The following is a 57671-nucleotide window of genomic DNA, read 5'->3' on the forward strand; positions in this document are numbered from 1 at the left end:
AAATCAAGTTACACAAAATACCTTACACCCTCGTAATAGCCAATACTCAAAACATGGCACCGAGGTAATGGCATGCCATTTACCAATAGGCTGCTGTCGATTGAGCTCGGCAATCGCCTCTTTGTATTCTACGTGTTGGTCTTTATCAAAAACACAGTACACCATATCATAGGCGTCACCTATGAGTTCTGATTGCTCATATTCCTTTATGGCAGACTGTACAAGCCTCATTGGATCTTTACCTAGGCTTTGGACTGTCACCGTGTTGAGCTGATGAAAATTTCGTGCGTCATTGAAGTAAAATCGTTCACTTTTTCCCTCACCCACAATCAAAATTTTGTCATAAGCTTGTCGTCTGGCCTTTCTCTGTATAAAACTATTTTTGGCTCGCCTAGTGTGCCTCGCTACTCTCTTTGAATTCATCGCTTTCCTCCCATAGCTGCGATTCTGTTATAAAAGGGACTCCACCATAACGCCCGCTTAAATACGCTTGCTCAATATTTTCTCGCTCTTTACGTACAGTAAAATCAGTGAGAGGATAGAGCTCTGTACCATGTGCATAGTCTCGCTCACAAAACCAAATTTGATCGCGTCGAAAAATTCGTTGATTCAAATGATTGGTATTTTGGCTTGTGAAAATCAGTTGCGCATTTTTAGCATTAGTCTGAGGGTTGTGAAACTGCTTGATCAATAATTCTACAAGCTGCGTATGTAAACTATTATCCAGCTCATCCACCAATAATACTAAGCCTTCTTTTAGCGCAATCATACATGGTGCAAGGAGTTGAAAAAGCTTTTGCGTGCCAGCAGACTCCTCACTAAAATCAAAAGGCACAAATTTGTCTTGAGCCGTCTGACGTATCGTATGTATAGTGAATGCCTTTTCTTCTTTAGTCTGATTTAACAGGATCAGTTTTTTTAGCTCGGCAGGTATATTGCTAGCTAAGGACTCCTCAAAATCAGCCTCATCAATGATGATGTCGTGAATATCAAGATCTGCTCTTCTTATGAAGCGCAACACCTGAGGTTTATTATTTGGGTTTTTGTGAATATATTCTGCGGTATAAAAAGGCGAAATCGCTGTTATGCCAATAAACTGCAAGACGTTTTTGAACCAGTAAAATACGGGCTGCAATTGCTTATTATTAAGTTGTATCGCAGTGGAAAGAAAAAGGGCGTTTTTCCTCGTTGAACGTTGCCAGATAGCCTTGGTCCCTTTAAAGTTAGCGCCGTACTTCCAGTCATGCTGCTGCTTACGCTCATCCCAAACACGCATAAACCATAATTGCGCCTGACGCTTTGGGTAGGCATAGAGCCACTCATCATAAATTTGCGAATTGTCTGCACTAAAACCATATTGATATCTTACGCCCTCAGCAATAAAGTCCACTTCAAATTCCGAGGGGCTATGACTTAAGTCCTCGTTTAATTTAAACGGAGTGATGCCTAAAGGATCATCTAATTGAGCATTAGCTGAAGCTAAAACTAATGTTTTCATTAATTTTAACGCCTTAAGTAAATTGGATTTACCACTGGCATTAGCGCCATAGATGATGGCCGATTTTAAAACACGGTATGCTTGCTGTGATGCTAATTCGATAGAAGCTACGTTATGCTCTTCATGTTCAGTGCCTGCGGCTGCGATCATACTCAATTTTTGTATGCTGGCGTATGAGTAGCAGTTGGCAACGGAGAACTCTAATAACATTGGTACCTCCTAAACTCGTGTGAAATGATAGATGTTAAAGATTTTATGTGTTTTTATAAATTAACACGAATTTAGTTTGTTTTTGACAGATTATGCCAAAAATGTCCACAATTTTATATTGTTTACTCCTGATAGGTCTTTGTCAGCGAGCGGCGTGCTATTCAATGATCACGCAGTGGCTTGAGTACTCATAAAGACTGGGTGTGGCTAAGTAAGTCGCCCTCCATGCTAAGTTACCAGGTTAATACGCTACTATATACACCACCCTCTTTGATCGTGAATTTTTGTGTTTTGCTTATCTCATTGCTACTGGCTTTTAGCTCATAGCTACCTGGACTGAGTTGTAAATAGAGTAGGGGGCCGACCTGATTATCGGTAAACACCATTTCGTTTTGGGCGTTGAAAAGCTGTACCTGCAGATTGTTTAAATAGGCACGATCAGCCGCATTGGCAAAGCTGAACTGGGCGTTATAATCAGCCGCATTCTGACGCAGCAGATCTAACTCCTCTTGACCGATACCACCCGTTTGATAGCTGATCTGATGTTCATTGTTGGCTTTTCTGATCTCTGCGTGGCTGAGGCTGTAACTACCTAAGGCTAAGCCGAAACTCAGTGCGCTGGTCAATAACATACGTTGAATTTGGGCTTGATTGAGTCCTTTAGCTTGCATCTGTCACTCCTTGAAAAAATACAGATTAAAAGCTATTGTACTGAGTGAACCGTGGTTGGAAGGTGAGTAGCTGATCTTAAACGTTGCCGGATGTAAACAATCGGTGAGTATAGTGCTCACCGATTTGCTTGGTATTAGCCGAAAAACAGATAGGTCATGGTAATGGCCGCAATGACACCAGCAAGTTCTGCCAAGAGTGCGCAAGGCAGAGCATGGCGAGTGTTTTTAACGGCGACCGAGCCGAAGTATACCGCTAACACATAAAAGGTGGTTTCAGTCGAGCCTTGAATAATGGCAGCCGCTCTGGCAGCAAACTCATCCACACCGCGTGCATTCATCAGCTCAACCATTAGGCCGCGTGCGCCCGAACCGCTCAGTGGCTTCATCAAGGCGACGGGTAAGGCTTCGACAAAGCGACTGTCAAAGCCCATGGCCTCCACAAGATAGCGCACACCATTGACGATATAGTCCATGCTGCCGGAGCTTCTGAACACCGCCACTGCCACTAAAATAGCGACCAGATAAGGGATGATTTTTACCGCTACCTCAAAGCCCTCTTTAGCTCCCTCAATAAAGGCTTCGTAGGCATTAATTTTCTTGATAAACGCCATAAAGATAAAGGAGGTAAAGATGCCAAACAGGACTAAGTTACCGAAGACTTTAGAAATCACATTAATCTCTTCGGGGCTTAGGGTCGTGAAATAAATCAGGGTGCCAATCACGACCGCTGTGAGACCGCCTAAGTAGAGTAGGACGGTACGATTTAAGAGATTGATTTTCTGATAAAAAGACACCACCAATAATGCGGTTAAGGTGGAGAAAAAGGTAGCAATTAAAATTGGCAAAAACACATCGGAGGGGTAGGCTGCACCAGCTTGTTGACGTAAGGCCAAAATAGAAATCGGCAATAGAGTCAAACTAGAGGCGTTAAGCGTGATAAACATAATCTGCGCATTAGTCGCCGTATCGGGTTTGTCATTTAAGCTTTGCAACTCCTTCATCGCTTTCAGACCGAGTGGGGTGGCCGCATTATCCAAACCTAAGGCATTGGCAGAGAAATTCATCAATATCGAGCCCATGGCTGGGTGGTTTTTTGGAATGCCTGGAAAGAGATGCTGGAAAAAGGGACTGACTAAGCGCGATAGCACATCAATCACCCCAGCGCGTTCACCGATTTTCATGATGCCGAGCGCAAAGGCCATAATCCCGATAAGGCCAAGCGAAATGGAGGCAGCCGTTTGGGAGCTGTCAAATAGTGAATTTACAATGGTTTGGAAAATCTCCGTATCGCCTCCGATTAATTTAATCAGGGCTACACCAAAGGTGATAAAAAAGAAGAACATCCAAATAAGATTTAAGGCCATCATCGTCCCCTAAGTTGTTTTTTATTATTATTATGCCTGATTTGAAGGGGTTAATAGAGAGCTTAGTCAAACAACTTGAAAGCTCTAAGCCAGTCACAAGGCAACAGGAGGTATTTGATAAACAGATAGCCAGACAAGGTGGTAATGACGAATTAGAGCTTTAGTATAAGCCGTCAAAGCGAAAGCCATGACGGCTTGTGAATCAATTATTTTGAGTGGTGAACTCAACTAAAGCTCAGCAAAGCTAAACGATAAGCATTTTCACGGAAATGCTTGACTGTTAATACTACTATTTGATTGTTGGCTTCATCATGCCAAAAAAGATAGATATAACCACTTTTGCCATAAGGAACTATTACCTCCCTAACATGACGCAAAACCTCCCCATCTACCGATAAATCATAAGTTCTACCATTATGCGTATTATCTTGAGTAGCTAAAAAGGAACTTCTGAGTAATTGCATCACCGCATTAGCCTGTTTAGTTGCCCCTAAATCATTTAAAAAACTATAAATCCTTGTCAGGTCAGACTGAGCAAGCCGTGTAATAACTAACTTCACTTGTGGCATTGAGGCATATCCCTTGGCTCGTCCATCTCAAGACTATCCACCCAATCGATAAACTCGTTAAGTGTAATATGTAAGCCTGTTTCTTGATAGTCTTTATAAGCTTGCATAGCTCGTCTATCATAAGCTTGTTTTGCTTTCAATGCTTCAATGTGCTTATCAACAGCATCTAATACGAGGCTATGAACACTACCGCCTAGTTCATCAGCTAATTCTTGTAGAATCGCTTTACGATAACCAAGTTTAACGCTGGTCACTTCTTGATTAGAACGCATAGTAAATCCCTCCTGAAGATATCATTATAGTAATACAAAAGTATTACCAGATCAATCATTATAAATCCCTAGCCCAACTGGTTAAATATTAAAAAATTGTTGTAGTGATAGTTACCCTCCGGCCACTTCTCGGACGAGGTTGTCAATCTTAAAGTGGATAATGGCTGGAGCGGTATACGTGCATGGGGTGAGTACTTAGGTCTTACGCAGGCTGAGGTAGCGCAACGCCTTAATATTGAACGGCCTACCTATTCTCAAATGGAAGCACCTGATGCAAAGCCACGTAAAGCGACTAAAATATAAATAGCGCAGGCCTTAGGTATTTCGCTGGAATAACTGTGAAAACTATGGTTTACCTGCTAAAACAACAATTGACGAACATCTAATTTAAAGGCGAAAATATGTGTACTGTTGCGCAAAAAGACGTATTGATTGAATTTTTAGCACAAGTTCAAGCTGGGCTAGCGAGACGCTTGCCCTTATCTTTCAATGAAGATCAGAGAAAACTTGCTTTATTAAGAAGTGATTTATATTCCACTTCTCATGCAGATATAAATTACGAGAAGCTCATTTCGGAAATCAAAGACATTGACGAAAAATATAAGCATTTGCCAATTTTATAGCTTTTATGAATGAGCGATGATTTTTCCGGTATTTGTCGAGATAGTTGTCACATACTCATTAAATTTTAATAATTGGCGTTCTATATGTAGAACCAAACTAGATAGGTTTAATAGCTTATGGTATAATTAAACCTATAATTAAATTGAAGATGCTATGTATGATATCAACTGGTCAAACCGAGCAAAAAAGCAACTGCGTAAAATAGATATAACTGATAGAAAGCGTATATCGGATGCTGTTGATCTACTTGCTGACTGTGAAAATGCTGTAAACGTAAAAAGATTAGTTAACCATCAATATGGATATCGTCTTAGAGTAGGGCGTTATCGTGTTTTATTTGATGTCCAAACGCAAATAAAGATTGTAGATGTACAAGAAGTCACCAAAAGAGATGATCGGACTTATTAGGGAGTAAGGTATGGATGTCACCAACCACACATTAGTTAGTAAAAATGGCAAACCGGAGTATGTTGTTTTGCCATATGCTGATTATTTACAGTTAACCAGAGGTAAAGAACCACGTATACCCATTGATGGTTCAACTCCCCACGAAGTTGTCAAGCTTGAAGTGGATAATGGCTGGAGTGGTATACGTGCATGGCGTGAGTACTTAGGTCTTACTCAGGCTGAGGTAGCGCAGCGCCTTAATATTGCACAGCCTACCTATGCTCAAATGGAAGCTCCTGATGCTAAACCACGTAAAGCGACTAAAATACGAATAGCACAGGCCTTAGGTATTTCAGTGGAACAACTGTAAAAATTATAGAAAAGAAAGTTTTTTTTCTGTTTAATTAAAACTTATAATTTTTTAACTTAAAAATTTGACAAAGATTTAAAAAAAACAATTGAATTAAAAATAGGTGTGTTCCTAGCTTAAAGGATGATTAAAGAGAGGCAATGGCGTAAGCTGTTGCCTCTTCTTTTTGGTAGTTTATGAAGTTATATACTATAAGCAGCAGCTTATTAATAGCTTAAGTGCTAAATAGTTTGCATTTAAACTAGATTTAGCCGAATTTAAGAGCTAATAAGTGAAGTTTAAACTAATCGTCGCATTTATAACACAAAAAAGCTTAAAGATATCAGGGAAACTACTTATAAAAAGAAGCTTTTTCTTAATTAGGGTTTACCTATATATATAAAACATGTTTAATGAAATTGGCTGCAAATGCGTGGTTTTATATTTGTAGCTGTTGATCTTTTATGTTTTAGGAATCCGGAAGTTTTATTTCCAAAATTATTTCTACATTTTTTAAATATATAAAGGTGATTCATATGCAAAGTGTGTCTTTACATACTTCAAAACCGCCAAGCTTAACGCCCCGTGAGCTGAATGTGTGTAGTCTGGTGGTACAAGGCTACACGAATAAGGAAATCAGTCAAGCACTGGGTATCTCCGAGCGTACGGTCGAAACCCATCGGGCGAATGTATTTAGAAAGCTTAATGTGCGCAATGCAGCAGAATTGCAGCATGATTACAGTTATTTATTTGTATAGGAGGCTTCAGAAAGTAATGATGGACAAAGATCTGATACGTAAAAAGCGCAGCAAAACCAGTTCCTCACAGCGAAATAAGCAGTCGATGCCAGCGCAGGATTACACCCTTGACCGGATGACACCACGGGAAAAAGAGATTTTCCTCTTGACCAAAAAGGGTCTAACCAGCAAAGAGTGTGCAGCTGCTTTCGGTATTTCAGTACGCACAGTAGAAATACATCGCGCCAATATCATTCAAAAGTACCAAGTCAAAAATATTGTTGAATTGGTCTATCGTAGCAATCAAGCCTTAGACAAGGGGAAGAAGCTACACTAGTGGATTACGTGCTAGGCTAGGGAAGTTGTCGTCTGCGCCAACCCGCCTCTTTGGCATAGCGTTGCCAATCAAAACTAGGACCAGGGTCCTGTTTGCGTCCGGGGGCAATATGTTCATGACCTCTTACCGCAGTCAAGCCATAGCGCCGCTTCAGTGCCTGCGTTAATAACACCAAGTGATGATATTGAATCGCTTCATATGCCGTTGAGCCTGTACCCTCAAGTTCAATACCAATGGAGTAGGGGTTACATGGTCCACGTCCGACAAAATCGGATTGACCGGCATGAAAGGCCATATCATCAGCACTCACAAACTGCACAATTTGGCCATTGCGACGAATTAAAAAATGCGCCGATACACGCAAGTCTTTAATCTCTTCAAAAAACGGATGTGTCTTAGGATTGAGCTGATTAGTAAACAGCTGCTCAATGTAGGGACCACCAAACTCATTCGGCGGTAGGCTGATATGATGAATCACCAATAAGCTCGCCCTCAGACCATTGGGTCTTTTCGCAAAGTTGGGCGACGCTACATGCTTAACTAGGGCTTCCTTAGGCTTTTTAAGCACTCTGAATTTTGCTTTACGAGGCGTAGCTGATGGTAGTGTCAAATCCGCACAGCTAAGGCCCGTGTACTGTCTTAACCAGCCATGACGATCGATTTTCAAAAGCGGTGTTTTTTTCTTGGTCTCACTCACACTTTTCATAGAAAATCCCTAAATCCATTGCGCTGTTACTAGCTTACACCTTGTCTGCGCTTTTTGCATGCTCTAAACTGCACCAGGTCTTATTTTTATAATGTACCGCTTCATTTTCAGGGATATGGACGCCACAATGACTGCATTGAGCCATGGGGATACTTTTAGTGGCTTGCGCCCGTTCCTCTGCCTGCTTAGCTTGGATGGTGCGGCGTGCATTGCTTAAGGCGCGATTGACCAAGACTAAGGCAATCAGGGCAATGATGATTAATAGTAAAAGTCTCATATAAGCTCCGGCAAGTTCCAGCTAGCGCCCGAGAATCATCTCAAAGACAAAGCGCGAACCGGTATAGGCTAACATCAATAAAAAGAAGCCCAGTAAATTCCAACGTAGGGCGATGCGACCGCGCCAGCCCCAGATGACTCGACCACTCAGTAGAAAGGCAAAGACCAGCCAAGCTAATAGTGTAAAAAAGGTCTTATGGTCATGGGGTAAGAGCTGATGATAGTAGCGCCATGAGACCCAACTACCGGTAGCAATAGAGAGGGTTAATAGGGCAAAGCCGATCCAAACCAGTCTAAATAAAAGACGCTCTTGCAGTAGTAATGGCGGTTGCGCATCCACTAAGCGATTTAAAAACTTTTGTTTGGAATCAAAATCATGTGGTGTATGTAAGTAGCGGTCAAGCGCCGTGGTGATCAAGGCTTGCACCGTGGCAAGCGCAATCACACTATAGGCTAATAGTGAAATAATCAGGTGGATGCGGAAGATCTCGCTATTAACCTGAATCACCACACCGCTGTCAGAGGTCGGGAAAAAAGCCGGTAATAAGCAGCCTAGCGCACTACTTAGACCCAAAGGCAGTAATAATGCCTTGATGGAAACAAAATTACTTTCAATCCAGAAAATAATCATGCCAAACCAAATCGTAAGTGAAATGCTAAGGGCCCAATTGATGCGTATATGATCGCTATAAAGCATCGCATAGTGGACGGCGACACCGTGCAATAGTAAAATCAGTAGCAGTGCCCAATGGCGACCTCCTCTGCTAGCGCTGAGCTCGCGGTTTTGCCAGAGGGGATACCAAATTGAGGCGGCTAGCAGTAGATACGCCAACGCAGATAGATAGTGCAATACAATATCTAGAGACATAAAGCAGAAAGGCTTCTCTTAAAAAATTAATAATACTAAGAATCATTATATACTTTTCTGCCTAACCATAGAGTGATGAATAATGCTTGATAATTTAACCAATCGTTTATCCAGAGTTGTAAAAACTATGCGTGGTCAGGCACGCCTGACTGAAGCTAACACGCAGGAGATGTTGCGAGAGGTCCGCATGGCATTGCTAGAAGCGGACGTTGCCCTACCCGTTGTAAGAGAGTTTATCCAAGAGGTCAAGGAAAAGGCCATGGGTCAGGAGGTGGTAGGTAGTCTGAACCCAGGTCAGGCCTTGGTGGGTGTCGTGAGTGATGAGTTGACGCGCATTATGGGTGGTGATTTGCCGCTCGCTGAGACCGAGTTATCACTTGCGGCGCAGCCACCAGCAGTCATTTTAATGGCCGGTTTACAGGGGGCGGGTAAAACCACGACCACAGCAAAGTTAGCGCGCTTATTGCGTGAGGGTGAGCTCACTCAAAACGGCAAAAAAATCGATAAGAAAAAGGTATTAGTGGTTAGTGCTGACGTTTATCGTCCCGCAGCGATTGAGCAGCTAAAGACGGTGGCGGTGCAGGTTGGTGTTGATTTCTTTCCTTCCGATGGTTCACAAAAGCCCTTAGACATTGCGCACAGTGCCTTAGAACATGCTAAGCGTCATTTTTACGATGTCCTAATCGTGGATACGGCTGGTCGCCTAGGTATCGATCAGGACATGATGGATGAAATCAGTGCATTACATCGCTTTTTAAAACCGGTTGAGACCTTATTTGTGGTTGATGCCATGCAGGGTCAAGATGCGGTCAATGTCGCGAAGGCTTTCTCCGATGTGTTGCCTTTAACCGGCGTGGTGATGACAAAGCTTGATGGTGATTCGCGCGGTGGTGCGGCCCTTTCTGTGCGCCATGTGACGGGTAAACCGCTGAAGTTTGTCGGTACCTCGGAAAAGCTGGACGGTTTAGAGATTTTCTATCCTGAGCGTATGGCGCAGCGTGTGCTAGGGATGGGCGATATCCTCTCGCTGGTTGAGCAGACGAAGCGCAATATTGATATTGCCGAAGCGGAGAAAATGGCCGCTAAGCTTAAAAAGGGCGATAAATTTGATTTAAATGACTTTTTGGATCAATTGCAGCAAGTCAAAAAAATGGGCGATATGGGCTCTATTATGGAGAAATTACCGGCGCAATTTTCTGCCATGGCGGGTCAATTACAAGGCGGTGAGGCTGAAAAGCAGTTGCGTCGTACCGAAGGCATTATTAATTCCATGACCCTTGAGGAGCGCTCAAAGCCCGAGATCTTAAAGGCTTCACGTAAGCAGCGTATTGCTAAGGGGGCGGGCGTACAGGTGCAAGAGGTAAACCGCTTATTAAAGCAGTTTGAACAGATGCAAGCCATGATGAAGCAATTCAAAAAGGGCGGTATGCAAAAAATGATGCGTGCGCTTGGTGGCTTAGGCGGTCTGGGAGGCTTGATGGGTGGTGGTGCAGGAGGTCTACCCGGTATGGGTGGTGGTCTGTCTGGCTTAGCTGGCATGGGACGTAACCGTAGCGGTAGTACTAAGCGTAAGCGTCGCCGCTAGTCGAGAAGTACTCACGGTACGCCGTGTTGACTGTGCAAGACAAAAGCCCTAAGCAATCACTTACTTAGGGCTTTATTTAATTAAACGCTATCCTATTTTGGGATACGTAGAACCTGACCTGGGTAGATTTTATCTGGATGGCTAAGCATGGGCTTATTAGCCTCAAAAATTTTCATGTAGTCGTTGGCATTACCATATTGCTCTTTAGCAATTTTGGATAGAGTATCACCGGATTTTACAGTGTAGAAATTAGACTCGCCCTCATTGCTTGCAGCCTCTAGCTGATTATCAACCTCTGCAACACCGATCGTATTACCTAAGGCAACGGCAATTTTTTCAGCGGTTGCAGCATCGGCAGCCTTACCCTTTACCACTACCTTATCACCATCAACCGCAATATCTAAGCCCTCAGCATTTAAGCCGTGCTTATCTAACTCTTTTTTAAGCTCATCAGCGGTTGCTGCTTTTGCTTCACTGCCACCAAATAGCTTCTCACCAACGTTTTTAACAAAGCTGATTAAACCCATTATTTGCTCCTTTTGTCATTGAATAAATAGTCGTCTCAAAGAAAGCGACTAGTTTGATTCTAGCAAATTGTTTTGTAACTAAAGTATTAATTGGTTATTAAATTTCAGCGAGTATTGCTTAGCTAACGACATTTTATAGTGTGGCGAATTTATCCGTGGCATCTAATAAAGCAGCTAAAATCCCGGGTTCATTAAAGGCATGACCCGCATCCGGAATTAAGTGAAAGGCGGCATGAGGCATGGCCTTAGACAGCTCCCAAGCAGTTTTAGCAGGGGTGCAGCAATCATAGCGACCTTGGATAATAATGGTTGGAATATCAGCTAATCGGTGTGCATCACGCAACAACTGACCCTCCTCCATAAAGCCCGCATGCTTGAAATAGTGATTTTCAATACGCGCAAAACTGAGGATCGCATCCCGATCAGCAAGCGTCAGTGCTTTGGCGGCTGTAGGTAGGAGGGAGATGGTATTACTTTCCCACTGCGCCCAAGCATACGCACAGCGAAGTTGCTCATCCTCATCATTGCCAGTTAGGCGACGATGATAAGCGCTGACGAGATCATCATGTTCGGCAGCTGGTATGGGGGCGAGGTATTTTTCCCATTCATCAGGGAAAATAAAGCTAGCACCGGATTGATAAAACCATTGAACCTCCTCTTTGCGCAGCGTAAAGATACCACGCAGAATCAATCCCTTGACCCGATTTGGATGCGCTTGGGCATAGGCTAAGGCTAGGGTAGAACCCCAGGAGCCGCCAAACACAACATATTGATCGACCTGGAGAATCTCTGCGCGCAAGCGCTCCATATCACTTATCAGCTGTGGCGTCGTGTTATTTTCCAGTGAGGCGGTGGGTTTGGAGCGACCACAACCACGCTGATCAAATAATAAAATATGGTAGCGCTCGGGATCAAAAAGCTGTCGATGTTGAGGGCTGCAGCCAGCACCCGGGCCGCCATGCAAAAAGATGAGGGGCTGACCCTGGGGGTTGCCGCAGAACTCCCAATAAACTTGGTGACCCTCACCGGTGTCTAAAAAGCCGTGTCGATAGGGCTCAATGGGTGGATACATGGCTTAAGCCTTTTTCTCAAAAATTAAATCCCACACACCGTAACCTAAATTAAGACCACGATTTTCAAACTTGGTTAAGGGGCGGTAATCTGGTCGTGGCGCAAAGTCGGGATAACGATTTTTTAATGCCTCTTCATGGCTCAGCACCTCAAGCATTTGCATCGCATAATCTTCCCAATCGGTAGCGCAATGCAAATAGCCACCGGGCTTGATGCGGCTCACCAGTTGCTTAATAAAGGGTGATTGCACGAGGCGACGCTTATGGTGACGCTTCTTAGGCCATGGATCGGGGAAGTAAATATGTACCCCGTCAAGGGAATCGGGCGCTAGCATATGATTAACCACATCCACCGCATCATGCTGAATAATGCGGATGTTAGTTATGCCCTCGTCCTCAATGCGATTGAGTAAGGAACCGACACCACCGGAAAATACCTCCACCCCGATAAAGTTTTTATCTGCCGCAGCGGTAGCGATTTTGGCGGTGGTTTCACCCATGCCGAAACCGATTTCTAGTACCGTCGCGGCCTGACGACCAAAGATCTCCTCATACTGAATAAAGCCTGGCTGATAGCGCAGGCACCAGCGCTCATAGAGCTCGCCATTTAGCGCACGGCGTTGACCGGGGGTAATATGGGTGCTCCGATGGACATAGCTTTTAATGTGACCCCAGTCCTTTTTTTCCTCGGTCTCTGCGGGCGTTGTTGGTGTTGTGTCCATGTGATCATGTGTTTGCATATAAAACCTCAAGGACTTAGAGAATGCGCATGCCAGGTTCGGCACCCTCAAAGGGTTCTAATACATAAAAACCGGGGTTTTGCTTGCTGTCTGCGTGTGCCGCTGACAGCACCATGCCCTCAGACAGGCCAAATTTCATTTTGCGTGGCGCTAGGTTCGCTACCACGACGGTCAGTTTGCCGATTAATTGCTCGGGCTGATACATGGATTTGATGCCAGAGAATACTTGACGATGGCGACCCTCACCCAGATCCAGGGTTAAGCGTAGCAGCTTATCAGCCCCTTCGACCGCGGCACAATCAATGATTTTCGCAATACGTAAGTCCACCTTTAGAAAATCATCGTAGCTGATGGTGGGTGCAATTGCTTCGCCGCCAGGCTTGACCTCGTCGGTGGGGGCGGTGGGGCTTGCCTCAATCGCTAGTAGCTCGTCTAAATGCTTTTCCTCAACGCGCTTCATTAAGTGCTTAAACGGTGCAATGGCGGTCGGTAGTTCGGCTGCATCAGACCAAATAAAATCGCGTCCTAGGCCAAACAACTCCTTGGCAACATGTGAAGCTAATTCTGGCAGTACTGGCGCTAAGAGTACGGATAGTGCTTTAAAGCCAGCGAGGGCGCGTGAGCAAATATCCTGTAGCTGCGCTTTTTGCTCGGCAGATGCCTCACTAATGCCCTTGGCCATTACCCAAGGTTGTGCCTGGTCAAAAGCCTGATTGATTTTATCCGCTTGCGCCATAATGGTGCGAATCGCACGCGCATATTCACGCGCCTCAAAATCGCTCACAATTTGCTCAGTTATGGCCTGATATTCGACCGCTAGCGCTTCTTTATCACCGAGATAATCAAGCTCACCCGCAAAGTGACGGCTGATAAAGTTAGCCGCACGGCTGGCAATATTAATATACTTACCAATTAAGTCGGCATTTACTCGGGCAATAAAATCATCTGGGTTAAAGTCAATATCCTCAACTCGGCTATTGAGCTTTGCGGCTAGATAGTAGCGGAGCCACTCAGGATTCATGCCGATATCCAGATAGCGTAGCGGCGAAATGCCGGTGCCACGGCTCTTGGACATTTTCTCCCCACTGACGGTAATAAAGCCATGTACATTTAGACCGTCAGGTACCTTGCGCCCTGAAAACTTCAGCATGGCTGGCCAGAACAAGGTGTGGAAGTAGACGATATCCTTACCGATAAAGTGATATTGTTCAGTATCAGAGTCCGGTGCTTGGAGTGCATCAAAATCAAGACCGACCTTATCACAATAGGCTTTAAATGCGGCCAGATAACCGACTGGTGCATCCAACCACACATAGAAATACTTGCCCGGCGCATCCGGGATTTCAATTCCGAAATAGGGCGCATCACGTGAAATATCCCAGTCATCTAACTTACTTTCTTCTAGGCTGGTGCCGAGCCATTCGCGGGTTTTAGCTAAGACCTCGGATTGTAAACGTGGCTTACCTTGGGCGTTGTTGCTCTGCGTCCACTGTAAGAGAAACTCCACGCAGCGGGGATCCGATAAATTAAAGAAGAAATGCTCGGAACTTTTTAGTACGGGCGTGGTCCCGGTTAGGGTGGAGTAGGGGTTAATCAGTTCAGTGGGTGAATAGGCGGTACTACAATGCTCACAGGCATCGCCATACTGATCCTTGGCGTGGCAGCTCGGGCACTCACCCTTAATGTAGCGATCCGGTAAAAACATGCCTTTCACAGGATCGTAGAATTGCTCAATGCTACGCTGACTAATTAGACCCGCTTGCTTGAGCTCCTTATAAATGGTTTGGGAGAGCTCGGTATTTTCTGGGCTGTGGGTATTATGCCAATGGTCAAACTTAATATGAAAACCATCTAAGTACTTTGGCCGTTCGGCAGCGATGCGGGAGACCAGCTCCTCGGGGCTGATGCCTTCACTTTCGGCCTTGAGCATAATGGGTGCGCCATGCGCATCATCCGCACAAACAAAGTGTACTGTGTGACCGGACATTCGTAATGCTCTAACCCAGATATCGGCCTGTATATACTCCATAATATGACCGATGTGAAACGAACCGTTGGCGTAGGGTAGAGCCGTTGTAACGAATAAAGTGCGAGACATAGATTTTAAAAAGCAAAAAAATAAAGGATTAAGGAATTAATCCTTTATTCTAATCTATTGAGCTTGGATAATTTGAGGAAAGGGCTAGATTTGCAGAAGAGAGTCGCTATCTAATCTCACGGAATTCGACATCGGTGATCTCAGACTCTGGCGGTCGTGTAAAATTATCCGATTGACGACCGTATTTATATTGATAACGTGAGGTAAAATTTGCTGTTCTGGTACGAGCGCGTTGTCTTTGTTCGTGCCAAAACTGGCGTGCAGAAAATGACTTACCGCGGAGGCGATTGATGATATATAAAGCAGCTACCCCGATAAGCAGTGTAAAAATAAATGTAAAGGCCAATACCAAACCGATAAGGGTGATGGTAATAAAGGCTATATTAGCCAACAAGCTTTGAAAAAAGTTTTTCATGTTACGAAATACTCCGTGTAATGATCTGGTTTTCGTAGTCTAAATAGCTACAATCATGCTATTAATAGTTAATTCTACTTTATAAATTTGGAAAATCTTTAGAATGAACGCAGAACTTGCAACCTTATACAGTCGCTTACAAAAAGAGTTAGTGGACCCCGTTTTAGGTATGAATATCGGCCATAAAATTAAAGAGCGCGATCTCAGCTTAAAAAAGGGCATGATGTCTTTAATTAAGGGCTCCACCCTACATTTCAAGTTCGAGCCGGGTTATTTTTTAGGTGAGGATAAGCAAAAGGTCCTGATCCATATTCGTCAAATCGCCCGGGAGTGCGGTTTTCCCGAGATCGAGATTGAGTGGTCAGATACCATTCGTAGCCATGTGGTGCAGGGTGGTCTCAAGCCCCTGAAAGCCGTCAAAAATATTGTGGCTGTTTCCTCCGGTAAAGGGGGGGTGGGTAAAAGCACGACCTCGACGAATATTGCTTTAGCGCTATGCCAAGCCGGTGCCCGGGTGGGGATTCTAGATGCGGATGTGTACGGCCCCAGCCAGCCCTTAATTTTAAATATCGAAGACGCCAAAATTGAAAGCGTGGATGAGAGTCAGGGCGGTGGCATGAAGCCGCAGGAGGCTTATGGCTTAGCAGTGAATTCCATTGGTTTTATGCTCGAGACTGACGCCCCTGCGATTTTACGTGGGCCCATGGTAGCGCAGGCGGTTGAGCAGATGCTTAATCAGACCGCTTGGCCTCAATTGGACTATTTAATTATTGATATGCCGCCGGGCACGGGTGATATTGCCTTGACCCTTTCGCAAAAGGCACCGCTAACCGGTTCGGTGGTGGTGACAACGCCGCAGGATGTGGCCTTATTGGATGCGCGCAAGGGTTTACGCATGTTCCAACGGGTTAATGTACCTATTCTCGGGGTGGTGGAAAATATGAGCGTGCATGTTTGTAGTCATTGCGGTCATGCGGAGCATATCTTTGGTGAAGAGGGTGGTAAAAACATGGCGCAGGAGCTTGAAGTGCCATGGTTAGGTGCATTGCCATTAAGTCGTGCGGTACGTGAACAAACGGATGCTGGTCAGCCAACGGTGGTTTCTGACCCCGAATCGGAAGCTGCTAAGCGTTATCATTTGATTGCGCGTCGCCTTGCCTATAATATTTCCGAATTGCCTATCGACCGAAGCGGTGCTTTCCCCAAAGTAGTTGTGGAAAATCTTTAATCCTAAACCAAGTCACTTAACGTTGATTACGCATGGCATTTAAGAGCAATACGCTGCCCAACTTATCTCGTCTTTTTTTAGTGGGAGCGCTTAGTTTAGGCTTCGCAGAGCGTGCCCTGAGCGAGTCCGACTCGATGAGTGGGCCGATTTATGAGCGCGAACGTCAATTGGTTGCAGCCAAAGAGGCTGAGCGAGAGAGGGCAGCAGAGGTGCACGCCCTGGAGATTGAAAATGACGAGGCCAAGATCAAGGTGCCTGAAGTGATCATTATGCCTGGTGGGCTTAGTCCCGAAGATCTAGAGGTGGTGGATGCCGCCATTTCTTCGGTGGTGCGTCAGGCCGATGATCAGGATAGTCGTGAGGCCGATAGGATTCGCCGGCGCGGTCGAGATGCGGTGCTATCTTCCTTGGCCACCCGAGGCTATTTTGACCCTAAGGTGACCTTGGAGGTAGGTGAGGACTTTGAGGGTGAAACCTGGGATATTAGTATTGAGCCTGGCGAGCTCACGCATGTCAATCGTGTCTCCAATGAGTTTAGCGGCACCATTGCTAAGTCATCTAGCTATCAGCAACGGATTGAGGAACTACGCCAGGGTTGGGGCTTGCCTAAGGGTAAGGTCTTTATTAATAAGGTCTGGAGTAGTTCTAAGAACTCGCTCTTACAAGCGGTGGCAAGTCAGGACTTTTATCTGGCTCGGATGACTCATTCACAGGCCTTGATTGATCCTGATGAAGCCACGGCGGATTTAAGCACGGTGATTGATAGTGGACCAGCCGTGCGTTTAGGTCACACGGAGGTACAGGGCTTACGGCGGGTGCCGATAAGTTTAATTCGGCGTTATATACGCTATGAGCCGGGTGAGGAGTTTTCTCAGGAAAAGCTAGACGAATGGCAGCAGACCTTACAATCCACCAATTTTTTCCGTGGTGCCTTTGTCACGATTAAAAAGCCCGACGATCCAGCGATTTACGAGCAGGACGAAGCGGTCTTGCCTGTTTTGGTGCGCGTCACTGAGGGGCCAGCCCGCATTATGTCCGCTGCGGTGGGTATTGATGAGGTGAACACCTTCCGGGTTGAGGGCGTATACCGTCAAAATGTGGTGTGGAATCAAGCGGTGACCATGGAGGCTGGTGCTAGTCTGGGACTTAAGGAGCAGCGCGGTTATTTTGATATTTACCGAGCACCGAACTACGATGGGACGGTTGATAGTTTCGGTATTATGGCGCGCCATTCGGATTACTCGGATGAGGAGGTCAGTCGCGCTGCCTTGGGTTGGAAACGTACCCATGAATTTAAATTGGATCCGGCCAGTCGGGTCGAGTTTGAGAGTCGTTATTCGGCAGCGATTGCTTATGATTCGGTCAAGCGTAAAGGGCAGCCTAAATTTGAATTGCCTAATGCGGTGTTGACCTACGATTTATTGCGCCGTGATGTGGATAGTAAATTCGATCCGCGATCCGGTAATTTAATTGTCTTAGGTTTGGGTGTCGGCGCTGATTTGGAGCGTGGCGATCCCTTTGCGCGGACTTCGGTGCGTGCGCAGCAATGGTGGCCGATAGGGCGTCGGGATAATATCACGGTACGAGCCGAGCTTGGCTATGTGCATGCTAAAGATAGCACCCGAATCCCCGATGATTTCGGCTATCGTACTGGGGGCGCAGGCTCAATTCGTGGTTATCGCTACTTTGGTATTGGTGAGCGATCCTATAAAAGTATCATTGGTACCCGTGCGCTAGCGGTAGCGAGTGTGGAGTACACCCATTATTTTAATAATACTTTCGGCATGGCCTATTTTGTGGATGCTGGTGATGCTGCACGTAAGTTTAAAGATATGAAGTTGCATCTAGGTACCGGAGTGGGCGCAAGGGTTAAAACACCCGCTGGTCCGCTCTTTTTTGATATTGCCTATGGCCATCGTGATCGCAAAATACGTTGGCATTTCTCCTTAGGTATGGCGTTCTAAACAAAAGAAGATGATGAGTTTTTTTAGATTTACTTGGCTCCGCCTTATCGCTGCCATTTTGATCCTGCTGTTCACGGCTTTAGCCTTGTTGGTGGGCACGCAGTCTGGCAGTCGCTGGCTGTTAAATACCGTGATGGCACAGATTAATGGGCGAATGCTACAGATTGAAGGTACCATCTGGAGCGGTATTGAGAGTAAAGAATTGGAGGTGGTTACGCCATCGCTCAAGGTGGTTGCCAAGGACAATGCCTTAGCAGTTAATTGGTTGAGTTTGTTGCGAGCGCGCTTAGAGGTTGAGCATCTAGTGAGTGCTGATTTAAGTCTTGAGCTTTTTCCAACGGGGCCTAAAGCTGAGGAAGAACCGGCTGATGAGTTAAGTCTCCCGATTAGTATCCAAGTTAATCGGGTTTCGGTCGGTAAATTTACCATGACCGATGCGCAGGGCAAGAATTTACCCGTTGGCTTGAGTAATTTTGATCTACAGAATTTAGTCTTAGATGATCGTGGGACCAAGGCTGAGCTAAAGCGCTTGACGGTGACTCATCCCGATGTGGAAAGCGAGTTAAGCGGTACCGTAGCACTGGATAAATTAGCCTATCCTTGGCCGATGCATGTGCGTCTAGATACGGTGAATCAGGGGCTACATACCCAGTCTCCGTTGTGCGTAAACTACCTGCTCGGCAAAACAGGCGATATGCGTATTCAAACCCGTTGTCAGGTAGATGCGATGGTACAGGCCGATGGTGGTTTGGACGATTTGGCGTTGCAAATTAAAGCCAATGGGGTAGAGCAGGGTTTGGATTTAAACCTTGATGCCGGACTAGATATTGAGTCCACCATTCCTTTAACAAAGGCCGTGATTGATTTAACGGTAGCAAAGGATATGCGCTTGGAGGCGGATATTCATTCCGTGCCCTTAGCGTCTAGTGATGTGAGCGCAGAAGCCGATAAAAAAGTCCCACGTCGCTTAGAAGGGACGCTGAAGACGGATAAATTTGTGTTGGATCTAGTGCAGGACGGCTCACGTTTAGATTCAGCCTTTGATTTTGCAGTGGATGTGGATGCGCATGCTAAGCCCCAATCCTTGCTATTCAAAGGTGGTATTTTCCGCGGCAGTCGTTGGAATTCCGAGGCTTTAAATGGCGGGATTAATATTGATTTGGATTTTAGCGAGGTGTTTCCAGAGCCAGAGATAACGGCTTGGGACAAACTAAGTGTTAATCGTGCTGATATTTTATTGCGTTTAGGTACTAATCGTATTGAGACCAAGGGGCAGTTTGGTCGCTCGGAAACCGCCCATGAGGGTTTACAGTTAGATGTGGATTTGCAGGATTTATCGCAAGTGACGCCCACGGCCGCTGGTCGTGCAGCATTTAAACTGAATATGTTGGGTAGTCTTAGTGCGCATGATATGAAAGCGCAATTGCATTATGAACCAGCAGTGGCTGCCGCTAACTCAGCTGCCGTGCCAGAGGAAGGCTTGGGCAAAGCACCGCTGGATGCGCATTTTGATTTAAAAGGTCAATTAAGTAGTGCAGCGGGTCGCTATCAATGGCAGGCTGATTTGGATCAATTACAAGCCTCCCACGCTGGCTTTAAGCTCGCGCAACAGGATACGCTGGATCTAAGCTTTAAGCAAACGGCAGATGATTTTTTACTGGCGATTGGTACGGTCGATTTGGCCTTAACCATGCCCGGTGAGCATGAAGCGATGGTACATCATCATCGCACCACGCTGAGTGCAAATTCATGGGCCAGCAAGGGGGATTTTAAGAATCTGACGCTGGCTAATCAACTCATGCAATTAGTCGGGCTGGAGCCTAAGTTAGATGCCCGTTTAGCCGCCCTGGAAGCGCAGCCACTGGCCGCCTTAAAGGCGCCTGAACGTAAAGCGCAGCAGCAGGCCTTGGCGCAACTGCGTAAAACGATGGCAGCGCAACGCGGGGTTCAGGCCATTAGCTATGATGGGGAGTGGGATTTAAAAGCACAGCCGGAAGTGACGGGGACATTGGATTTACAACGCCAAAGCGGTGCCACCATCCTGCCTTTAGTGCACCCTTTGCCTTTAGATTTTAAGCAAATAAGCATTAACCTAGCACCAGCCTTGAGTGAAGATGGGGCTAAGCAATTAGTGATTAAGGCCGCAGCTGAGGGTGAGCAGTCGGCGCTAACTGCCGATCTGAGCCTTGAAAGAGGCTTTGCCATGGCCTTGAGTCAAGCGAGCATCCACGTAGACAGCACAGATAAGGCATCGTTAACGGTGGATATTGATACCACGCCCGACCTTAGTCAACATCAAGTAAGGCAATGGCTTGCTCGTATTGAGGCGAGCGAGTTTGACTTAAGTGCCTTTAGCTTGGGGCAGTTACCGCAGCAGTCCACCTTAAATTTAGAGGGGACGGTGGCGGCGACTGTGTTGCAAGGAGTGCAAATCTTAAGGCTACAACCTGATCTGAAAATTAAGCCAGGTAGTCGTTGGAATACGCAGGATTTAAGTGGTCAAATTAAAGCCGAGGTGGATTTGGCAGGGGTCTTTGCCTTGCCGCAGCAAATTGCTTTAGATAAGGCCCTCGCTACACCGAATTGGTATCAGCTTAAACTCAATCATGTGGATACGGTGATTGATTTAGCGCAGTCGAAAATTGTGTTACATGGGGATGTGGGTCAGCCTGAGAGTGAGCTTAAGTTAAGCGCAGAGATACCTGTTTTGGCGCAATGGTGGCCGCAGACGCCGGGTCAGGCACAGTTGGATTTGACGCTTCGAGGTGATGTTGATCGGCATAGTTTAAATATAAAAGGTCTTTATGACGCCTTTTTAAGTGCCGATAAAAAAGCACAGCCCTTGTTACTAGCGCTTGAAGCGGATGGCGGTGTGAGCTTTGATAGCGGGCAAGCGCAGCGCTGGGGCTTATCCTTGGCGCAGTTCAATGCCTCCTATGCCGGTATGGCGCTTAGTAATCAACAGCCGGTGCCGCTACAGTTTATGCTGCCTACCGATAAGCAGCAGTTAAGCTGGCGTGTGGGTGAGACGGAGCTGAGCTTAACTTATCCCGATGCCCGTCAAAGCCAGATTTACCATCAACACAGTGAGGGGCAGGCATCCCATTGGCAGACTCAAGGATCGCTCAAGCATCTGATCGCTAGCATGACCCTCTATGAGTACTTACAGGCAGCGGCGGATAGTCTACAGCATAAGAAGGTATTAGCACCACTAGCTGCGGTGAAGCCTGAGGATGAATTGGTTTTTGATGCGGAGTGGCATTTAAAGCAAGAAGATCAACTGAGTGGTAGCTTTCAGTTACAACGTCAAGAGAGCTCCGGTTTATGGCCCTTTCCGACCCCAGTGCCCTTGGATTTTGATCACTTACAGCTAACGATTGAGGATAATCCCAATGAGGCAAGCGCTGATAATCAAGGCTTCAGCGCCGAGGGTATGCATATTGTGGCGCAAGGTGCAGGGCCGAAGTCTGAGTTAGATGCGCAGCTATATTTACACCCAGCCAGTCCCTTTATGTTGGAACGTGCGCAGCTTAATTTAACGCTGCCCGACGAGTCCGAGCTGAATGCCCAAGTATTTACGGGTAGTGCCGGCAATTATTTGGAGCAGACCCGTCTATACGGTCTGTTGCAGACCAAAGGCATTCCACTAGAAAAGGTGAGTTATGGTGCGGTGCCGCCCGGCATGATAAACGGGGATATCCACTTTAATTTGTTATTGAAAGAGGATAATACACCGTTACAGGCCTATGTCACGGGTGAGTTTCAGCCCAGCAGTCGTTGGAATCGTCAGCCCTTGCAGGGCAAAATTGATGTCGGCCTTTATGTTCAAAATGAGCGTGATTTCAGTGTGAGCAAGGCCGATATTGATCTGCGTTTAGGTAAAAGTCGGATTGTCTCTGCGGGTGCTTTTGGCCAGACCGATGATCGTCTGCAATTATCGATAAAAGCACCAAGCCTAAGTGAATTGTGGCCGGATTTACCGGGGGCGATTGATTTGGATTTACGCTTGGATGGCAGCATTAGCGATAATCATCTGAGCGCCAAGGGTCGTTTTAGTCAGGGTAATTTCAAGGAGGTGGGTAAAGCGCCCATCGACTTTGATGTGGCAGCGCATGGTGGTTGGAAAGTTTTAGCGGATGGCTATGAAGGCTGGTCTGGGGTGATCGAACGGCTTGATGTGGCGCATGCTGGCTTTGCTATTAATCAGCCGGAAAGTATTAGCTTAAGCTTTATTCCTCAAGGCGCTAATGCTAAACCCGAGTGGGATGTGGGCGCCTCAACCGTGCAGATTACTTTACCGGGCAACCATCGTATCAGCTTGGAACAAGGCGGTTCCAAAGGTAAAGACGGTAAGTTCGATAGCAAAGGGGCTATCCGTGGGCTCACACTTACCCCACAGTTATTGGAGGATGTGACGGATGCTTTTGGCATTACTTTAGGCACCGATGCGGAGGGTAAATCGCTTAACCATGGCATTATTGTGCGTGGACGCCAAACGCCGGTGACGAATCCACCGGTTTTTGATGTGGAATGGGATGTGGACTTTGATGGCGCGTTAAACGGCACCGCCGCTATTTTACATCGCCGTGGTGATTTTATTTTGCCTAGCGATCCACCAGTGGCCTTAGGCTTGCAGACGATGGATTTACGTATCCGCAGCCGGTCACAAGGCGGCACTCGTAGTTTGTTGACGGCTGATCTGAATCTAGCTACGCACTCCAAGGGGCATTTTAAAGGCAATGCGCAACTGCATTTGGACGGTTTTAGTCCGGTCTTTGATAACAGCACCCAAGCGCAGATCGTCGGTCATATGGATGATATTTCTTGGCTGACAGGCCTCACGGGCGACTTGCTGGAATTAGGTGGCCGTGTGGATGTGGATGTCAAGGCCAATTATCGTGGTGGCCGTTGGCTCACTGCAGGTGGGGTGAAAGCGCAGGATTTGCGTATTGTGGAGGTGGAAAATGGGATTCGTCTCCTCAACGGCACCTTAGATCTAGGGCTTAATGGCAATAATGTGGTAATTAATCGTCTTTACTTCCCTAGTGTGATTCGTATTGTGCCTAAAGAGTGGCGTACGCGTCAGTGGATTGAAGAAAATCCACCGGCGCAAAACGGTAGTCTCAATATCACCGGTCAATGGAATCTACAGACCTCACGTGGTAAGGTGAATGTCGTATTAGATCATTATCCTATTTTGCAACGTACGGATCGTTTTGCCATGATGAGCGGTCAGGTGGCGGTTGATGCGGCCTTACCGCGTATTGTGGTGGACGGCAAGGTGACCGCTGATGCCGGTTGGGTCAGTGTGGATATCAAAGGTACCGCACCCACCTTGGATTCGGATGTGATTGTGGTGCGTAAGGGTGAGGAAGCGCCAGTCGCTAAGCAATCTGACTTGGATTTGCTGTTGAATTTTACGGTGGACTTGGGACCACGCTTTTATGTGGTGGGTTTTGGCTTAGATGCTGGTTTAGTCGGTGCCATTACGATTAAGCAGGCGCAGCATGAGCTAAGTGCCGAGGGTCAGTTTAATACCCGTGGGGGTGCGATTGAGGCCTATGGCCAGCGTTTGCAGATTCGTCGTGGACGCATTGCTTTCCAAGGGGATATTGCGAATCCGGTATTAGATATTGAGGCCTTGCGTCGTAATTTGGAAGTTGAAGCTGGTTTGCGGGTAGTAGGTAATGCCCGTAACCCTAAAATTACCTTAGTGTCCTATCCTGATGTGAGTGAGGTAGAAAAGCTCTCGTGGTTGATTATGGGGCGCGGACCGGATAGTAGCGGTGGGGATTTAGCGATGCTGCTCAGCGTCGGTACCTCCTTAATCGGCGGTGATCCGGAGAGTGAACCGATATATAAGCAGCTTGGGATTGATGATATTGCCATTCGCAAAGGCGATGTGGGTGAGTCTGGTTCGCTCTTGCCGCGTCGTACGGTAGGCGATAGTACCGCTTATCAGGGGCAGGATGATATTGCCGAGCAGTTTATTAAAATTACGAAGCGTCTAAAGGAAGGCATTGATTTAAGTATTGAGCAGGCCTTATCAGGCTCGGGCACCGTGGCCAGAGTGAGTTATACCCTTATTCGTAACCTCACCGTCGATGCCAAGGTTGGTACCGTAAATGGGCTGGAAATGGTCTATCGTCGTTTCTTTAGAGATTAGATTGGGCGGCAGCCTGTCGCTAAGCTTTGTTGAGCGACAGAGCATAGTAAACTAATGAGCTATACATTCTTAAGGTATTAAGTTGAGCAGGGTAGCATGAGTATTAAAAATGATCGTTGGATTCGCGAAGCGGCTGCGCAGGGCATGATTGAGCCTTACGAGCCGGGTCAGGTGCGTCAGATAAATGGCGAGAAAATTGTCAGTTACGGTACCAGTAGTTACGGCTATGATGTACGCTGTGCGCGTGAATTTAAAATTTTCACCAATATCAATTCCACTATCGTTGATCCTAAGGCCTTTGATGAAAAGTCTTTTGTGGATTTTGAGGGGGATGTGTGCATTATTCCACCCAATTCCTTTGCTTTAGCGCGTACGGTAGAGTATTTTCGTATCCCGCGTAATGTACTTACCGTTTGCTTGGGTAAGAGTACTTATGCCCGTTGTGGGATTATTGTCAATGTCACGCCTTTAGAGCCAGAGTGGGAGGGGCATGTGACCTTGGAATTTTCTAATACCACCCCTTTACCTGCCAAAATTTATGCGGGTGAGGGCTGCGCCCAAATGCTTTTCTTTGAAGGGGATGAGGTGTGCGAGGTCTCGTATCGGGATCGTGCTGGTAAGTATCAGGGTCAGACAGGTGTGACCCTGCCTAAAACCTAAATGCAGGCATGCGAGCCATTGGCTAGGTAGTCGTTAAGCCATAGCACCTAAGCATTTGCTGTGCTATGGTTTCTTTTTTTGGAATTAAGCTTTGACCATAGGGGTTATACATGAAGTTCCGTTTTCCTATTGTAATTATTGACGAGGACTTTCGTTCTGACAGTGCGTCTGGTTTTGGTATCCGTGCTTTGGCGGATGCGATTGAGGAAGCAGGAATGGAGGTGTTACCGGTGACCAGCTACGGTGATTTAACCTCTTTTGTGCAGCAACAAAGTCGCGCCAGTGCCTTTATTTTATCGATTGATGATGAGGAGTTCGATTCGGATTCACCTGAAGAGGTGGCCAGTGCGATTCGTCAGTTGCGCGGATTTATTGCCGAGTTACGCTTCCGCAACGATGAAATTCCGATTTATTTGCATGGGGAAACGCGTACCAGTGAGCATTTGCCAAATGATATTTTGCGTGAGTTGCACGGTTTTATTCATATGTTTGAGGATACACCGGAGTTCGTGGCGCGACATATTATTCATGAGGCTAAAAAGTACTTAGACACCCTAGCGCCACCATTTTTCCGCGCCCTGGTGAATTATGCGCAGGACGGTTCTTATTCTTGGCATTGCCCAGGACATTCGGGTGGGGTGGCCTTTTTAAAAAGCCCGGTGGGGCAAATGTTTCACCAGTTCTTTGGTGAAAATATGCTGCGCGCCGATGTCTGTAATGCGGTGGAAGAGTTAGGTCAGTTATTAGATCACACTGGTCCTGTCGCCGAGTCAGAGCGTAATGCAGCGCGTATTTTTAAAGCCGATCACTGCTACTTTGTGACCAACGGTACCTCAACCTCTAATAAAATCGTTTGGCACGGTACGGTGGCCGAGGGCGATATTGTGGTGGTGGATCGTAACTGTCATAAATCGATTTTGCACGCCATTACCATGACCGGGGCGATTCCCGTGTTTTTACGTCCAACACGTAACCATCTGGGCATTATCGGTCCAATTCCATTATCTGAGTTTGAGCCAGCCAGTATTGCAGCCAAGATCGCAGCTAACCCTTTTGCGCGTGAGGCCTTAAATAAAAAGCCACGGATTTTGACGCTGACACAGGGCACTTATGACGGTATTTTGTACAACGTCGAAATGATTAAGGAAAAGCTTGGCAGCACCATTGATAATCTGCACTTTGATGAGGCATGGTTGCCGCACGCATCTTTCCACGACTTTTATGAAAATATGCATGCTATCGGTGAGAACCGCCCGCGGCCACAGGAGCCCTTAATTTTTGCAACCCATTCCACGCATAAACTCTTAGCCGGTTTGTCGCAAGCCTCACAGATTGTGGTGCAAGAATCCGAAACGCGTCAATTAGATCGTAATATTTTTAACGAAGCCTTTTTAATGCATACCTCCACCTCACCGCAATACGCCATCATCGCCTCTTGTGATGTGGCGGCGCAAATGATGGAGCCGCCGGGTGGCACGGCCTTGGTCGAGGAAAGCATTCGCGAATCCATGGACTTCCGTCGCGCCATGCGCAAGGTCGCTTCCGATTATGGTAAGGACGAATGGTGGTTTAAGGTGTGGGGGCCGCCACGCTTAGTGCATGATGATATTGGGGAGCAGGAGGATTGGTTGCTGGAGCCGGATGATGAATGGCACGGTTTTGCCAATATCAGTGAGGGCTTTACCATGCTGGATCCGATTAAGGCGACCATTATTACCCCAGGCCTGGAGATTTCCGGTGAGTTCGGTGAACGGGGGATCCCAGCAGGACTGGTCAGTAAGTATTTGGCAGAGCATGGTATTGTGGTAGAGAAAACGGGTTTATATAGTTTCTTTATTATGTTTACCATCGGTATTACCAAGGGTCGTTGGAATACCTTAGTGACTGCCTTGCAGCAGTTTAAGGATGATTATGATCGTAATCAGCCTTTATGGCGTTGTATGCCTGATTTTGTTAAGCAGTATCCACGCTATGAAAAAATGGGTTTGGGTGATTTATGTCAACTAGCGCATGAAGCGTACCGCCGTCATGATCTGGCACGTATTACGACCGAGGTCTACTTAAGTGAGATGGAGGCTGCACTACGTCCAGCCGATGCCTTTAATAAGATGACGCGCCGTGAAATTGAACGGGTAGATATTGATGCGCTTGAGGGACGTATTACGGCGGTATTATTAACACCGTACCCGCCGGGTATTCCCTTGTTGATTCCGGGTGAACGTTTTAATCGCACCATTGTGGAGTACTTGCAGTTTGCCTGCGAGTTTAATGCATCTTTCCCGGGCTTTGAGACCATTGTGCACGGTTTAAGCATGGAGCAAGGTGAGGATGGCAGCGTTCGTTACTACGTTGATTGCTTAGTGGATAAGTGATCGGCCTAGGCATGAGTAGGTCAAAGGTAGCGTCCAACACGCATAGTGATGTGATTATTATCGGCGCAGGGGCGGCAGGCATGATGTGTGCGGCTCGTGCTGCGGCAGCTGGATTATCGGTGCAGTTACTCGACCATGCACAAAAGTTAGGTGAAAAAATCCGCATTTCTGGGGGTGGTCGTTGTAACTTTACTAATCTCGGCGCCAGCTGGGAAAATTATGTCTCGCAAAACCCACGCTTTGCACGCTATGCCTTAACTTACTATCGGCCGAGTGATTTTCTGGCCTTGTTGGAACGCTATCAAATCCCTTGGCATGAGAAGCATAAGGGTCAGCTGTTTTGTGATCATTCGGCGCAAGACATTATTGATTTATTGAAAAATGAATGTGATGTGGCCGGTGTCCGTTGGCGTATGCCTTGTGCGGTTGAGGGCGTGGAGCGTATGGCGTCAGCTGGGGCGGCGCCGATGTATAGGCTGCAAACCACGGCGGGCGTGTTAAGCGCAGAAAAATTGGTGGTGGCCACGGGTGGCATGGCGATCCCGCTGCTGGGGGCGACTGACTTTGGCTTAAGCTTGGCACGTCAATTCGGTCTCAAAGTCGTGGAACCGCGACCTGCCTTAGTGCCTTTGCTATTTCAGGCAGAGCAATGGCAAAGGTTTTCTGAGCTTTCAGGCATCTCATTGGAGGTGCTGATTGCGAATGGGCAGGGCAAAAAAGCGCAGCGCTTTGTGGAGGACGTGCTCTTTACCCATCGCGGTTTATCAGGTCCGGGGGTCTTGCAAATTTCTTCTTACTGGGATGGGCAGTCACCGATTTATTTAAATTTAAACCATCAAAGTAATAACGAGGATTGGCTATTAGAGGAAAAGCGTCGTAGCAAACAACAGTTATTGACGCTGTTAAGTACGATTTGGCCTAAACGCTTGGCTCAATTATGGCCACAGCAGCTAGGCTTTAAAACGGATATACGGCTGGCGGAAGTGGCTGATAAGCGCCTGCGTGAACTCGCCTATGCGATAGAAAACTGGTCGCTTAAGCCAAGTGCTACGGCAGGCTATAAAAAAGCCGAGGCGATGCGTGGCGGTGTCTCCACCGAGGCCTTAAACCAAAAAACGATGGAGGCCAAGGCGGTAGCGGGGCTCTACTTTATCGGCGAGGTGGTTGATATCACCGGTTGGCTAGGTGGCTATAACTTCCAGTGGGCATGGTCCAGCGCTGTGGTCTGTGCCGATGCCATGGCGGCCACTCTGTCAATGGTAAGTGGCCTTGCCCATGCTTAGCGCGGCGCTAGTGGTGGTCTCGCTGTAGATTAATCGCTAAAGTCAATGGCCGAGAGGCGCTTACCTAAGATCACCATCTCGCGACCACTGGGACTGTAGCCTGTGACTCTAAAGCCCTCTTCCGTTTTTTCACCACTTAGAGAGAGCTCAAAATCCCTTTCGGTAAAGCCGAAAAAATCACTTTCATCGCTGGCGCTATACGAGCGGAAGCGAAGACTGGCAACGACATTGCCACCAGCAGTCTCGGTAGTAATAGTACCTGAGTATAAAAACTCATCATCACCACCACGAATACGATTATCTTCGATGACCGTAATACCTGCCTTTGCGGTTGAGCCCTCAACCAATGTTGCGTAGAAACCGTTATCCATTAAATCACTCCTTGATCCTCAGTGATTAGGGCAGAACCCCAAAATACACGCTAAAAGTGTAAGCGTTGATCGTTACATTTTTATTAAATGTATGAATTGCTTAGTTACGATAACAGAAAATTATGAATTGTCATAATTTAAATGTATTTATTTGTGATCAAAATCTGTCTTTGCTATGGCTTTAGCGCTTATTTTCTGTTAATTATTTTAAATATCAGCAAGGGCGTGGCAGCTAATCAATGGCTGTGTTGATTTGATGTGCAGTCCTTGAAAAGGAATGCCACGAAGCGGCCGAATTGCTTTAAAATCCCTTGTTAGATTGTTTGAATGTTAAGCGTCCATGGACTAAGCCTTGGACGCTACGTTGTTAAGGAGAAATTATGTCTTTACCTAATGATCGTAAGTACCTGCCAACGCATGAGTGGATTAAGGCAGAGGGTGATGCTTATATTGTAGGCATCACCGACCATGCACAAGAGCAATTAGGTGATATCGTCTTTGTTGGTGAAGTGGAAGTGGGTAAAAAGCTCGCGGCTAAGGAAGTCGCTGCGGTAGTAGAATCGGTTAAAGCCGCCTCAGATATTTATGCGCCGGTGGCGGGTGAAATTATTGAGTTTAACGAGGCCTTAGATGCTGAGCCAAATTTAATCAATGATGACGCATATGGTCATTGGATTTTCAAAATGAAGGTGGATAATCCTGATGATCTGGATGGTCTTTTAGATGGGGCAGCGTACCTTACTGAGCGTGAATAAAAGCACGTCCACAGGGTTTAATCGCAGCCTGCTGGGTGTGCTGCAACGCCATAGGATACGTGCCTTGCCAAGCATGCGCGCGAGCATTATACTTTGCTAGTTACAGACCGTTACTTGAAACTCGCATCAGCTTTCGCACAACGATTTGTTGATCGTGGGCTTTGGTGTGCGTGTCTTTAGCAAGGTTTTGCGTACTGCAAGTACTTGCTGATGGCTTAGGCACACGGTCAGCGTAACGTCGTTTATACAGCTTTGCCGGTAGCGGCAGAAAAAGACATTAGGAGTCAATCAATGCATGTGATAGTGTTAGGTGCTGGTGTTATTGGTACCACCACCGCGTATTATTTAGCTCGTGAGGGTTTTAAAGTAACCGTTATTGAGCGCTTATCACAGGTGGCTCACGAGGCCAGCTATGCAAATGCGGGACAAATCTCGCCGGGTTACTCAACCCCTTGGGCCGCCCCTGGGGTTCCTTTAAAAGCCCTTAAGTGGCTGATGGAAGAGCATGCGCCCTTAGCCATTAAGCCGACCTTGGATATGAGTCAGTATCGCTTTATGTGGCAAATGCTGATGCATTGTAATGCCAAGGATTATGCGATTAATAAGGAGCGCTTAGTACGGATTTCAGAATATAGTCGTGACGTGATGGATAAGCTACGTCAAGAAATTGATATTCACTTTGATGAGCGCCAACTAGGCACCTTGCAGCTGTTCCGTACGCAAAAGCAGGTCGATGCGGCAGCCAAGGATATTGAAGTGCTACGGGAAATGGGCGTCGCCTATGAGCTCCTGGATACGCAGGGTGTGGCACGGGTGGAGCCTGCCTTGGCCAAGGTCTCACACAAGATTGCCGGCGGTTTACGACTGCCCGGTGACCAAACGGGTGATTGCTTGAAATTTACCACGAAATTAGCAGAAAAAGCCAAGGAGCTCGGCGTCGAATTTCGCTTTGAGCAAAAATTAGAGCGTTTTGAATTAGAACGTGGTGCCATCAAGGGCGTGATTATTAATGGCAAAAAGGAAACGGCAGATCACTATGTGGTTTGCTTAGGTTCTTTTACACCACAGTTTATTAAGCCATTAGGTTTAAATGCGCCGATCTACCCGATGAAGGGCTACTCAATCACCGTACCTATCACCAATCCTGAAATGGCGCCGGTATCTACGGTATTGGATGAAACCTATAAAGTTGCGGTCACCCGCTTTGATGATCGCATCCGTATCGGTGGTATGGCTGAATTACGTGGTTTTGATTACAGCCTCAATCCGAAGCGTGAAGCCACCTTAAGAATGATTTGCCAGGATCTCTATCCTGAAGGCGGTGACTTAAGTGGTGACGTCTCGTTCTGGACAGGTTTAAGACCCAAAACCCCTGACTGCACACCGATCATTGGTAAAACGAAGTATCCTAATCTCTTTATTAATGCCGGTCACGGTACCTTAGGTTGGACCATGGCCTGCGGTTCGGCCCAGTTATCAGCGCATTTACTGGCTAATAAAACGCCAGAAATCAGTATTCAGGGCTTAGATATTTCGCGTTATTAAGTTTTTTTATATTGTTTATGAAACCCCTTGTGTGAGCACAAGGGGTTAGCTTAGGTTGCACAAAAAATCCATACGTGGATAGGAGATAGATAGGAGATCCATATGAAACAGAAGTTTTTAATTGCGATGGCGTATATGTCGGTCGTCATTGGTGGTGGTTTTGCCTCGGGTCGTGAGGTGATTGAGTTCTTTACCGGCTATGGGGCTTGGGGTATAGGTGGTTCATTGGTAGCGGCCTTTTTATTTGCCTTTGTCGGTATGCAAATTGCTCAGATCAGTTCCAGAATGCAGGCTAAATCACATAATCAGGTGTTGGCTCGTTTATTCGGTAGTACCGGCGGTGCCTTAGTGGATTATTTATTGATATTTTTCCTCTTTGGCGTTGGCGTGATTATGTTGGCAGGGGCAGGTTCCACCTTTGCGCAGCAGTTCGGTTGGGATAGGTTGACGGGCTCAATTGTGATGGCAGTCGTGGTTGTATTAACCTTATGTCTGAACCTGAAAAGTATCATTTATTTAATCAGTGCAGTGATTCCCTTTTTGTTACTGGTGATTTTATCGGTGATGGCGTATGCTGTTTTTAATGGTACCTTTGATGTATCAGCGCAAGACCTGCATGCCGAGCAATTTAGTGTGATTAACTTACTCGGTTGGGAGGTGCCTAGTTGGTTTATGAGTGGCGTGCTCTATGCCGCTTTTAACGTGGGCGTGGGTTTCCCTATGTTAGCCGTGATTGGCGGTATGACCAAATCAGAAAGTGCTGCTGGTCAAGGGGGTATAATAGGTGGTTTAGGCCTAGGTGTTTTAATCGTATTCCTCAATATTGCGCTGTATCTTAATATTGATAAATTGCACGCGATTGAAGTGCCGACCCTCTTACTCTCTTCTCAAATGCACCCGCTGTTAGGCTATATTACCGTGGCTGCGCTGTTTGCGATGATTTACAGTACGGCGGTGGGCATGTTCTTTGCTTTCGCCTCACGCTGGGCTGCTCCTAATAGCAGTAAATTCCGTGTGATCGCAGTGCTAAGTACTGTGGTTGGGGTGGTTTTAAGTCAGTTCGGCTTTGGTAGATTAGTGGGTTCCGTGTATCCGCTGATGGGTGTACTGGGTGTCGTGATTATTATCGCGATTATGTGGTATTGGCTAAAGACCAGAAAAGCGGCTTAAGCTAAGCGTTACAGGGACTGATGTAAAGCGATTGAAGCCATCAGTCCCTTTTCTTTTTTAGGGGTGCTAAAGACGATGCGTTGGCGCTGAACGCATTGAGGCGTAATACGCTTGTCTACGCTGGCTTGATTGGTCGCCCAGGCGGCTTAGCTGGCGAGTAGACCCCTAAGCTCAGCTTTATTACTAATCACATCTGCCAAGGTATATTGATTAAGCACATTTAAAAAGCTTTGCGTAGCCTCAAAAAAGATGCGTTTCAGTTGACAGCGTGGTGAAATCTTGCAGTGGCTCGCCGTTAGCTCAGTTGTTGCTAGCGCTTGCCCCTGGCGCTGTGGCCTAAAGAATAACTCCTTATCCAAGGGGGCAAAGCATTCGACCAGGTTAAAGTCCACCTCGGTCTGCTTAATCACCTCAGCTAAATTAATACTGGCGGGTGATTTAGCTAAGCGAATGCCGCCGTTACGACCACGGACACTTTCAATGTAGCCAATGGTCGCTAATTGGTGGATAATTTTTGTTAAGTGGTTTTGCGAGATCTCAAATTCCTCGGCAATATTTTTAATATTCAGCAATTTCTCTTGATCTTCTTGGATAGCCAAGAAGATCAGACAGCGTAAAGCGTAATCACTATAGGTAGTTAAGCGCATCGTCTCAGCTTTTCTTTATTTAAAATGATGTAGATTACCCAAAAAGACCGTCAACACGATTTTTGCAAAGTATTGGAATATAACTCACACAGAATAAGGCAAAGCTAATAATCCAAGCGGTCTGAGCAATCATAATCCACATTATATAGTGATCCATACTAAAGAGCGGCAAGATAACGCGTGCGAGAAAAGCGATTACCATCAACATGAAAAGCCACGGTACGGTTTTGGGTGGTTGATGAATATTGCGCCCCGTATGCCCTAAAGAAACGCGAGAAATCATGGCGATGGTGATCATGCCGATACCGGAAAGGGCCAGACCATGCACTGCAATACTATGCGTGCCAAGATGAAATAAGTAGTGCAAGGCATAGAGTACTAAGCCAATACACATACCAATGAAGCCCAGAAAAAGTGACCAGAGCAAGGGTTTGGTCCAAATGGCAGGGTGATACCAACCCCTTAAACGGATAAGATTCACTACCGCTGTAGCGATTGCGCTGACGCTGACCAAGATGGGGTTAGGGAAAAAGATATCAAACACCATAAAGGCCAGGAAAAACACTAAACTCAAGCTATCTAGCGTTTTGGAATTGCGGATACTCAGTTCAATCGTCGGATTGTCGTAGCTTAAACCCTTCTGAATAAAAAAGGGCGTGACCCGACGACCAACGGTGAGTACGAGGGCAATCAGGAGGTAAAAACCTAAGTAAATACCAATGCGCATTAATTCAATATTGCCATTGAAGATTGCAAGATAACAAAGTGCGTTGCTGAGCGTGAGCAGCAGAATCTTGGCTACAATACCGGCTTGGCGCTTTTGCTTTACTTTAAGTACTGCCCGCACAACGGTATAGCACATTAAAATCATAAAGCTCATATCCGCTATAAAAGCAATCACCATCATGCTATAACTGATGGCTTGGCCGGGATTAAAAGCGACTACTGCCCATAAACAACGTGCCACAGCCCACGGCGCAAAGATGCCGAGTAAGCGATAGCCATAGGGCATGGTGACACCGGTCCATGTTTGTACTGCGGTCAGTAAAAAACCTGCCACAATGGCCATGGTATAACCATAAAACATCTCATGCGCATGCCAATAAAAGGGATGAAATATCTGAGCAGCTAAGCTTAGTTTCCCGGTAAAAACAAATATCCACAGGAACATGGTGATGATCGCAAAGAGGGCACCACTCGCAAAAAAGATCCTGAATCCCATATTCAGGATAGGGTGCGGTGCCGAAGGCTTGGGTCCCGGGGCATGAATTTGCAGCATAGTAGACTCCTAAGACAATTATTATATTATGTATTTTATCTGCATATTATACGCTGAGGACGTTGCTTTGTCTAAGTAAAAGGACAATGATGACTATCGGCGGCTTGATTTTCTCTGCAGCGTCTTCTTTTTAGGGTAAATGGCTAAACTGGCTGTTATTGCGATAGTTTAAAGGCACTAATTGCTGCAATCCCATGGGCATGATGCGCTTGGGCAACTTCCAGATCAGTAGGACGCAATCCCCCAATGGCATAGACGGGACGGGAGGCTTGGGCGGCCAGTTCGGCAAATTTGTGCCACCCCATGGCGGCCTCATTTGGATGACTGCTACTAGCTAGTACATGCCCTAGGAGCATAAAATCCGCCGCCAATCGCCGTGCATTTAGGATATCGCCGAGATGATGGCAGGAGACTCCGAGTAGTTTGCTCTCTGCCAGGGGACGCTCTTCAAGCAGGATGGCATCAGCGGCGCGTAGTTGTACGCCATCTGCCGCTGCCCACCAGGCCTTGGGGTGCACGCTATTAATGAGTAATTTGGCCCCTTGAGCATGACAAAGTGCCAGCATATGCTCAAATAGTCGCTTTAGCTTAGGGCAAGCAGTCCCCGTTGGCCATTGGGGCTGACGGAACTGAAATAAGCGCACGCCTCGTTGAATTGCCTGTGCCACGTATTGGTTTAGCTCCTCGGGATCACTCTCCGGATGCCAAGCGGGGCTAATCGCATATAAGGCAGAAAGCTCACTTAACCAGCGCAAGGGTGCAATTGAGGCGGGGAGTAGCTTATCCAAGGTGGCCGCATCCTCGGCTTTAAACCAGCGTACACCCTGTTGACCCTCAATGCCTTTAGGCTCACCGTCCCAGGCAGTGACAAGGAAAAAGGCTAAGCGGACGCGGGTTTTAGGATATTCATAGTCATAGCATACCCATGGGCTTGCTGTGGTGATTTGAATACCCAGCTCCTCCTTCAGTTCGCGCCCAAGGGCTGCGAGTGCCGTTTCCCCGGTTTCGATTTTGCCGCCTGGAAATTCCCACCAGTCGGGCCAGGACTTATCCCTAGGTCGTTGAGCTAATAACACCTCACCGGCGGCATTAATTAATACACCGACAGCGACATTCAGAAAGGGTTTGGTTGCAGACATAGGCGCTCCCGCAAGAATAAGTGAATATCATCGACTAGTCTTTTAGGTGTCGAGCGGTCCAATCACGGGCAAAATGCCGTGCCACCCGACCGGAACGTGAGCCACGCTCAAGCGTCCATTGTAAGGCCTCGGTGCGGCTTGTTTCGATGTGCTCCTGTGGGCAGCCCATTTGTTGTAGCCAGTATCTAACAATGGCTAAGTATTGGTCTTGGCTAAATGGATAGAATGATAGCCAGATACCAAAGCGCTCGGAGAGTGAGATTTTCTCCTCCACTGCTTCGCCCGGATGAATCTCACCCTGTGGTCCGCTACTGTGCTCTAGATTTTCCGTGTGATATTCAGGCATCAAATGACGTCGATTGGAGGTGGCGTAAATCAGTAAATTGTCGGCACTATCGGCAATGGAGCCGTCTAAAATAGACTTTAAAGCCTTGTAGCCCGATTCACCCTGTTCAAAGGACAAGTCATCGCAGAAAATAACAAAGCGCTCGCTGCGCTCACGTACCAGATCGGCTATTTCACTGAGATCAGCTAAATCATCCTTATCAATTTCGATTAAGCGTAAGCCCGCATCGGCAAATTGGCTCAGCATGGCGCGCACTAAGGAGCTTTTACCCGTGCCGCGAGTGCCAGTCATTAAGACATTATTCGCTGGTTTGCCTTGTACAAACATACGGGTATTGCGTTCTAAAATTTCCTTTTGACGCTCAACATGCAATAAATCAACCGGTTCAATGGTGTCGATCTTATAAATAGGTGCTAACCAGGCCGTATTTCCCTTGCGCCGCCAACGATAAGCAATCGCATTCCAATCGGTCGCTGGTGGGGTGGGCGGCAACCACGCTTGCAATTGTAATAACACCTGATGCGCTGTTCGCATCAATTCTGGCAAACTGGGCGTGTGCTCATTGGTGTGAGCGTGGTGTGGCTCATTGAGTGCTTTCTTAAGTTTTTTGTGCTTCGTCATAAAATATAAAATCTTGGGCTATACAATGATAATCTGAATGGATGGCTACAAGATTAGCACCGCTAATTTTTAAAATGGCAAAATTTCCCCTATAATAGAATGATTTTAATTTCAAAGAGTTTATTGAGGGGTAGGCAGCGTAGCCGAATTGCCATAAAAAGCATAGGGGCGGCCCATACTTGTTTATCATTCAATAAAGTTTTTAATTTAATTTTAAATTATCAGGAAGAGTCTTGAGCGCTACGCAGATTTTAAGTCCTATCTCGCAGGATATGGCAGCAGTTGACTTCGTTATACGTTCCTATTTGAATTCAGAAGTCGTGATGATTCGCACCGTTGGTGAGTATATTATCGGTTCCGGTGGCAAGCGACTGCGCCCGGCCTTGGTGCTGATGATTGCCAATGCACTGGGCTATCAGCCGCGAGAGCAGGAGTTTCAGGATCATCATTTATTGGCAGCAACGGTGGAGTTTATTCATACTTCAACCTTATTACACGATGATGTGGTAGATGAGTCCGATCTACGTCGCGGTCGGGAGACGGCAAATGCCGTCTTTGGTAATGCCGCCAGTGTGCTAGTGGGTGATTATTTATACTCACGCTCTTTTGAGATGATGGTGTCGGTGGACCGCATGGAGATTTTGCGAGTGCTTTCTCAAGCTACCACAGTGATTGCTGAGGGCGAGGTGCTGCAGCTGCTCAATGTTCATGATCCGGATGTGTCAGTTGAGCGTTATATGCAGGTGGTGCGCTACAAAACAGCCAAGCTGTTTGAGGCTTCAGCCGAGATTGGTGCGATTATTTGCGATGTGTCCGATGAGCTAAGAGAGGCGGCTGCTGCGTATGGTCGCCATATGGGTACCGCCTTCCAGTTGATTGATGATGTGCTGGATTATTCCGGTGATGCCGAGGCGCTTGGCAAAAACGTCGGTGATGATTTACGTGAGGGTAAGCCAACCTTGCCCCTAATTCGTGTGATGGAAGTAGGTGATGCGGCGCAAGTTAAACTGATTCGCGATGCCATTGAGACGGGTGATGCGAATTTTGCCGAGGTAGCCGCTGCCATTCAGTCGACGGATGCTTTGCAATACACCCGTGCCTTGGCAGAGCGTGAGGCTAGGTTAGCCGAAGAGGCGATTGCCGATTTCCCCGATTCTATTTTTAAACAGTCACTCCTTCAATTGGCTCGCTTTGCCATTGAGCGAGACAATTAATTTATTACTAAGGAGATAGCCATGCCTGCTTATCGTTCTAAAACCTCCACCCATGGGCGTAATATGGCGGGTGCGCGTGCACTATGGCGCGCCACCGGTATTCAGGACAAGGACTTCGGCAAACCGATTATTGCTGTGGTTAACTCATTTGTTGAGTTTGTGCCGGGTCATGTCCACTTAAAGGATATGGGTCAATTAGTGGCTCGTGAGATTGAGGCGGCCGGTGGTATCGCCAAGGAGTTTAATACCATTGCCGTGGATGACGGGATTGCCATGGGGCATGATGGTATGTTGTACTCATTACCATCGCGCGAACTAATCGCCGATTCAGTCGAGTATATGATTAATGCGCATTGTGTTGATGCCATGGTTTGTATCTCGAATTGCGACAAAATCACCCCCGGGATGTTGATGGCGGCCTTACGCTTAAATATCCCTACCGTCTTTGTTTCTGGCGGTCCGATGGAAGCGGGCGAGATGCCTGCGGCGGCAAGTGGTGAGCAGGTGATTAAGCTTGACTTAGTGGATGCCATGATTAAGGCAGGCGATCCTGAGGTGTCTGATGAAGAAACGGCCTTGGTTGAGCAAAATGCCTGTCCTACCTGTGGTTCGTGCTCCGGTATGTTTACTGCTAACTCCATGAACTGTTTAAACGAGGCCTTGGGCCTAGCCCTACCGGGTAATGGCTCGATCGTAGCGACCCATGCAGCACGTAAGGAGCTGTTCTTAGAGGCTGGTCGTAAAATCATGGAATTGACCAAGCGCTATTATGAAAATGACGATAGCTCAGCCTTGCCGCGTGGTATTGCGACCAAGGCGGCCTTTGAAAATGCCATGACCCTTGATGTGGCCATGGGCGGTTCAACTAATACGGTTTTACATATTTTAGCGGCAGCGCAAGAGGCAGCAGTGGACTTTACCATGAAGGACATTGATCGCATCTCGCGTCATACGCCTTGCCTCTGTAAAGTGGCACCAGCAACCTCGCAATATCATATGCAGGACGTACACCGTGCCGGTGGCGTGATTGGTATTTTGGCGGAATTAAATCGTGCCGGTCTGTTGGATACCACAGCAAAGCACGTGGCAGGCCAGGATCTGGCGGATGTCTTACAGCGCTGGGATGTGATGTCGGAGAGCTGTAGCGAGGAAGCGGCGAAGTTCTACCGTGCTGGTATCGGTGGTGTACGTACGGTCAAGGCCTTTAGTCAAAATAACTACCATGAGCAGCCGGATACCGATCGTGTCGCTGGTTGTATTCGTGACAAGGCGCATGCCTATTCGCAGGATGGTGGCTTAGCCGTCCTCTATGGCAATTTAGCCCCTAACGGTTGTATTGTTAAAACGGCCGGCGTGGATGAAAGTATTTTAACCTTTACCGGTAAAGCGGTAATTTTTGAGAGTCAGGATGCGGCAACTGAGGGCATTTTAGGCGATCAGGTCAAAGCGGGCGATGTGGTGATTATTCGTTATGAGGGTCCTAAAGGCGGGCCCGGCATGCAGGAGATGCTGTATCCCACCTCCTACCTTAAGTCTAAGGGCTTAGGCGCTAAGGCAGCGTTGTTGACGGATGGTCGCTTCTCCGGCGGTTCCTCTGGTTTGGTGATTGGTCATGCTTCACCAGAAGCGGCAGAAGGTGGCAATATCGGCTTAGTAGAAGAAGGCGATCGCATCGAGATCGATATTCCGAATCGCACCATCCGCTTAGCCATCAGTGATGAGGAATTAGCAGCGCGACGCGAGCGTATGGAAGCGCGTGGTGCGGATGCCTGGAAGCCCCTGCAACGTGAGCGCTATGTATCGCAAGCGCTGCGTGCCTATGCCGCGTTGGCCACCTCGGCTGACCGCGGTGCGGTTAGAGATGTCTCTCAGGTAGAGCGCAGACGTTAGACCTTAATCAAGGCTTTGAGGCTTGATTTTTGAGGATGAGCGTAGGCTAGGGAGCGGTCACCGCATGGGTGTATCGCTCTTTTTTCATTTAGATGAAAAATCAATTAGGAGTAGCGTAGCATGCTTGCACAACAGGAAATTCAGACACAGCATGAGGGCGCCAAGCAGTCAAGCGAGATCTTATATCAGGAGCTGCAAAATGATATTCGTTTCTTGGGACGTTTATTAGGTTTAAGTATCCAGGAATCCGAGGGCCAAGCTTTATTTGAGCAGATTGAGAATCTGCGCCGTCAAGCCGTGAGTGTACGTCGAACGGTGGTTGAGCAGACGGGCGATGAGGAGAAAAAGCAGGAAGTCATGCAGTCCTTGATTGATGAAATCAATCAAAAAAGCGATCAGGAGTTAAAGTCCTTAAGTCGTGCCTTTAGCTATTTTATGCACTTATCCAATATTGCCGAGGATAGATTGCAGCGGCGTTTGGATCATTTGGACCACCAAGTGGATAGACCCAATATGCATGGTTTAAGCGTGACCTTAGCGCGTTTAAATGAGGCCGGCGTATCAAGCCAGACGGTTTATGATTATTTGGATGAGCTAAATATTGTACCGGTACTGACCGCACACCCTACGGAGGTACAGCGTAAGAGTATCTTGGATCGTCATCAAGTCATTTCCGACTCCCTACGTGAGTATCATCTTATTGATGAGCCGCGCCAAAAGGAAGCCATAGCGGAGCGTATTTTGGGGCAGATTCAACTGTTGTGGTATACGCGTATGCTGCGCTTTGATAAGCTGACCGTTGCCGATGAGATTGATAATGCACTGAATTTTTATAACTCCACTTTCCTGCAGGTGATACCACAGCTTTACAGCAAGATGTATAAGTACCTGAGCAAGGATGTTAAGGTTGATAGCACAAAGGTTGCGCGCTTTTTGAGCATGGGCTCTTGGATCGGTGGTGACCGTGACGGTAATCCCTTTGTCAATGCCGATACCTTAAAAATGGCGATTTCCAAGCAGGCGGCGACAATTTTTAATCATTATTTAGCCGAAGTGCATGCCTTGGGTACTGAGTTGTCCTTAAGTGAAGCCTTTGCCCCAGCCTCGGAGGAGTTGCGTGAATTGGCTGAGCGTAGCCATGACCGCTCACCGCATCGTGAGGATGAACCCTATCGTCGAGCCATGATTGGTATGTATGCGCGTTTGGCAGCAACGGCTAAGCGTCTGAGCAATGGGCAAATTAGCCTAGCACAGGCAGAGTTTGGGCGTGTCTATGAAAGTGCCGAGGAGTTTTTGCATGATTTAACTATCGTCGCCAATTCCTTAAATACCTATCATGCGACGCGGGTAACCGATCTGCGTTTAAAAAATTTAATTTATGCGGTCAATGTCTTTGGCTTTCACTTGGCCACCATTGACTTGCGTCAAAGCTCCGATGTGCATGAACGTGTGTTAGAAGAAGTGTTTTTGCGTGCCGGGGTGCAGTTTAACGGTAAAAAGCTCATTTATAGCGAGTTGAGTGAGGAGCAAAAGTGCGAGTTTTTACTTAAGGAATTAGCGGAGATTCGTCCTTTAGTGGCTTCGTGGCAGGAATATAGCGAAAAGACTGAGCGTGAATTAGAGATTTTGCGAAGCGCAGCGGCGATTCGTCAGCAGTACGGCTATCGTGCCATTACCCAAAGCATTGTCTCCCATACCGAGACGCTCAGCGATATGCTTGAGCTCTTGTTATTACAGCAAGAAACCGGTTTATTGCCTGTGGCCATGGATGCTCAGGGCGAGTTGCTCCCTTTTAAGGCCAATGAAGGCTTAATTGTAGTACCGCTTTTTGAAACCATTCCTGATCTACAAGCGGGCGCAAAGATTATGGACCAATGGCTTTCCATTCCATGGGTCAAGCAGCGCATTATGGAGTCGCAGGGCGGCATACAAGAGGTGATGCTAGGTTATTCCGACAGCAATAAAGACGGTGGTTATTTAACCTCCAACTGGTCGCTCTATGAAACGGAATTAGCCTTGGTAGAGGTCTTTAAAAAGCATGGTGTGGCCATACGCTTGTTCCATGGTCGCGGCGGTTCTGTCGGTCGTGGTGGTGGTCCAACTTATGAAGCGATTTTGGCGCAACCAGCAGGTACTGTGCAAGGTAAGATTCGCCTAACCGAACAGGGTGAGGTGATTCAGTTTAAGTATAAAACACCTCAAACCGGATTGTGGAACTTGGAGCAGATTGTGACTGCCACCTTGCAAGCCAGTTTATTAAGTAAAAACGCGGCGCAAACCGGTGAGGAGGCCTGCGCCTTAGATGCAAAGGCTTGCGCTGAGCGAGGTTATCATGCGGTGGTGCAGTTTATGTCCACGTGCTCGGAAAAAGCCTATCGTGAGCTAGTTTATGGCACCGAGGGCTTTGCAAACTACTTTGTTGAGAGTACCACCGTGCGTCAAATTGCCGAGTTAAATATCGGCTCTCGTCCCGCCTCCCGTAAGGCTGGGCACCGGATTGAGGACTTGCGTGCGATACCATGGACCTTCTCATGGGCACAGTGCCGTTTAATGATTCCAGGTTGGTACGGTATGGGTACGGCACTACAAGCCTTTATTGAAGAGGGGATGGTAGATGCGGAGGGGCATGACTATCAGGCATGGTCGCGCGCGGAACGACTGCAACTATTGCGTAACATGGCGCAGGAATGGCCTTTCTTTAATACCCTCTTATCTAATATGGAAATGGTCTTGGCCAAAACCGATATCGCCATCGGTCGTCAGTACAGCACCTTGGTGCAGGATGAGGCACTACGAGAGGCGGTATTTAGCCAGATAGAAAAAGAGCTCGCTTTAACCTTAAGCTATTTTAAAGAGGTAGTGCAGCACGATTTATTGGCTGATAATACCAATCTTAAAAATGCTTTACAGGAGCGTTTTCTTTACGTCGATCCTTTGAACTATCTGCAAGTGAAGTTACTACATCGTTTGCGTGAAGTGGGCGAGGATACGGCTGAGAGCGCCGCCGAGCGTGGTAGTATTGCCCGTTCGGTGTTGATGACGATTAATGGCATTGCCACTGGTTTACGCAATACGGGTTGATTGAAGCGTGTGCTTTAGAAGGCGCCCGCCGCCTGTGGGCACCTTGATTGAGCTGTAGCTGAGCTGTGAGGCTAGCTAGTGATGAATAATCATATGGTCGCGGTGAATCATATCGGTGGCGGTCACCGCACCCAGAATGCTTTCAATCTGTGAACTCGGCTTACCAATAATCTTCCGCGCATCTTCTGCACTGTAACTAACCAGACCACGGGCGTATTCATTACCCTCCTGATCGATACAGGCCACGAGGTCGCCCCGTCCGAAGTCGCCCCGTACCTCGGTGATACCGATAGGTAGCAGGCTTTTACCCTGGCGGGTCAGGGCTTGAATGGCACCCTCATCTAGCACCAAATAGCCACTCACATGTAAATGCGCTGCCAGCCATTGCTTACGTGCTGAGAGAATGGGGATTTTAGCTAATAGCTCGGTGCCAATGGACTCGCCCTGCATTAAGCGCGGGAGTAGATTGTCCACATGGCCGCTGGCAATAATGGTATGGGCGCCGCTACGAGCCGCGCGCTTGGCTGCCAGTACCTTGGTCAGCATGCCGCCGGTACCCACGTGCGTACCAGCACCACCGGCCATTTTTTCAAGGGCTGGATCACCCGCTTCGGCACGGTGAATAAACTGGGCATTGCTATTTTTACGCGGATCACTGTCATAGAGACCCTCTTGGTCGGTCAAAATCACATAGACCTCAGCTTCAAGTAAATTCGCCACTAAGGCACCCAGCGTATCATTATCACCCAGGCGAATTTCCTTGGTAATCACCGTATCATTTTCATTAATAATAGGGATCACGTTTAATTCTAATAGGGTATTAAGCGCTGAACGAGCGTTTAAATAGCGGTGTCTGTCCGCTAAATCCTCATGCGTTAAGAGGACTTGTGCGGTTTGGATGCCGTATTCATTAAAGGCCGTCTCATAGGCTTGGGCTAGGGCGATTTGACCGACTGCGGCGGCTGCCTGCAATTGATTCACTAGCTTAGGTCGCTGAGCCCACCCTAGACGCGCCATCCCTTCGGCAATGGCGCCGCTGGAAACCAGTATCACCTGTTGCCCAGCTTGATGCAGATGCGCAATTTGGGCGGCCCAACGGGCAATTTCTCGGCTATCGATGCCCTTGCCATTATTCGTTAGGAGCGAGGAGCCGATTTTGATGACAACTCGTTTGGCATCTTTAACTAAGGCGGTTTGATGAAGTTCTGACATGAGGAATAAGACGTTCTAAATTAGGGTTGCTTAAGCGACAACAGGCTTAAGAAAAATCTACTTAAGCCTGCTATCTTATCATTTTTCCATGCACCAACGCGCTACTTAGGCATTAGGATCATCGGGATCAATGCGCGGATCATAGAGCGGATGATTAGGGTCTAGGCGTGGATCATAGGCGGGCGAATGCGGATCGTAGCGTGGCTCAAGCTTGCTAGCGTTTTGCTCTGCAACGTTACTAAAACGAGGATCGTCTTCTAAAGTTTCTACTGCCTGACGGTTTGGATCAAAGCGTGGGTCATCATGCGTCAGCACACCGGCAGCCTTATCGGCAGCGTAGTTTTCTGCGGCTTTGACCTCATCTACAAAATCCTGGAGTGCATAGATTAGCTGCTCTGTACCTTCACCGCTTAAGGCAGAAATGGTAAATACCGGACCTTCCCAGCCGATGTGTTGACACAGTGCTTGTTTGAATTGCTCGGCATCTTCAACCATATCGGCTTTATTTAACACTAACCAGCGTGGTTTGTGATACAGCGCCTCATCATAGAGCTTTAATTCAGCAGCAATCGCCTCAATATCAGCCGCCACTTTGGCCACCGGATCAATATCGGGGTCCATCGTGTAAATATCGACAATATGCAGTAATACTCGTGTTCTGGCTAGATGACGGAGGAATAAATGACCTAAGCCAGCACCCTCAGAAGCGCCCTCAATTAAGCCTGGAATATCGGCAATGACAAAGCTACGAGAGGCGGAGGTACGCACCATACCGAGATTAGGATACAGTGTGGTAAAGGGATAATCAGCGATCTTGGGCTTGGCATTCGAGGCTTTGGCAATAAAAGAGGATTTACCAGCATTAGGTAAACCGAGTAAGCCCACATCCGCTAAGACCTTAAGCTCCATCCGTAAGTGCTTATGCTCGCCCGGCTTACCGTAGGTGAACTGCCGTGGTGCACGGTTAGTGCTGGATTTAAAGTGTAAATTACCTAAACCGCCGGCACCGCCTTGTGCTAGCGTGACTTTCTCGCCATGCCGATCCAAGTCAAATAGCTGCTCACCGGTTTCTGCATCATAAATTACGGTGCCCACGGGTACCTTTAAAATAATATCATCGGCACCGGCCCCGTATTGATCCGAGCCACGACCGTTTTCACCGTTTTTGGCACGGTGCAAACGGGCATAGCGGTAATCGATTAGGGTATTAAGATTGCGATCCGCCAAGGCAAAAATGCTGCCGCCGCGGCCGCCATCGCCCCCATCTGGCCCGCCTTTGGGGATAAACTTTTCGCGTCTAAAACTGGCTGAGCCATTACCACCTTTACCGGCAATGACTTCAATCGTGACTTCATCTACAAATTTCATCGTAATGATTGTGGTGTAATTATAAAAAATAGCTGCTGCTTATAGTGTAGCGTATTGCAGTGCTTGTGTTGATAGGCTGGAGGCGTTATGCACGGTGTGATGTCAATCACAATAAAAAACGCCGCTTACGCTAAAAGTAAACGGCGTTATCACTGTGAAAAGCTGTGAAAAGCTGTGTAAAGCTAATGCTAGTTGAGCTTAAAACTACTCAGCAGCGATTACCTGTACAGTTGGCTTTTTCAAAGCGCCTTTGCTAGTGAACTGAACCTGTCCATCCACTAAGGCATAGAGCGTGTGGTCCTTGCCCATACCTACGCCGTCACCTGCATGAAAGCGAGTACCGCGTTGACGAACAATAATAGAACCAGCCGGAACTGTTTGACCACCGAATACTTTAACACCTAGGCGTTTCGCCTGTGAGTCGCGGCCGTTTCGCGTACTACCGCCACCTTTTTTGGTTGCCATGATTTACTCCTGTAAAAAAAGCGAATAAGCTAATTAAGCATTAACCGCTGAGATTTCGATCTCGGTGAAATTTTGACGATGCCCTTGAGTCTTTCTGTAGTGCTTACGACGACGCATCTTGAAAATTTTAACTTTATCGTGACGACCGTGCGCAAGAACTTTAGCTGTAACAGTAGCACCCTCAACTAAAGGAGAACCCACTTTGAGTGATTCGCCTTCGCCAACGGATAGTACCTGGTCTAAAGAGATTTCTTGCCCGATGTCTGCAGGTATCTGTTCTACCTTAAGTTTTTGGCCGGGGCTCACGCGATACTGCTTGCCGCCGGTTTTTATGACCGCATACATTGTGACTTAACCTCAAAATAAATTGATTAATAAACTGATAGTCTTAGCTCTGTGCCTAATGTCAGTACATCGAGGCTCTGTAGAATCACTGGATCTACCAGAAAAGTTTGAGCTAAGCCGTAAATTTTCCCATAAAACCACTTATCTGTCAATGATTTAGCAGGGTTTTGTGCTTTTTTGTGGTGTTTGACGTACGCTTTGTCGCTTACTATGTAAAAAACGGCGCTCCCTTAAGCAAGGGGCGCCGCCGTGGATGTTGCGCAAACATATTTGCTTGCTTAGGTGCGGTACTCCGCATTAATTTTTACATAATCGTAGGAGAAGTCGCAGGTATAGACCGTTTCGCTGGCTTCACCGCGATTTAAGGCTACCCGTACGACGATCTCAGGCTCTCGCATCACACGATCACCATCTGCCTCAACATAGTCCGGATGGCGCCCGCCATTGCTGGCTACCAACACATCGCCCAACCATAAATTGATCGTGGAGGTGTCTAAATCAGCAATATCGGCATAGCCAATGGCCGCCAGGATTCGACCTAAATTCGGGTCACTGGCAAAAAAAGCGGTTTTGACCAAGGGGGATTGTGCGATGGAATAAGCCACTTTTAAGGCTTCCTCCTGGTCTTTGGCGGACTCGACCTGAACCGTAATAAACTTGGTCGCACCCTCGGCATCACGCACAATTTTTTGGGCCAGATCGATGGCAATCTCGGTTAAGGCCTCAACAAAACGTTGATAATGCTCACTTTCTGTGGTGATCTCAATACCACTTTGTCCCGTTGCCGCAATAATAAAGGAATCATTGGTGGAGGTATCACCATCAATGGTGATGCGGTTAAACGACTTATCCGCCACCTCGGTGGTGATTTGCTTTAATAAATGACACTCAACCTCGGCATCCGTGCCAATAAAGGACAGCATGGTTGCCATATTTGGGCGAATCATCCCTGCGCCCTTGGAAATACCAGTAATGGTGACGGTACGACCGTTAATTTCAAGTTGCTTGGAACTGATCTTAGGGACCGTGTCGGTGGTCATAATACTGGAAGCGGCCGGTAGCCAGTTGTGCTTATTCAGATCGGACACGGCGGCTGGGATAGCAGCGATGATCTTGTTCTGGGGTAGTGGCTCTAAAATCACACCGGTTGAGAATGGCAATATCTGGTGCTGATCAAGACCCAGCTCCTTGGCTAAGGCTTGGCATGTTTGTAAGGCACGATCCATCCCCTCGCTACCGGTGCCGGCATTTGCGTTGCCCGTATTAATCAGTAGAGCACGAATTTCTTGATCGCAGCGTAGACGTGATTCGCAAATCAGTACCGGTGCCGCACGAAAGCGATTGCGTGTAAACACACCAGCAACCGTGGTGCCCGGGGTGAATTTAAAAACGGTTAAGTCACGTTTACCAGCTTTTTTGATACCCGCAGATGCAATACCAATCTCAACACCTGGTACTGCATGGATAGCTTCTGGACTGGGGATATGAAAATTAACAGCCATTTAACTTCCCATAAAACTCACAACAAATTTCGGTTCACCCGAAGTAGGTGCCCCTGAATCCGTTTATTGTAGCTTAGTTTAATCCTCCACTTTTATGGTGGAGGATTTTGACTAAAAAAATCTAGGGTTTTTACTAGGAGGGCTGCTTTTTAAGCGAGTTTTTTGAAACTGGCGCGAGCGGCTTGTAGCGTTTCTTCGATGACCTCGTCATTATGCGCGGCGGAGATAAAGCCTGCCTCAAAGCCTGAGGGAGCAAGGTGTACGCCGTGTTCTAGCATATGGTGGAAGAACTGATTAAAGGCATCCTGATCGCTGGCGGATACTTCGGCAAAGTTGGTCGGTACTTTTTCCGTAAAGTACAGGCCAAACATACCGCCTGCAAAATCTGCACTAAAGGTGACGCCAGCCTTTTTCGCTTCCTCGACTAAGCCAGTGATCATCTTTTCCATTTGCGCAGTCAGTTGCTCATAGAAGCCGTCACGCGTGATGATTTCGAGCGTTTTTAAACCAGCGGCAACCGAGACTGGGTTACCGGATAGGGTACCAGCTTGATACACTGCGCCGAGTGGCGCAATGTGCTCCATAATATCCGCACGACCACCAAAGGCACCTACCGGCATCCCGCCACCGATGACCTTACCTAGAGTGATAAGATCGGGCATAATCCCGGTGATACCCTGTACTCCTCTAGGACCGGCACGGAAACCTGTCATGACCTCATCAAAGATAAGTAGGGCGCCGTACTCATCACATAAACTACGCAAGCCCTCTAAAAAGCCGGCCTTAGCTTTGATTAAATTCATATTGCCAGCATAGGGTTCTACAATAATGCAAGCAATATCCTCTGGATGGGCTTCAAAAGCGGCACGTACCGAGTCTAAATTATTAAACTCTAGCACTAAGGTGTGTTTAACAAACTCCTCCGGTACGCCGGCAGAAGAGGGGTTGCCGAAGGTCAGTAGGCCAGAGCCAGCTTTTACCAATAAACTATCGGAGTGACCGTGATAGCAGCCCTCGAATTTAATGATCTTGTTGCGATTGGTTGCACCGCGAGCTAAACGAATCGCACTCATGGTGGCTTCCGTGCCGGAACTGACTAAGCGAACTTTTTCCACTGGGGCAAGCAACTGGGTGATCTTTTCAGCCAGTAAAATTTCAGCTTCGGTGGGAGCGCCATAGGATAGACCACGTGCCGCCGCTTCTTGTACCGCTTCAACCACCTCGGGGTGAGCGTGCCCCACAATGGCTGGACCCCATGAGCCTAAATAATCGATAAAGCGATTACCCTCGGCATCCCACATATAAGCGCCCTCGGCTTTGGCAATAAAGCGCGGGGTGCCGCCAACGGATTTAAATGCACGCACAGGTGAGTTAACGCCGCCAGGAATAGTTAAGCAGGCGCGGTCAAATAAAGCTTGATTTGTTGTCATGAAGATGCCTATTAAATAGTTTACATTTAAAATAAATTACTAAGGTAGCGTGCCGTTGCTTCAATCTCATCGCTCTCAAATAATCCGCTGATGACGGCGATGCTATCTGCGCCAGCCTCAACCACAGAGCGTGCATTATGGCAGTCAATGCCGCCGATGCCGACCAGTGCCGGGCGCTCGGTGGGCCCTAGTTGATGCGCTTGCATCACGGCTTTGGCTGCCGCAAATAAGTCCAACGACGCAACCACTGCCTCGGGCTTGACCGAGGAGGGGAAGAGCGCACCAAAGGCTAAGTAGTCAACCTGATCCTTAATCGCTTGCTGCGCTAAATTAATATCATTGTAGCAACTTACGCCGATGAATAAGCTTTGTCCCTGTGCTTGGCACGCTTTACGTAGCGCGGTGACGGAGCCGTCGTCACGACCGATATGTACCCCATCGGCACGACAGTCAAGGGCCAGTTGCACTGAGTCATTGACAAAAAATTGGCATTGATATTGGTGGCAAATCGCTTTGGCCTCTAACGCTAGCGCCAGTGAATCGGCATAGCTGAGCTTTTTTTGGCGCCATTGTAATACCCGCATGCCACCGCGGCAGGCAGCCTCAATAGCGCGCAGCAGTTTGGCGTGATCCTGCCACTCAGGCGTAATCCCGTAAAGACCGTTTGTAAAGCGTTTAGTTACTTGTGTCATCGCTTAATCCAGTGGAAAATTCCTCTCAACATATGCCGTTCTAGTCAACTGTTTAGAATGTTAACAGTACAATTAGAACATAGCGTCTTTATCTTAATAAATTTTTGCTGGTTTTAAATGAGAACTTGGATGTGTTTGATTTGTGGCTGGGTCTACGATGAAGCGACAGGCGCCCCTGATGAGGGGCTTGCACCCGGCACCCGTTGGGAGGATATCCCCGATGATTGGATCTGTCCCGAATGCGCAGCGCGCAAGGTGGATTTTGAGATGGTGGAGGTTTAAATGGGAAGCTTTGATAAGCAACACTCATCAAGCGACGAGCGCAATGTTGAGCATTTTACCGACTTAAGTGGTCAGTTTTTATTAGCCATGCCAGGTGTGGATTCCGATTTATTTAACGGCACGGTGATTTATTTATTTGAGCACTCGCCCGAGGGAGCAGGTGGGGTGATTGTTAATCGTGCCACCGATATTGAGTTAAGTGATTTAGTCGAGCGTTTCGAGTTGGAAGCGCCGGCCGATTATGTCAATAAAACCATCTTTTTTGGTGGCCCGGTGCAGCCGATGCGTGGCTTTGTATTACACCCACCGCTGAAAACTGCCGACGTTGATAGCACGAGCGGTCACAAAGACGTGCTTTTGCAAATCAGCAATTCATCCGATATGCTGCAGGATTATTTGCTTGGCAAGGGCCCCGAGGATGTGTTTATTTGCTTTGGTTATGCCGGTTGGGATGAGGGTCAGTTAGAGCGCGAATTAAGTGAAAATGTCTGGTTAACTGTCCCGGCAGACCATGATCTGATTTTTAAGCGACCACCCTACGATTGTTATCAGGCTGCCTTAGCCAGTTTGGGCATTGATATTAGTCATTTGTCGACGCAAGCGGGTCATGCCTAAGTGATGAACCAAGAAATACGTTTTTTAGCCTTTGATTTTGGCTTAAAAAAAATTGGTGTGGCGATTGGTGATTCATTGATACGGCAGGCGCGACCGCTTGCCATTATTAAGTCGGAAGTGAAGCAGCAACGCTTTGCGCAAATTGAGGCCTTGCTCAGTGAGTGGGAGCCCGATCAGCTAGTGGTGGGTTTGCCACTCACCTTGGCGGGCGAGGAGCAGGAGGCCTCGGCGCGGGCGCGGCGTTTTGCTAATCAATTACATGGTCGTTATGGCTTACCGGTGGTCTTGGTTGAGGAGCAGTACTCCAGCATGGAAGCGCAAGATCTCATTCGTCAATATCAGCAGTTTGATGCCAAGTCAGCACGTCGTTTTGCAACTGAGGATGATGCAGTGGCGGCTGCAGTTATCTTACAACGACATTTAGATGTCCTCGCCTCTTAAGTGATAAAATAGCGGGCTAACTAGATCATTTAAACTCAGGAATAATCATGCAAAATGGATCCCCTAAGCAGCCGAAGCAGCGTAGCTTGGATGAGCTACCTAAGGCCGAGGAGCTATATCAGCGCTTAAAACAAGGTGTTGCTGAGTTAATCGCTGCCCACCCGGCCGATGAGGTGCATTTGGTCGGTATTTATTCAGGTGGTGCGTGGTTAGCTCAGCGCCTTAAGCAGGATTTGGCGATTACGACGGACAATGCCTTAATTAATACCAGCCTCTACCGCGACGATTTCCGTAAGATTGGGCTGCACACGCAAAAGCTACCCAGTTCGGTGCCTTTTGATGTGACGAATAAGCATCTGATTTTGGTGGATGATATTTTATATACCGGTCGTAGTGTTCGCGCCGCAATGAATGAGCTGTTTGATATTGGGCGCCCGGCCACCATTGCCTTGGCGGTGTTAATTGATCGGGGTGGGCGGGAGCTACCAGTACAGCCCGATGTGGTAGGTGAGGTATTTACCTTACCTAAGACACAGCGCTTTGTATTGTCGCAGGATGAAGAGCATGTATTTGATATTGCTTTAAAAGAGGTTGAACATGACTAACCCGCAATTAAATAAGCATGGTGAATTAGTGCATTTGCTCAGCACTGAGGGCTTGCCGCATGATGTGATTACCCATATTCTTGATACCGCAGAGACCTTTGTGCCCCTGGCTGAGCGTGAGGTTAAAAAAGTCCCCATCTTACGTGGTAAAAGCGTTTTTAATCTGTTTTTCGAAAACTCAACCCGTACCCGTACCACCTTTGAAATTGCCGCTAAGCGATTATCCGCCGACGTTTATAATTTAAATATTAACGTCTCCTCCACCGCCAAAGGCGAGACCTTATTAGACACGATTGCCAATTTGACCGCCATGCAAGCGGATATTTTTGTTGTGCGGCACCAAGCCAGTGGCGCACCTTATCTGATTGCGCAGCATGTGGCACCGCATATTCATGTGGTCAATGCAGGTGATGGTAGGCATGCGCATCCGACGCAGGCCTTATTGGATATGTATACCATTCGTCATTTCAAAAAGGACTTCAGTAATTTGACGGTGGCAATTGTGGGGGATGTGCTGCATTCGCGGGTTGCTCGCTCTAATATCCACGCCTTAACCACGCTCGGGGTGCCAGAAATTCGTGTGATTGGTCCGCAGACCTTGATTCCTGGTGATTTATCACCGATGGGGGTGCGGATTTATCATGATATGGATGAGGGCTTACGTGATGTGGATGTGGTGATCATGTTACGCATTCAAAATGAGCGTATGAGCGGTGCCTTTTTACCTTCATCGCATGAGTATTTTAAAAATTACGGTTTGACCATGGAGAAATTAGCGCTAGCCAAGGACGATGCGATTGTGATGCACCCTGGGCCAATGAACCGCGGGGTCGAAATTGCCACCGATGTGGCTGATTCGCCGCAGGCCGTGATTTTAGATCAAGTGACCTTTGGTATTGCTGTACGGATGGCAGTGATGAGTATTGTTGCAGGAGCTTCTGAATAATGAATATTCTAATTAAAAACGGTCGCTTACTGGATCCTAAAAATAAATTAGATGCGGTGCATGATATTGCCATTGCGGGTCAGCGTATTGTTGCCATTGATCCGGTGGATTTTGAGGCAGAGCGCGTGATTGATGCGAGTGGCTTGGTGGTGATTCCGGGCTTAGTGGATTTATCCGTGCGTTTGCGTGAACCCGGTTATGAGCATCGCGATACCTTGGAAAATGAGTTAATGGCCGCCTTATCCGGTGGCGTGACTCGTCTGGTCTTACCGCCGGATACCGATCCAACCTTGGATGAACCGGGCTTGGTCGAGATGCTCAAGCATCGTGCCCGCTCATTAAATCAAACCTATGTGTACCCCTTGGGTGCGATGACGGTAGGGTTAAATGGTGAACGCATCACCGAAATGGCCGAATTGACTCGTGCCGGTTGTGTGGCTTTTTCACAAGCGAATCGTCCCTTGCCGGAACTGGGTACGCTGAAGCAATGTATGCAATATGCCAAGAGCTTTGATTACAGTTTATGGTTAAGACCGCACGAACGCAGTCTTAGCGCTAACGGGGTGGCCGCTAGTGGTGAAGTGGCTTCGCGTCTCGGTTTAGCTGGTATTCCAGTGCAGAGCGAAACCATTGCCTTACATGCGCTCTTTGAATTGCAGCGTAGTATTGGCGTGCGTTTACACCTATGTCGTCTGTCCAGTGCTCAAGGCATTGAGTTGGTGCGTCAAGCCAAGGCTGAAGGTCTGCCAGTGACGTGTGATGTTTCCATCAATCATGTGCATTTGAGCGATGTAGATATTGGTTATTTTGACAGTAATTACCGCTTGGATCCGCCCTTACGCAGTCAACGAGACCGTGATGCCATTACGCGTGGCTTGATGGACGGCACCATTGATGCGATTTGTTCGGATCATATTCCGCTAGATGACGAGGATAAATTAGTCCCCTTTGCCGAGGCGGTTCCCGGCGCTTCCGGTGTGGAATTACTGTTTTCTCTGGTCTATAAATGGGCTCAAGAAAATGAGGTGCCGTTATTGGAGGCGCTGACCAAGGTCACTTGCGGACCGGTCTCTATTCTACAGCAAGCGGCGCCGGCATTTTCTGCTTGCGGTCAACTCTCGGTGGGCTCACCGGCTGATTTGGCCTTAGTGGATTTAGAGGCGTACTGGACGGTGAATCGCGACAACCTACTGAGCCAAAGTGTGCATACGCCATTTATTAATTACCAAGTACCAGGTCGCGTCAAGCTGACCGTTGTGAGCGGTTGCGTGATGTGGGAGGAAGGCAAGTGATTCTAATTCGAGTGCTGCGCTTTTTAATTCGATTAGTGTTACTTGTGTTGCTACTGATGATCGGCCTTTTTTTTACCGGTCTGGTCTTCCCCTTGCTAAAGCAGTCTCAGCGCGAAGCGATTATTAAGGCTTGGTCCAAGCTCTTAATTTTGGTCTTGGGGGTTAAGGTCAGGATTGAGGGGGCGCCATTGCAGCAAACGGCGGTGATGTTGGTGGCAAATCACGTGTCCTGGATTGATATTTTTATTCTCAATAGCTGTCGCACCACCGCCTTTGTCGCTAAGCAAGAGATTAAGCAGTGGCCGATTGTTGGTCGCTTAGTGGCACAAGCGGGCACGATTTTTGTGGATCGCAGCAGTCGCTCCGCGATGCGCGAGGTGAATCAGCAGTTGGCTAGTCGCTATGCGCAGGGTATGTGTACGGGTCTATTCCCCGAGGGTACGACCTCTGACGGTTTAAGTGTTAAAAGCTTTTTTGGTGGCTTATTGGACGCACCACTAAAGGCACAGGTGCCGTTACAGCCGGTGGCGATTTTGTTGTACTTTAAGGGCGAGCGTAGTGGCTATCCATCTTTTATTGGTGATGAGACCTTAGTGCACAATATCTGGGTTTTATTGAGTAATTTTGGTATTTCGGTGACGGTACGCTATTTACAACCCCTAAGTGGCGAGGGGATGAATCGGGTCGAAGCGGCACAGCGTTGCTATGAACTGATTAAAACGGAGGTGGAGCGCGATGTGGTAGATGGCACACATTAGCCACTGTGGACGTTTAGCTTTTTATCGACCAAATTTTTGAGCCTAGCTTATCAACGGTACCCTCGGTATAGGGGATTTGGATCACTTTTCTATCGTTTAAGCGAATGGCCGTGAGCCGCCCACCCCAAACACAGCCTGTATCTAGGGCCAATAGATGCGGGCGAATTAATAAGCCGAGCGTAGACCAATGACCAAAGATAATCGTGGTGTCGGCCGTTTGGCGCCGGTCCAACTCAAACCATGGCAGTACCTTGACACCGTGATGAAGTGGGTACAATTGCGGTGCCCCTTTATAGGAAAAGTCCATGGCACCATCTAAAAAGCACATGCGCATACGGGTAAAGGCATTGATCACCACCCGTTGACGCTTACTGCCTTTTAAGGAATCGTCCCACTGATTAGGCTCGTTGCCAAACACCTGTGCCAGCTTTTGCTGCCATTTATCCGAGCGTAAGACCTTGGTGCTGACCTCCTCTGCGAGTTCCAAGGCCTTTGCCGTTGTCCACGGCTTCATCACGCCGGCATGCACCATCAGGTGGCCATAGGCATAATGGGCGAGCGGACGGGTGCGTAGCCATTCGATATAATCGTTACGGTTTTTGGACTTTAAAATCTCGCCGATGGTATCGCTATGATGCTCACGCCTAAAGCCGGCAGCCACGGCTAAACAATGAATATCGTGATTACCAAGTATGGTAATCGCACGGTCGCCCAAGTCCATAATGCGTTTAAGCGTTTTTAAGGAGTCCTTGCCGCGATTAATAATATCTCCAGCAAACCAGAGCTTACAGTTTGGATCGTTTCTAATTTCCGGATGATTTAATAAGCTCTCCAGTTGTTGATAGCAACCCTGTACATCGCCAATTGCCCAGATATTAGGCATTGCTGAGGCTGGATTTAAGTCCAGCAGCGAATTGGCAGTGGTGCTTGCTTCAATAGCAGATTGTGCAGTCGATTTTTTGGTGGCTTTTTTAGGCATGAGTCTTGCGCTTAGGGCGATTCTTTCTTTCAATTAAATACAAGGCTAGGCTCGCAATGACGAGGGCGATGGTATTAGGCGCAAGTGCCGTTAACCAGGGTGGTAAGTTATTCAGCATACCAAGGTTAAGCGCCAATTGGTTGATCATAAAAAAGACGACCCCAATTAAGATACCACCAAAGACCTTAAGGCCGGCGCCACCCTTGCGTGTTTGCATAAAACTGATGGGAGCGGCCAAGGTAATCATCACCAAAAGGGTAAAGGGATAGACCCCCTTACGCCATAAGGCGACCACTTGTCGATTAGACTGTAGATGATTATCCTCTAAATATTGAATATAGTCTAATAAGCCCATAATCGACATGCGATCGGGCTGTAGCTCACTGGCTAATAAACGCGCTTGGGTCAAGCTGGTGCTAATCGTATAGCTGTCCAGCATCGTTTGTGTACTTAAGGGTGTCAGCGGCGCAGTCGGATCCATTAAGGCAGTTTCTAAATCAAAATCCGTGCGGATCAGCTTGGCCTGCGTTAATTGTAATTCCTGATGTTGGAATAGGCCGCTCTGGGCATGAATTAACTCCTTGAACTTGCCCTCGGCATCAAAGTTATAAATGCGGATATTTTCTACTTCGCGCTCGGAGCTGATGCGGGAGATATTAATCACTCGCAGGGCGCCGTTATCAGTCGGTTCTCTAAACCAATAGCCACTATTCATACGCGCTCCGCTGCTTTTACCGAGTAGCTGGAGGTTTAGTTGACCCGTTTTGGACTCGGCATAAGGCGTCACGCCCTCTGACAGTAGCAGGGCAAACACCATAATGGGGATAGTCCCCATCCATAACATGCCGAGCAGACGACGGCTACTAATGCCGGAAACACGCAGCACCACCAGCTCATTGCGTTGCGCCAAACCGGCTAAGGCAATGATTGCACCGATAAGGAGCGCAATGGGGAGCAAATCATAGAGCCGTGTTGGTATCTGCATGAGCTGTAGCAATAGCAGGGAGCCGAAGGTAAAACGCTCGTTAAGATTGTCGAGGTTTTCGATCATGTCGAAAAACATGAATAAACCCACTAAGACAAGCGTGACTGCAATGGTGCTACGGTAGATTTCACTGGCAATGTATCGACGCGCTGTTTTCATAAAAGCTTTAAAGGGTCAAAAGGCCATTTTAGCCGATTCTATGACTGCTGTTTAGCTTGTATGCTTTGACGTAGTTCACGCAATACTTGAGTTGCGTCGACTTCTACGCCATGCCAGATCCTAAAGCTCTCCATGCCTTGCGCAACTAGCATACCAAGACCGTCTAATATATGCTCGGCACCTAAACGCTTACTTTGCTCCAGAAAAGCGGTGCTGCCGCTAGGGCGATAAACCATATCATAGGCCAGCGCATTGTCCGCAAAAATGGTCGCAGGAATAGCCAAGGGTGCATCCTCTAAGCTACTGGCACTGGCATTGATCACAATATCCCACTGCCCAGGGATGTCATCTAAAGCGCTGGCACTAATGGCTGTGTCGTTCTTATCCAAGGCTTGCGCTTGTTCGGCCAAGGTCTGCGCCTTGCTGGCAGTGCGATTCGCAATATGTAAGGCGACACAACCTGCCGTTAGCAAAGGTAGTAGAGTGCCACGGGCGGCCCCGCCAGCACCAATTAAGAGGATTCTTTTGCCCTGAATGGTGTGACCATGGCTTTGAATATCA

Annotated in this window: 55 protein-coding genes (1 of these 55 running past the window's edge); 26 read left to right on the top strand and 29 right to left on the bottom strand. The window is 47.6% G+C overall.

All coding sequences use genetic code 11. The features are described from left to right. Window positions 1-3: 3 nt before the first annotated feature. The 6 genes from HMPREF3144_RS07525 to HMPREF3144_RS07550 all read right to left on the bottom strand — a co-directional run bounded on the left by HMPREF3144_RS07525 (window position 4) and on the right by HMPREF3144_RS07550 (window position 4584). Entirely contained in the window at window positions 4-423 is a 420-nt protein-coding gene (locus HMPREF3144_RS07525) for an RloB family protein (RefSeq protein ID WP_070477257.1), read from the bottom strand. Further along, window positions 392-1708: an AAA family ATPase gene (locus tag HMPREF3144_RS07530; RefSeq protein ID WP_070477259.1), complete on the bottom strand. Its 1317-nt coding sequence runs from the start codon at window positions 1706-1708 to the stop codon at window positions 392-394. Before HMPREF3144_RS07530 ends, HMPREF3144_RS07525 begins: the two co-directional genes overlap by 32 nt. A 233-nt stretch (window positions 1709-1941) precedes the next feature. After that, a complete protein-coding gene (locus HMPREF3144_RS07535; protein WP_018025534.1) occupies window positions 1942-2379 on the bottom strand; it encodes a hypothetical protein in 438 nt (145 codons plus the stop codon). A 134-nt stretch (window positions 2380-2513) separates the two neighbouring features. Beyond that, the gene (locus HMPREF3144_RS07540; RefSeq protein WP_048767779.1) at window positions 2514-3743 is read right to left on the bottom strand and encodes a nucleoside recognition domain-containing protein; all 1230 of its coding nucleotides are present in this window, start codon (window positions 3741-3743) and stop codon (window positions 2514-2516) included. A 224-nt stretch (window positions 3744-3967) separates the two neighbouring features. Beyond that, window positions 3968-4312, bottom strand: a complete 345-nt coding sequence (locus tag HMPREF3144_RS07545) for a type II toxin-antitoxin system RelE/ParE family toxin (RefSeq protein ID WP_070477261.1) — start codon at window positions 4310-4312, stop codon at window positions 3968-3970. Next, a complete protein-coding gene (locus HMPREF3144_RS07550; RefSeq protein WP_018025538.1) occupies window positions 4300-4584 on the bottom strand; it encodes a hypothetical protein in 285 nt (94 codons plus the stop codon). The genes HMPREF3144_RS07545 and HMPREF3144_RS07550 overlap by 13 nt, the downstream gene beginning before the upstream one ends. A 153-nt stretch (window positions 4585-4737) precedes the next feature. Between HMPREF3144_RS07550 and HMPREF3144_RS11600 the strand changes: the two genes are divergently transcribed. The 6 genes from HMPREF3144_RS11600 (at window position 4738) to HMPREF3144_RS07575 (ending at window position 7018) form a co-directional block, all read left to right on the top strand. After that, a complete protein-coding gene (locus HMPREF3144_RS11600; RefSeq protein WP_210394302.1) occupies window positions 4738-4887 on the top strand; it encodes a helix-turn-helix domain-containing protein in 150 nt (49 codons plus the stop codon). 98 nt (window positions 4888-4985) lie between these two features. Beyond that, a complete protein-coding gene (locus tag HMPREF3144_RS07555) occupies window positions 4986-5207 on the top strand; it encodes a hypothetical protein (RefSeq protein WP_018025540.1) in 222 nt (73 codons plus the stop codon). 154 nt (window positions 5208-5361) lie between these two features. Beyond that, window positions 5362-5616 carry a type II toxin-antitoxin system RelE family toxin gene (locus tag HMPREF3144_RS07560; RefSeq protein WP_070477263.1) on the top strand — a complete coding sequence of 85 codons (255 nt, stop codon included), beginning with the start codon at window positions 5362-5364 and terminating at the stop codon, window positions 5614-5616. A 10-nt stretch (window positions 5617-5626) separates the two neighbouring features. Then, the gene (locus tag HMPREF3144_RS07565) at window positions 5627-5965 is read left to right on the top strand and encodes a helix-turn-helix domain-containing protein (protein WP_036561071.1); all 339 of its coding nucleotides are present in this window, start codon (window positions 5627-5629) and stop codon (window positions 5963-5965) included. Between the two features lie 515 nt (window positions 5966-6480). Next, window positions 6481-6702 (top strand): response regulator transcription factor, encoded by a 222-nt coding sequence (locus tag HMPREF3144_RS07570; protein WP_048767787.1) that lies wholly within the window; start codon window positions 6481-6483, stop codon window positions 6700-6702. A gap of 16 nt (window positions 6703-6718) precedes the next feature. After that, the gene (locus HMPREF3144_RS07575) at window positions 6719-7018 is read left to right on the top strand and encodes a LuxR C-terminal-related transcriptional regulator (RefSeq protein ID WP_018025544.1); all 300 of its coding nucleotides are present in this window, start codon (window positions 6719-6721) and stop codon (window positions 7016-7018) included. Between the two features lie 16 nt (window positions 7019-7034). Here HMPREF3144_RS07575 and ampD read toward each other — a convergent pair whose 3' ends face one another. The 3 genes from ampD to HMPREF3144_RS07590 are packed head-to-tail and all read right to left on the bottom strand — an operon-like array spanning window position 7035 to window position 8868. After that, window positions 7035-7724 carry a 1,6-anhydro-N-acetylmuramyl-L-alanine amidase AmpD gene (ampD, locus tag HMPREF3144_RS07580; protein WP_018025545.1) on the bottom strand — a complete coding sequence of 230 codons (690 nt, stop codon included), beginning with the start codon at window positions 7722-7724 and terminating at the stop codon, window positions 7035-7037. 34 nt (window positions 7725-7758) lie between these two features. Then, window positions 7759-8001, bottom strand: a complete 243-nt coding sequence (locus tag HMPREF3144_RS07585) for a PP0621 family protein (RefSeq protein WP_070477266.1) — start codon at window positions 7999-8001, stop codon at window positions 7759-7761. A 21-nt stretch (window positions 8002-8022) separates the two neighbouring features. Then, entirely contained in the window at window positions 8023-8868 is an 846-nt protein-coding gene (locus HMPREF3144_RS07590) for a cytochrome C assembly family protein (protein WP_036561078.1), read from the bottom strand. Window positions 8869-8950: 82 nt separating this feature from the next. On the opposite strand from HMPREF3144_RS07590, the gene ffh reads away from it, so the two are divergent. Next, window positions 8951-10453 (top strand): signal recognition particle protein, encoded by a 1503-nt coding sequence (gene ffh / locus HMPREF3144_RS07595; RefSeq protein WP_070477268.1) that lies wholly within the window; start codon window positions 8951-8953, stop codon window positions 10451-10453. 92 nt (window positions 10454-10545) lie between these two features. Here the strand turns inward: ffh and lysM are convergent, their stop codons facing one another. The 5 genes from lysM to HMPREF3144_RS07620 form a co-directional block, all read right to left on the bottom strand. Beyond that, the gene (gene lysM / locus HMPREF3144_RS07600; RefSeq protein WP_018025549.1) at window positions 10546-10980 is read right to left on the bottom strand and encodes a peptidoglycan-binding protein LysM; all 435 of its coding nucleotides are present in this window, start codon (window positions 10978-10980) and stop codon (window positions 10546-10548) included. 133 nt (window positions 10981-11113) lie between these two features. After that, window positions 11114-12052 (bottom strand): prolyl aminopeptidase, encoded by a 939-nt coding sequence (gene pip / locus HMPREF3144_RS07605; protein WP_070477270.1) that lies wholly within the window; start codon window positions 12050-12052, stop codon window positions 11114-11116. 3 nt (window positions 12053-12055) lie between these two features. Continuing rightward, window positions 12056-12790, bottom strand: a complete 735-nt coding sequence (gene trmB, locus HMPREF3144_RS07610) for a tRNA (guanosine(46)-N7)-methyltransferase TrmB (RefSeq protein ID WP_018025551.1) — start codon at window positions 12788-12790, stop codon at window positions 12056-12058. 16 nt (window positions 12791-12806) lie between these two features. Beyond that, window positions 12807-14888 (bottom strand): methionine--tRNA ligase, encoded by a 2082-nt coding sequence (metG, locus tag HMPREF3144_RS07615; protein ID WP_070477272.1) that lies wholly within the window; start codon window positions 14886-14888, stop codon window positions 12807-12809. A gap of 106 nt (window positions 14889-14994) precedes the next feature. Continuing rightward, window positions 14995-15303, bottom strand: coding sequence for a hypothetical protein (locus HMPREF3144_RS07620; protein WP_018025553.1), 309 nt, complete (start codon window positions 15301-15303; stop codon window positions 14995-14997). A gap of 103 nt (window positions 15304-15406) precedes the next feature. Here HMPREF3144_RS07620 and apbC point away from each other — a divergent pair, with 103 nt between their 5' ends. From apbC to HMPREF3144_RS07650, 6 genes are all read left to right on the top strand, one after another. Further along, window positions 15407-16531 carry an iron-sulfur cluster carrier protein ApbC gene (apbC, locus tag HMPREF3144_RS07625; protein WP_070477274.1) on the top strand — a complete coding sequence of 375 codons (1125 nt, stop codon included), beginning with the start codon at window positions 15407-15409 and terminating at the stop codon, window positions 16529-16531. Window positions 16532-16563: 32 nt separating this feature from the next. Continuing rightward, the gene (locus tag HMPREF3144_RS07630; RefSeq protein WP_070477276.1) at window positions 16564-18495 is read left to right on the top strand and encodes an autotransporter assembly complex protein TamA; all 1932 of its coding nucleotides are present in this window, start codon (window positions 16564-16566) and stop codon (window positions 18493-18495) included. A gap of 13 nt (window positions 18496-18508) precedes the next feature. Further along, the gene (locus tag HMPREF3144_RS07635) at window positions 18509-24661 is read left to right on the top strand and encodes a translocation/assembly module TamB domain-containing protein (RefSeq protein WP_070477277.1); all 6153 of its coding nucleotides are present in this window, start codon (window positions 18509-18511) and stop codon (window positions 24659-24661) included. A gap of 96 nt (window positions 24662-24757) precedes the next feature. Continuing rightward, window positions 24758-25321 (top strand): dCTP deaminase, encoded by a 564-nt coding sequence (dcd, locus tag HMPREF3144_RS07640; protein ID WP_018025557.1) that lies wholly within the window; start codon window positions 24758-24760, stop codon window positions 25319-25321. Window positions 25322-25431: 110 nt separating this feature from the next. Further along, the gene (locus HMPREF3144_RS07645) at window positions 25432-27693 is read left to right on the top strand and encodes an arginine/lysine/ornithine decarboxylase (RefSeq protein WP_036558138.1); all 2262 of its coding nucleotides are present in this window, start codon (window positions 25432-25434) and stop codon (window positions 27691-27693) included. Between the two features lie 11 nt (window positions 27694-27704). Beyond that, window positions 27705-28976, top strand: coding sequence for a BaiN/RdsA family NAD(P)/FAD-dependent oxidoreductase (locus HMPREF3144_RS07650; RefSeq protein ID WP_051052485.1), 1272 nt, complete (start codon window positions 27705-27707; stop codon window positions 28974-28976). A 29-nt stretch (window positions 28977-29005) separates the two neighbouring features. Here HMPREF3144_RS07650 and HMPREF3144_RS07655 read toward each other — a convergent pair whose 3' ends face one another. Then, a complete protein-coding gene (locus tag HMPREF3144_RS07655; protein ID WP_018025561.1) occupies window positions 29006-29347 on the bottom strand; it encodes a GrlR family regulatory protein in 342 nt (113 codons plus the stop codon). Between the two features lie 380 nt (window positions 29348-29727). Between HMPREF3144_RS07655 and gcvH the strand changes: the two genes are divergently transcribed. The 3 genes from gcvH (at window position 29728) to HMPREF3144_RS07670 (ending at window position 32817) form a co-directional block, all read left to right on the top strand. Beyond that, complete coding sequence (gene gcvH, locus HMPREF3144_RS07660; RefSeq protein ID WP_018025563.1) at window positions 29728-30102, top strand: glycine cleavage system protein GcvH; 375 nt, start codon at window positions 29728-29730, stop codon at window positions 30100-30102. A gap of 291 nt (window positions 30103-30393) precedes the next feature. Beyond that, the gene (locus tag HMPREF3144_RS07665) at window positions 30394-31647 is read left to right on the top strand and encodes a D-amino acid dehydrogenase (protein ID WP_018025564.1); all 1254 of its coding nucleotides are present in this window, start codon (window positions 30394-30396) and stop codon (window positions 31645-31647) included. Between the two features lie 102 nt (window positions 31648-31749). Then, window positions 31750-32817: a YkvI family membrane protein gene (locus tag HMPREF3144_RS07670; RefSeq protein WP_070477279.1), complete on the top strand. Its 1068-nt coding sequence runs from the start codon at window positions 31750-31752 to the stop codon at window positions 32815-32817. Between the two features lie 146 nt (window positions 32818-32963). Here the strand turns inward: HMPREF3144_RS07670 and HMPREF3144_RS07675 are convergent, their stop codons facing one another. The 4 genes from HMPREF3144_RS07675 to HMPREF3144_RS07690 all read right to left on the bottom strand — a co-directional run bounded on the left by HMPREF3144_RS07675 (window position 32964) and on the right by HMPREF3144_RS07690 (window position 36762). Continuing rightward, window positions 32964-33464, bottom strand: coding sequence for an RrF2 family transcriptional regulator (locus HMPREF3144_RS07675; protein ID WP_018025566.1), 501 nt, complete (start codon window positions 33462-33464; stop codon window positions 32964-32966). A 34-nt stretch (window positions 33465-33498) separates the two neighbouring features. Then, a complete protein-coding gene (locus tag HMPREF3144_RS07680) occupies window positions 33499-34743 on the bottom strand; it encodes an NnrS family protein (RefSeq protein ID WP_070477281.1) in 1245 nt (414 codons plus the stop codon). A gap of 155 nt (window positions 34744-34898) precedes the next feature. Then, entirely contained in the window at window positions 34899-35882 is a 984-nt protein-coding gene (locus HMPREF3144_RS07685; protein WP_018025568.1) for a Nudix family hydrolase, read from the bottom strand. 34 nt (window positions 35883-35916) lie between these two features. Continuing rightward, window positions 35917-36762, bottom strand: a complete 846-nt coding sequence (locus HMPREF3144_RS07690; RefSeq protein WP_040613950.1) for an ATP-binding protein — start codon at window positions 36760-36762, stop codon at window positions 35917-35919. Between the two features lie 320 nt (window positions 36763-37082). On the opposite strand from HMPREF3144_RS07690, the gene HMPREF3144_RS07695 reads away from it, so the two are divergent. The 3 genes from HMPREF3144_RS07695 to ppc all read left to right on the top strand — a co-directional run bounded on the left by HMPREF3144_RS07695 (window position 37083) and on the right by ppc (window position 43034). Further along, window positions 37083-38063, top strand: coding sequence for a polyprenyl synthetase family protein (locus tag HMPREF3144_RS07695; RefSeq protein ID WP_018025570.1), 981 nt, complete (start codon window positions 37083-37085; stop codon window positions 38061-38063). Window positions 38064-38084: 21 nt separating this feature from the next. Further along, window positions 38085-39953, top strand: a complete 1869-nt coding sequence (gene ilvD / locus HMPREF3144_RS07700) for a dihydroxy-acid dehydratase (protein ID WP_070477283.1) — start codon at window positions 38085-38087, stop codon at window positions 39951-39953. Window positions 39954-40073: 120 nt separating this feature from the next. Further along, on the top strand, window positions 40074-43034 hold the full coding sequence (ppc, locus tag HMPREF3144_RS07705) for a phosphoenolpyruvate carboxylase (protein WP_018025572.1): 2961 nt from the start codon (window positions 40074-40076) through the stop codon (window positions 43032-43034). 75 nt (window positions 43035-43109) lie between these two features. Here ppc and proB read toward each other — a convergent pair whose 3' ends face one another. From proB to thiE, 7 genes are all read right to left on the bottom strand, one after another. Continuing rightward, entirely contained in the window at window positions 43110-44246 is a 1137-nt protein-coding gene (gene proB / locus HMPREF3144_RS07710) for a glutamate 5-kinase (protein WP_018025573.1), read from the bottom strand. A 105-nt stretch (window positions 44247-44351) separates the two neighbouring features. Next, the gene (obgE, locus tag HMPREF3144_RS07715; protein WP_070477285.1) at window positions 44352-45614 is read right to left on the bottom strand and encodes a GTPase ObgE; all 1263 of its coding nucleotides are present in this window, start codon (window positions 45612-45614) and stop codon (window positions 44352-44354) included. Between the two features lie 204 nt (window positions 45615-45818). After that, window positions 45819-46079 (bottom strand): 50S ribosomal protein L27, encoded by a 261-nt coding sequence (rpmA, locus tag HMPREF3144_RS07720; RefSeq protein ID WP_018025575.1) that lies wholly within the window; start codon window positions 46077-46079, stop codon window positions 45819-45821. Window positions 46080-46112: 33 nt separating this feature from the next. Continuing rightward, complete coding sequence (gene rplU / locus HMPREF3144_RS07725; protein ID WP_018025576.1) at window positions 46113-46424, bottom strand: 50S ribosomal protein L21; 312 nt, start codon at window positions 46422-46424, stop codon at window positions 46113-46115. A 278-nt stretch (window positions 46425-46702) separates the two neighbouring features. Next, complete coding sequence (gene argJ, locus HMPREF3144_RS07730; RefSeq protein WP_070477287.1) at window positions 46703-47926, bottom strand: bifunctional glutamate N-acetyltransferase/amino-acid acetyltransferase ArgJ; 1224 nt, start codon at window positions 47924-47926, stop codon at window positions 46703-46705. A gap of 149 nt (window positions 47927-48075) precedes the next feature. Further along, on the bottom strand, window positions 48076-49356 hold the full coding sequence (gene hemL / locus HMPREF3144_RS07735) for a glutamate-1-semialdehyde 2,1-aminomutase (RefSeq protein ID WP_070477289.1): 1281 nt from the start codon (window positions 49354-49356) through the stop codon (window positions 48076-48078). A gap of 26 nt (window positions 49357-49382) precedes the next feature. Further along, on the bottom strand, window positions 49383-50048 hold the full coding sequence (thiE, locus tag HMPREF3144_RS07740) for a thiamine phosphate synthase (RefSeq protein WP_070477291.1): 666 nt from the start codon (window positions 50046-50048) through the stop codon (window positions 49383-49385). 117 nt (window positions 50049-50165) lie between these two features. Between thiE and HMPREF3144_RS07745 the strand changes: the two genes are divergently transcribed. Genes HMPREF3144_RS07745 through HMPREF3144_RS07775 form a run of 7 tightly spaced genes read left to right on the top strand, consistent with a single transcriptional unit; the run spans window position 50166 to window position 54987 of the window. After that, on the top strand, window positions 50166-50330 hold the full coding sequence (locus HMPREF3144_RS07745) for a rubredoxin (protein ID WP_026156731.1): 165 nt from the start codon (window positions 50166-50168) through the stop codon (window positions 50328-50330). Beyond that, window positions 50331-50945, top strand: a complete 615-nt coding sequence (locus tag HMPREF3144_RS07750; RefSeq protein WP_070477294.1) for a YqgE/AlgH family protein — start codon at window positions 50331-50333, stop codon at window positions 50943-50945. It abuts the gene before it with no gap. A 3-nt stretch (window positions 50946-50948) separates the two neighbouring features. Further along, window positions 50949-51386 carry a Holliday junction resolvase RuvX gene (gene ruvX / locus HMPREF3144_RS07755; RefSeq protein WP_036558171.1) on the top strand — a complete coding sequence of 146 codons (438 nt, stop codon included), beginning with the start codon at window positions 50949-50951 and terminating at the stop codon, window positions 51384-51386. A gap of 47 nt (window positions 51387-51433) precedes the next feature. After that, window positions 51434-51991, top strand: a complete 558-nt coding sequence (pyrR, locus tag HMPREF3144_RS07760; RefSeq protein WP_048767816.1) for a bifunctional pyr operon transcriptional regulator/uracil phosphoribosyltransferase PyrR — start codon at window positions 51434-51436, stop codon at window positions 51989-51991. Next, window positions 51984-52937 carry an aspartate carbamoyltransferase catalytic subunit gene (locus HMPREF3144_RS07765; RefSeq protein WP_018025584.1) on the top strand — a complete coding sequence of 318 codons (954 nt, stop codon included), beginning with the start codon at window positions 51984-51986 and terminating at the stop codon, window positions 52935-52937. Before pyrR ends, HMPREF3144_RS07765 begins: the two co-directional genes overlap by 8 nt. Then, window positions 52937-54229: a dihydroorotase gene (locus tag HMPREF3144_RS07770; RefSeq protein WP_018025585.1), complete on the top strand. Its 1293-nt coding sequence runs from the start codon at window positions 52937-52939 to the stop codon at window positions 54227-54229. Before HMPREF3144_RS07765 ends, HMPREF3144_RS07770 begins: the two co-directional genes overlap by 1 nt. Beyond that, a complete protein-coding gene (locus HMPREF3144_RS07775) occupies window positions 54226-54987 on the top strand; it encodes a lysophospholipid acyltransferase family protein (RefSeq protein ID WP_070477296.1) in 762 nt (253 codons plus the stop codon). The genes HMPREF3144_RS07770 and HMPREF3144_RS07775 overlap by 4 nt, the downstream gene beginning before the upstream one ends. Window positions 54988-55000: 13 nt before the next feature. On the opposite strand, the gene HMPREF3144_RS07780 is transcribed toward HMPREF3144_RS07775, so the two are convergent. The 3 genes in view from HMPREF3144_RS07780 to aroE are tightly spaced (at most 38 nt apart) and all read right to left on the bottom strand, a layout consistent with a single transcriptional unit that may run on beyond the window. Continuing rightward, the gene (locus tag HMPREF3144_RS07780) at window positions 55001-55966 is read right to left on the bottom strand and encodes a symmetrical bis(5'-nucleosyl)-tetraphosphatase (RefSeq protein WP_371441268.1); all 966 of its coding nucleotides are present in this window, start codon (window positions 55964-55966) and stop codon (window positions 55001-55003) included. After that, entirely contained in the window at window positions 55959-57110 is a 1152-nt protein-coding gene (gene lptG, locus HMPREF3144_RS07785; RefSeq protein ID WP_070477299.1) for an LPS export ABC transporter permease LptG, read from the bottom strand. The genes HMPREF3144_RS07780 and lptG overlap by 8 nt, the downstream gene beginning before the upstream one ends. Before the next feature lie 38 nt (window positions 57111-57148). Further along, window positions 57149-57671, bottom strand: partial view of a shikimate dehydrogenase gene (gene aroE / locus HMPREF3144_RS07790; RefSeq protein WP_070477302.1) — the end only. It continues 2342 nt past the right edge of the window; only the last 523 of its 2865 coding nucleotides appear in the window; its start codon lies off the right edge, out of view; it ends in the stop codon at window positions 57149-57151.

Source organism: Oligella sp. HMSC05A10, assembly GCF_001808335.1.
In the GTDB taxonomy this organism is placed as follows: domain Bacteria; phylum Pseudomonadota; class Gammaproteobacteria; order Burkholderiales; family Burkholderiaceae_B; genus Oligella; species Oligella urethralis.

Bases quoted from the DNA above. Each gene is read 5' to 3' on its own strand.
- HMPREF3144_RS07525 (WP_070477257.1), bottom strand. From the start codon at position 423: ATGAATTCAAAGAGAGTAGCGAGGCACACTAGGCGAGCCAAAAATAGT.
- HMPREF3144_RS07530 (WP_070477259.1), bottom strand. From the start codon at position 1,708: ATGTTATTAGAGTTCTCCGTTGCCAACTGCTACTCATACGCCAGCATA.
- HMPREF3144_RS07535 (WP_018025534.1), bottom strand. From the start codon at position 2,379: ATGCAAGCTAAAGGACTCAATCAAGCCCAAATTCAACGTATGTTATTG.
- HMPREF3144_RS07540 (WP_048767779.1), bottom strand. From the start codon at position 3,743: ATGGCCTTAAATCTTATTTGGATGTTCTTCTTTTTTATCACCTTTGGT.
- HMPREF3144_RS07545 (WP_070477261.1), bottom strand. From the start codon at position 4,312: ATGCCACAAGTGAAGTTAGTTATTACACGGCTTGCTCAGTCTGACCTG.
- HMPREF3144_RS07550 (WP_018025538.1), bottom strand. From the start codon at position 4,584: ATGCGTTCTAATCAAGAAGTGACCAGCGTTAAACTTGGTTATCGTAAA.
- HMPREF3144_RS07555 (WP_018025540.1), top strand. From the start codon at position 4,986: ATGTGTACTGTTGCGCAAAAAGACGTATTGATTGAATTTTTAGCACAA.
- HMPREF3144_RS07560 (WP_070477263.1), top strand. From the start codon at position 5,362: ATGTATGATATCAACTGGTCAAACCGAGCAAAAAAGCAACTGCGTAAA.
- HMPREF3144_RS07565 (WP_036561071.1), top strand. From the start codon at position 5,627: ATGGATGTCACCAACCACACATTAGTTAGTAAAAATGGCAAACCGGAG.
- HMPREF3144_RS07570 (WP_048767787.1), top strand. From the start codon at position 6,481: ATGCAAAGTGTGTCTTTACATACTTCAAAACCGCCAAGCTTAACGCCC.
- HMPREF3144_RS07575 (WP_018025544.1), top strand. From the start codon at position 6,719: ATGATGGACAAAGATCTGATACGTAAAAAGCGCAGCAAAACCAGTTCC.
- ampD (WP_018025545.1), bottom strand. From the start codon at position 7,724: ATGAAAAGTGTGAGTGAGACCAAGAAAAAAACACCGCTTTTGAAAATC.
- HMPREF3144_RS07585 (WP_070477266.1), bottom strand. From the start codon at position 8,001: ATGAGACTTTTACTATTAATCATCATTGCCCTGATTGCCTTAGTCTTG.
- HMPREF3144_RS07590 (WP_036561078.1), bottom strand. From the start codon at position 8,868: ATGTCTCTAGATATTGTATTGCACTATCTATCTGCGTTGGCGTATCTA.
- ffh (WP_070477268.1), top strand. From the start codon at position 8,951: ATGCTTGATAATTTAACCAATCGTTTATCCAGAGTTGTAAAAACTATG.
- lysM (WP_018025549.1), bottom strand. From the start codon at position 10,980: ATGGGTTTAATCAGCTTTGTTAAAAACGTTGGTGAGAAGCTATTTGGT.
- pip (WP_070477270.1), bottom strand. From the start codon at position 12,052: ATGTATCCACCCATTGAGCCCTATCGACACGGCTTTTTAGACACCGGT.
- trmB (WP_018025551.1), bottom strand. From the start codon at position 12,790: ATGCAAACACATGATCACATGGACACAACACCAACAACGCCCGCAGAG.
- metG (WP_070477272.1), bottom strand. From the start codon at position 14,888: ATGTCTCGCACTTTATTCGTTACAACGGCTCTACCCTACGCCAACGGT.
- HMPREF3144_RS07620 (WP_018025553.1), bottom strand. From the start codon at position 15,303: ATGAAAAACTTTTTTCAAAGCTTGTTGGCTAATATAGCCTTTATTACC.
- apbC (WP_070477274.1), top strand. From the start codon at position 15,407: ATGAACGCAGAACTTGCAACCTTATACAGTCGCTTACAAAAAGAGTTA.
- HMPREF3144_RS07630 (WP_070477276.1), top strand. From the start codon at position 16,564: ATGGCATTTAAGAGCAATACGCTGCCCAACTTATCTCGTCTTTTTTTA.
- HMPREF3144_RS07635 (WP_070477277.1), top strand. From the start codon at position 18,509: ATGAGTTTTTTTAGATTTACTTGGCTCCGCCTTATCGCTGCCATTTTG.
- dcd (WP_018025557.1), top strand. From the start codon at position 24,758: ATGAGTATTAAAAATGATCGTTGGATTCGCGAAGCGGCTGCGCAGGGC.
- HMPREF3144_RS07645 (WP_036558138.1), top strand. From the start codon at position 25,432: ATGAAGTTCCGTTTTCCTATTGTAATTATTGACGAGGACTTTCGTTCT.
- HMPREF3144_RS07650 (WP_051052485.1), top strand. From the start codon at position 27,705: ATGAGTAGGTCAAAGGTAGCGTCCAACACGCATAGTGATGTGATTATT.
- HMPREF3144_RS07655 (WP_018025561.1), bottom strand. From the start codon at position 29,347: ATGGATAACGGTTTCTACGCAACATTGGTTGAGGGCTCAACCGCAAAG.
- gcvH (WP_018025563.1), top strand. From the start codon at position 29,728: ATGTCTTTACCTAATGATCGTAAGTACCTGCCAACGCATGAGTGGATT.
- HMPREF3144_RS07665 (WP_018025564.1), top strand. From the start codon at position 30,394: ATGCATGTGATAGTGTTAGGTGCTGGTGTTATTGGTACCACCACCGCG.
- HMPREF3144_RS07670 (WP_070477279.1), top strand. From the start codon at position 31,750: ATGAAACAGAAGTTTTTAATTGCGATGGCGTATATGTCGGTCGTCATT.
- HMPREF3144_RS07675 (WP_018025566.1), bottom strand. From the start codon at position 33,464: ATGCGCTTAACTACCTATAGTGATTACGCTTTACGCTGTCTGATCTTC.
- HMPREF3144_RS07680 (WP_070477281.1), bottom strand. From the start codon at position 34,743: ATGCTGCAAATTCATGCCCCGGGACCCAAGCCTTCGGCACCGCACCCT.
- HMPREF3144_RS07685 (WP_018025568.1), bottom strand. From the start codon at position 35,882: ATGTCTGCAACCAAACCCTTTCTGAATGTCGCTGTCGGTGTATTAATT.
- HMPREF3144_RS07690 (WP_040613950.1), bottom strand. From the start codon at position 36,762: ATGCGAACAGCGCATCAGGTGTTATTACAATTGCAAGCGTGGTTGCCG.
- ilvD (WP_070477283.1), top strand. From the start codon at position 38,085: ATGCCTGCTTATCGTTCTAAAACCTCCACCCATGGGCGTAATATGGCG.
- ppc (WP_018025572.1), top strand. From the start codon at position 40,074: ATGCTTGCACAACAGGAAATTCAGACACAGCATGAGGGCGCCAAGCAG.
- proB (WP_018025573.1), bottom strand. From the start codon at position 44,246: ATGTCAGAACTTCATCAAACCGCCTTAGTTAAAGATGCCAAACGAGTT.
- obgE (WP_070477285.1), bottom strand. From the start codon at position 45,614: ATGAAATTTGTAGATGAAGTCACGATTGAAGTCATTGCCGGTAAAGGT.
- rpmA (WP_018025575.1), bottom strand. From the start codon at position 46,079: ATGGCAACCAAAAAAGGTGGCGGTAGTACGCGAAACGGCCGCGACTCA.
- rplU (WP_018025576.1), bottom strand. From the start codon at position 46,424: ATGTATGCGGTCATAAAAACCGGCGGCAAGCAGTATCGCGTGAGCCCC.
- argJ (WP_070477287.1), bottom strand. From the start codon at position 47,926: ATGGCTGTTAATTTTCATATCCCCAGTCCAGAAGCTATCCATGCAGTA.
- hemL (WP_070477289.1), bottom strand. From the start codon at position 49,356: ATGACAACAAATCAAGCTTTATTTGACCGCGCCTGCTTAACTATTCCT.
- thiE (WP_070477291.1), bottom strand. From the start codon at position 50,048: ATGACACAAGTAACTAAACGCTTTACAAACGGTCTTTACGGGATTACG.
- HMPREF3144_RS07745 (WP_026156731.1), top strand. From the start codon at position 50,166: ATGAGAACTTGGATGTGTTTGATTTGTGGCTGGGTCTACGATGAAGCG.
- HMPREF3144_RS07750 (WP_070477294.1), top strand. From the start codon at position 50,331: ATGGGAAGCTTTGATAAGCAACACTCATCAAGCGACGAGCGCAATGTT.
- ruvX (WP_036558171.1), top strand. From the start codon at position 50,949: ATGAACCAAGAAATACGTTTTTTAGCCTTTGATTTTGGCTTAAAAAAA.
- pyrR (WP_048767816.1), top strand. From the start codon at position 51,434: ATGCAAAATGGATCCCCTAAGCAGCCGAAGCAGCGTAGCTTGGATGAG.
- HMPREF3144_RS07765 (WP_018025584.1), top strand. From the start codon at position 51,984: ATGACTAACCCGCAATTAAATAAGCATGGTGAATTAGTGCATTTGCTC.
- HMPREF3144_RS07770 (WP_018025585.1), top strand. From the start codon at position 52,937: ATGAATATTCTAATTAAAAACGGTCGCTTACTGGATCCTAAAAATAAA.
- HMPREF3144_RS07780 (WP_371441268.1), bottom strand. From the start codon at position 55,966: ATGCCTAAAAAAGCCACCAAAAAATCGACTGCACAATCTGCTATTGAA.
- lptG (WP_070477299.1), bottom strand. From the start codon at position 57,110: ATGAAAACAGCGCGTCGATACATTGCCAGTGAAATCTACCGTAGCACC.